The 57,671-nt window shown below is 36.8% G+C and carries 51 protein-coding genes and 2 pseudogenes (1 of these 53 only partly in view); 25 read left to right on the plus strand and 28 right to left on the minus strand.

The window, feature by feature from the left end:
* Positions 1-110: 110 nt before the first annotated feature.
* A complete protein-coding gene (locus tag CEY12_RS15425) occupies positions 111-587 on the plus strand; it encodes a DinB family protein (protein ID WP_089028535.1) in 477 nt (158 codons plus the stop codon).
* An 11-nt stretch (positions 588-598) separates the two neighbouring features.
* On the opposite strand, the gene CEY12_RS15430 is transcribed toward CEY12_RS15425, so the two are convergent.
* Positions 599-1,243, minus strand: coding sequence for a GldM family protein (locus tag CEY12_RS15430; RefSeq protein WP_157676836.1), 645 nt, complete (start codon positions 1,241-1,243; stop codon positions 599-601).
* A gap of 101 nt (positions 1,244-1,344) precedes the next feature.
* Here CEY12_RS15430 and CEY12_RS15435 point away from each other — a divergent pair, with 101 nt between their 5' ends.
* Positions 1,345-3,189: a M1 family metallopeptidase gene (locus CEY12_RS15435; protein WP_089028537.1), complete on the plus strand. Its 1,845-nt coding sequence runs from the start codon at positions 1,345-1,347 to the stop codon at positions 3,187-3,189.
* Positions 3,190-3,223: 34 nt separating this feature from the next.
* Here the strand turns inward: CEY12_RS15435 and CEY12_RS22325 are convergent, their stop codons facing one another.
* A complete protein-coding gene (locus tag CEY12_RS22325; RefSeq protein ID WP_157676837.1) occupies positions 3,224-3,406 on the minus strand; it encodes a bacteriocin-like protein in 183 nt (60 codons plus the stop codon).
* Between the two features lie 241 nt (positions 3,407-3,647).
* Positions 3,648-3,836, minus strand: coding sequence for a bacteriocin-like protein (locus tag CEY12_RS22880; protein WP_410493854.1), 189 nt, complete (start codon positions 3,834-3,836; stop codon positions 3,648-3,650).
* Positions 3,837-4,070: 234 nt separating this feature from the next.
* Between CEY12_RS22880 and CEY12_RS15445 the strand changes: the two genes are divergently transcribed.
* Genes CEY12_RS15445 through CEY12_RS15455 form a run of 3 tightly spaced genes read left to right on the plus strand, consistent with a single transcriptional unit; the run spans position 4,071 to position 6,376 of the window.
* Positions 4,071-4,829, plus strand: coding sequence for a type III pantothenate kinase (locus CEY12_RS15445; protein ID WP_089028539.1), 759 nt, complete (start codon positions 4,071-4,073; stop codon positions 4,827-4,829).
* A gap of 2 nt (positions 4,830-4,831) precedes the next feature.
* Positions 4,832-5,362, plus strand: a complete 531-nt coding sequence (locus CEY12_RS15450) for a GNAT family N-acetyltransferase (RefSeq protein ID WP_089028540.1) — start codon at positions 4,832-4,834, stop codon at positions 5,360-5,362.
* Between the two features lie 57 nt (positions 5,363-5,419).
* Positions 5,420-6,376: a hypothetical protein gene (locus CEY12_RS15455; protein ID WP_089028541.1), complete on the plus strand. Its 957-nt coding sequence runs from the start codon at positions 5,420-5,422 to the stop codon at positions 6,374-6,376.
* 2 nt (positions 6,377-6,378) lie between these two features.
* Here CEY12_RS15455 and CEY12_RS15460 read toward each other — a convergent pair whose 3' ends face one another.
* From CEY12_RS15460 to CEY12_RS15500, 9 genes are all read right to left on the minus strand, one after another.
* Positions 6,379-6,810: a nucleoside deaminase gene (locus CEY12_RS15460; RefSeq protein WP_089028542.1), complete on the minus strand. Its 432-nt coding sequence runs from the start codon at positions 6,808-6,810 to the stop codon at positions 6,379-6,381.
* A gap of 228 nt (positions 6,811-7,038) precedes the next feature.
* Positions 7,039-7,239 (minus strand): hypothetical protein, encoded by a 201-nt coding sequence (locus CEY12_RS22650; protein ID WP_228409708.1) that lies wholly within the window; start codon positions 7,237-7,239, stop codon positions 7,039-7,041.
* 258 nt (positions 7,240-7,497) lie between these two features.
* Complete coding sequence (locus CEY12_RS15470) at positions 7,498-8,418, minus strand: helix-turn-helix transcriptional regulator (RefSeq protein WP_089028543.1); 921 nt, start codon at positions 8,416-8,418, stop codon at positions 7,498-7,500.
* 198 nt (positions 8,419-8,616) lie between these two features.
* A complete protein-coding gene (locus tag CEY12_RS15475) occupies positions 8,617-8,790 on the minus strand; it encodes a hypothetical protein (RefSeq protein ID WP_157676838.1) in 174 nt (57 codons plus the stop codon).
* A gap of 186 nt (positions 8,791-8,976) precedes the next feature.
* Complete coding sequence (locus CEY12_RS15480; RefSeq protein ID WP_089028545.1) at positions 8,977-9,534, minus strand: hypothetical protein; 558 nt, start codon at positions 9,532-9,534, stop codon at positions 8,977-8,979.
* 1 nt (position 9,535) lies between these two features.
* Entirely contained in the window at positions 9,536-10,219 is a 684-nt protein-coding gene (locus CEY12_RS15485; protein ID WP_089028546.1) for a hypothetical protein, read from the minus strand.
* Positions 10,220-10,289: 70 nt separating this feature from the next.
* Positions 10,290-10,862: a DUF2589 domain-containing protein gene (locus CEY12_RS15490; RefSeq protein ID WP_089028547.1), complete on the minus strand. Its 573-nt coding sequence runs from the start codon at positions 10,860-10,862 to the stop codon at positions 10,290-10,292.
* Positions 10,863-11,218: 356 nt separating this feature from the next.
* Positions 11,219-12,256 (minus strand): patatin-like phospholipase family protein, encoded by a 1,038-nt coding sequence (locus CEY12_RS15495; protein ID WP_089028548.1) that lies wholly within the window; start codon positions 12,254-12,256, stop codon positions 11,219-11,221.
* Positions 12,257-12,446: 190 nt separating this feature from the next.
* Positions 12,447-12,947, minus strand: a complete 501-nt coding sequence (locus CEY12_RS15500; RefSeq protein WP_089028549.1) for a M15 family metallopeptidase — start codon at positions 12,945-12,947, stop codon at positions 12,447-12,449.
* Between the two features lie 237 nt (positions 12,948-13,184).
* On the opposite strand from CEY12_RS15500, the gene CEY12_RS15505 reads away from it, so the two are divergent.
* Positions 13,185-13,787: a Crp/Fnr family transcriptional regulator gene (locus CEY12_RS15505; protein ID WP_089028550.1), complete on the plus strand. Its 603-nt coding sequence runs from the start codon at positions 13,185-13,187 to the stop codon at positions 13,785-13,787.
* A 25-nt stretch (positions 13,788-13,812) separates the two neighbouring features.
* On the opposite strand, the pseudogene CEY12_RS22655 reads toward CEY12_RS15505, so the two are convergent.
* The 4 genes and pseudogenes from CEY12_RS22655 to CEY12_RS15520 form a co-directional block, all read right to left on the minus strand.
* Positions 13,813-13,926 (minus strand): annotated as a pseudogene (locus CEY12_RS22655) (YdeI/OmpD-associated family protein); the annotation flags it as partial.
* Between the two features lie 200 nt (positions 13,927-14,126).
* Positions 14,127-14,453, minus strand: a pseudogene (locus CEY12_RS22660) (DUF1801 domain-containing protein); the annotation flags it as partial.
* On the minus strand, positions 14,428-15,555 hold the full coding sequence (locus CEY12_RS15515; RefSeq protein ID WP_089028551.1) for a serine hydrolase domain-containing protein: 1,128 nt from the start codon (positions 15,553-15,555) through the stop codon (positions 14,428-14,430). The pseudogene CEY12_RS22660 and the gene CEY12_RS15515, both read right to left, overlap by 26 nt.
* 100 nt (positions 15,556-15,655) lie before the next feature.
* Positions 15,656-17,197: a glycine--tRNA ligase gene (locus CEY12_RS15520; protein ID WP_089028552.1), complete on the minus strand. Its 1,542-nt coding sequence runs from the start codon at positions 17,195-17,197 to the stop codon at positions 15,656-15,658.
* Between the two features lie 186 nt (positions 17,198-17,383).
* Here CEY12_RS15520 and CEY12_RS15525 point away from each other — a divergent pair, with 186 nt between their 5' ends.
* Both CEY12_RS15525 and CEY12_RS15530 read left to right on the plus strand, forming a co-directional pair.
* Positions 17,384-18,079, plus strand: coding sequence for a pseudouridine synthase (locus tag CEY12_RS15525; RefSeq protein WP_089028553.1), 696 nt, complete (start codon positions 17,384-17,386; stop codon positions 18,077-18,079).
* A gap of 83 nt (positions 18,080-18,162) precedes the next feature.
* On the plus strand, positions 18,163-19,185 hold the full coding sequence (locus CEY12_RS15530; protein ID WP_089028554.1) for a quinone-dependent dihydroorotate dehydrogenase: 1,023 nt from the start codon (positions 18,163-18,165) through the stop codon (positions 19,183-19,185).
* Between the two features lie 337 nt (positions 19,186-19,522).
* Here CEY12_RS15530 and CEY12_RS15535 read toward each other — a convergent pair whose 3' ends face one another.
* Positions 19,523-20,254 (minus strand): hypothetical protein, encoded by a 732-nt coding sequence (locus CEY12_RS15535; protein ID WP_157676839.1) that lies wholly within the window; start codon positions 20,252-20,254, stop codon positions 19,523-19,525.
* Positions 20,255-20,286: 32 nt separating this feature from the next.
* Positions 20,287-21,531 carry a DUF445 domain-containing protein gene (locus tag CEY12_RS15540; protein WP_089028556.1) on the minus strand — a complete coding sequence of 415 codons (1,245 nt, stop codon included), beginning with the start codon at positions 21,529-21,531 and terminating at the stop codon, positions 20,287-20,289.
* 105 nt (positions 21,532-21,636) lie between these two features.
* On the opposite strand from CEY12_RS15540, the gene msrB reads away from it, so the two are divergent.
* The 4 genes from msrB (at position 21,637) to CEY12_RS15560 (ending at position 24,010) form a co-directional block, all read left to right on the plus strand.
* Complete coding sequence (gene msrB, locus CEY12_RS15545; protein ID WP_089028557.1) at positions 21,637-22,080, plus strand: peptide-methionine (R)-S-oxide reductase MsrB; 444 nt, start codon at positions 21,637-21,639, stop codon at positions 22,078-22,080.
* Between the two features lie 7 nt (positions 22,081-22,087).
* Positions 22,088-22,468 (plus strand): hypothetical protein, encoded by a 381-nt coding sequence (locus tag CEY12_RS15550; RefSeq protein WP_089028558.1) that lies wholly within the window; start codon positions 22,088-22,090, stop codon positions 22,466-22,468.
* Between the two features lie 348 nt (positions 22,469-22,816).
* Positions 22,817-23,575 (plus strand): murein L,D-transpeptidase catalytic domain family protein, encoded by a 759-nt coding sequence (locus tag CEY12_RS15555; protein ID WP_089028559.1) that lies wholly within the window; start codon positions 22,817-22,819, stop codon positions 23,573-23,575.
* Positions 23,576-23,629: 54 nt separating this feature from the next.
* Entirely contained in the window at positions 23,630-24,010 is a 381-nt protein-coding gene (locus CEY12_RS15560) for a hypothetical protein (RefSeq protein ID WP_089028560.1), read from the plus strand.
* A gap of 145 nt (positions 24,011-24,155) precedes the next feature.
* Here the strand turns inward: CEY12_RS15560 and fabF are convergent, their stop codons facing one another.
* The 6 genes from fabF to CEY12_RS15590 form a co-directional block, all read right to left on the minus strand.
* Positions 24,156-25,397 carry a beta-ketoacyl-ACP synthase II gene (gene fabF, locus CEY12_RS15565; RefSeq protein WP_089028561.1) on the minus strand — a complete coding sequence of 414 codons (1,242 nt, stop codon included), beginning with the start codon at positions 25,395-25,397 and terminating at the stop codon, positions 24,156-24,158.
* Positions 25,398-25,399: 2 nt separating this feature from the next.
* The gene (locus CEY12_RS15570) at positions 25,400-25,825 is read right to left on the minus strand and encodes a PaaI family thioesterase (protein ID WP_089028562.1); all 426 of its coding nucleotides are present in this window, start codon (positions 25,823-25,825) and stop codon (positions 25,400-25,402) included.
* A 10-nt stretch (positions 25,826-25,835) separates the two neighbouring features.
* The gene (locus CEY12_RS15575; RefSeq protein ID WP_089028563.1) at positions 25,836-27,104 is read right to left on the minus strand and encodes an acetyl-CoA C-acetyltransferase; all 1,269 of its coding nucleotides are present in this window, start codon (positions 27,102-27,104) and stop codon (positions 25,836-25,838) included.
* A 10-nt stretch (positions 27,105-27,114) separates the two neighbouring features.
* On the minus strand, positions 27,115-27,720 hold the full coding sequence (locus tag CEY12_RS15580; RefSeq protein WP_089028564.1) for a TetR/AcrR family transcriptional regulator: 606 nt from the start codon (positions 27,718-27,720) through the stop codon (positions 27,115-27,117).
* 98 nt (positions 27,721-27,818) lie between these two features.
* The gene (locus CEY12_RS15585) at positions 27,819-28,799 is read right to left on the minus strand and encodes an alpha/beta hydrolase (protein WP_089028565.1); all 981 of its coding nucleotides are present in this window, start codon (positions 28,797-28,799) and stop codon (positions 27,819-27,821) included.
* Between the two features lie 48 nt (positions 28,800-28,847).
* Entirely contained in the window at positions 28,848-29,264 is a 417-nt protein-coding gene (locus tag CEY12_RS15590) for an OsmC family protein (protein ID WP_089028566.1), read from the minus strand.
* Positions 29,265-29,601: 337 nt separating this feature from the next.
* Here CEY12_RS15590 and CEY12_RS15595 point away from each other — a divergent pair, with 337 nt between their 5' ends.
* The 13 genes from CEY12_RS15595 (at position 29,602) to CEY12_RS15655 (ending at position 52,637) form a co-directional block, all read left to right on the plus strand.
* Positions 29,602-30,480, plus strand: coding sequence for an AraC family transcriptional regulator (locus CEY12_RS15595; protein ID WP_089028567.1), 879 nt, complete (start codon positions 29,602-29,604; stop codon positions 30,478-30,480).
* 426 nt (positions 30,481-30,906) lie between these two features.
* Entirely contained in the window at positions 30,907-33,867 is a 2,961-nt protein-coding gene (locus CEY12_RS15600) for a SusC/RagA family TonB-linked outer membrane protein (protein ID WP_089028568.1), read from the plus strand.
* A gap of 14 nt (positions 33,868-33,881) precedes the next feature.
* Positions 33,882-35,516, plus strand: coding sequence for a SusD/RagB family nutrient-binding outer membrane lipoprotein (locus tag CEY12_RS15605; RefSeq protein ID WP_089028569.1), 1,635 nt, complete (start codon positions 33,882-33,884; stop codon positions 35,514-35,516).
* 172 nt (positions 35,517-35,688) lie between these two features.
* Positions 35,689-36,981 (plus strand): MFS transporter, encoded by a 1,293-nt coding sequence (locus CEY12_RS15610; protein ID WP_089028570.1) that lies wholly within the window; start codon positions 35,689-35,691, stop codon positions 36,979-36,981.
* Positions 36,982-37,023: 42 nt separating this feature from the next.
* Positions 37,024-37,995, plus strand: coding sequence for a glycoside hydrolase family 130 protein (locus tag CEY12_RS15615; protein ID WP_089028571.1), 972 nt, complete (start codon positions 37,024-37,026; stop codon positions 37,993-37,995).
* A gap of 88 nt (positions 37,996-38,083) precedes the next feature.
* Positions 38,084-40,315: a GH92 family glycosyl hydrolase gene (locus CEY12_RS15620; RefSeq protein ID WP_089028572.1), complete on the plus strand. Its 2,232-nt coding sequence runs from the start codon at positions 38,084-38,086 to the stop codon at positions 40,313-40,315.
* A 32-nt stretch (positions 40,316-40,347) separates the two neighbouring features.
* The gene (locus tag CEY12_RS15625) at positions 40,348-41,775 is read left to right on the plus strand and encodes a glycoside hydrolase family 125 protein (RefSeq protein ID WP_089028573.1); all 1,428 of its coding nucleotides are present in this window, start codon (positions 40,348-40,350) and stop codon (positions 41,773-41,775) included.
* 46 nt (positions 41,776-41,821) lie between these two features.
* On the plus strand, positions 41,822-44,146 hold the full coding sequence (locus CEY12_RS15630; RefSeq protein ID WP_089028574.1) for a glucosamine-6-phosphate isomerase: 2,325 nt from the start codon (positions 41,822-41,824) through the stop codon (positions 44,144-44,146).
* A 56-nt stretch (positions 44,147-44,202) separates the two neighbouring features.
* Entirely contained in the window at positions 44,203-46,587 is a 2,385-nt protein-coding gene (locus CEY12_RS15635) for an endo-beta-N-acetylglucosaminidase H (protein ID WP_089028575.1), read from the plus strand.
* Positions 46,588-46,776: 189 nt separating this feature from the next.
* Positions 46,777-47,643 (plus strand): ROK family protein, encoded by an 867-nt coding sequence (locus CEY12_RS15640; RefSeq protein ID WP_089028576.1) that lies wholly within the window; start codon positions 46,777-46,779, stop codon positions 47,641-47,643.
* 12 nt (positions 47,644-47,655) lie between these two features.
* Complete coding sequence (locus CEY12_RS15645; protein WP_089028577.1) at positions 47,656-49,926, plus strand: GH92 family glycosyl hydrolase; 2,271 nt, start codon at positions 47,656-47,658, stop codon at positions 49,924-49,926.
* Positions 49,927-49,951: 25 nt separating this feature from the next.
* Positions 49,952-50,449 (plus strand): phosphoheptose isomerase, encoded by a 498-nt coding sequence (locus CEY12_RS15650; protein ID WP_089028578.1) that lies wholly within the window; start codon positions 49,952-49,954, stop codon positions 50,447-50,449.
* 76 nt (positions 50,450-50,525) lie between these two features.
* The gene (locus CEY12_RS15655; protein ID WP_089028579.1) at positions 50,526-52,637 is read left to right on the plus strand and encodes a glycoside hydrolase family 97 protein; all 2,112 of its coding nucleotides are present in this window, start codon (positions 50,526-50,528) and stop codon (positions 52,635-52,637) included.
* Positions 52,638-52,696: 59 nt separating this feature from the next.
* Here CEY12_RS15655 and CEY12_RS15660 read toward each other — a convergent pair whose 3' ends face one another.
* The 4 genes in view from CEY12_RS15660 to CEY12_RS15675 are tightly spaced (at most 29 nt apart) and all read right to left on the minus strand, a layout consistent with a single transcriptional unit that may run on beyond the window.
* Complete coding sequence (locus tag CEY12_RS15660; protein WP_089028580.1) at positions 52,697-54,043, minus strand: sugar porter family MFS transporter; 1,347 nt, start codon at positions 54,041-54,043, stop codon at positions 52,697-52,699.
* Positions 54,040-55,803, minus strand: a complete 1,764-nt coding sequence (locus CEY12_RS15665; protein ID WP_089029897.1) for a class I mannose-6-phosphate isomerase — start codon at positions 55,801-55,803, stop codon at positions 54,040-54,042. Before CEY12_RS15665 ends, CEY12_RS15660 begins: the two co-directional genes overlap by 4 nt.
* Positions 55,804-55,832: 29 nt before the next feature.
* A complete protein-coding gene (locus CEY12_RS15670) occupies positions 55,833-56,753 on the minus strand; it encodes an ROK family protein (protein ID WP_089028581.1) in 921 nt (306 codons plus the stop codon).
* An 8-nt stretch (positions 56,754-56,761) separates the two neighbouring features.
* A protein-coding gene (locus tag CEY12_RS15675) for a glycoside hydrolase family 38 C-terminal domain-containing protein (protein WP_228409709.1) crosses the window boundary here: on the minus strand, positions 56,762-57,671 show its 3' portion. Its footprint extends 2,420 nt past the window's final position; 910 of the gene's 3,330 nt are visible here — the last part of the coding sequence; its start codon lies beyond the right edge, outside the window; its stop codon occupies positions 56,762-56,764.

The following is a 57,671-nucleotide window of genomic DNA, read 5'->3' on the forward strand; positions in this document are numbered from 1 at the left end:
TGTTTGAAATTGTGTAAAGACCTGTGTCATTTGTGGTTTAAAAGAATCCGCAAAATCAGCAAGAGCGAAAATCTCAAATTAATTATCTTTAGAAAAATAAAATTAAAAGCATGAGTACAACCTTACAATTATCAAAAAGATTCAGGGAAGTTCTGCTTGATGGGACCTGGATTGCTAATACCAATTTTAAAGATCAGCTTTCTAAAGTAAGCTGGGAGCAGGCCATTCGAAAAGTAGATTCTCTCAATACGATTGCAATGCTTACTTTTCATATTCATTATTATATTGCCGGGATTGTGAATGTATTTGAAGGGGGTGATCTTGAAATAAAAGACAAATACAGCTTTGATCTTCCTCCGATTGAATCACAAAAGGACTGGGAGGATTTGCTAAACAGGCTGTGGGTGGATTCGGAAAAGTTTGCCACATTACTTGAACAGATGGCAGATGCTAAAATGGATGAGGTATTTGTAGATGAAAAATATGGAACATATCGCCGGAATATTGATGGGATGATTGAACATAGTTATTATCATTTGGGACAAGTTGCCTTAATTAAAAAATTGATTTTGTTTAAATACGAATAACACGAATATTGCTATTCAATATAAACTACTAATTCCGCTGCTTTTTTTAAATCAACATTTTGTAATTCTGGGTTAAAATTTAACTCGTCAATAATCATCATATCACCAGATTTCATATTGTAAATCTTTTCCTTAACAGATTTATTAAACTCATCCCCATAATTAACTGTAGGTTTCTCATTATTAATTTGATAGCGAAATTTCCCCACCTTCCCTAATTTCATAACAAACTGAGGAATAAAATATTCTATTTTAGAAGTAGCAAGTTCCTCCTGAGATAAAGTGATTTTTCCGGTTTTGTTTTTGATGCTTGCGAAAGGTTTCTCAATATTTAGTATTCGGAATTCTCTTTTTTCAACCGTTTGCTTACCATTAATAAAACTAGTTATTGTGATTTCCAATGATGTGCCAGTAGCTGGAGTAATGTAGTATTTATTCTCTTCCTCTTTATAAACTCCTGGTCCATTTACTTTAATACTGTCCGATTTGGGAGTATAAATGGTTAAATAATTTCTAATACCCCTATATAAAATATTGAGCTTTTCATTTTCGATTATGGATTTGTTGCCAGAATCATTTGAAGATGAAATGTGCTTTTTTGGTGTGCAATAAATGCAAACGCAGAAAATGGCAGTATAAAAAATAAATTTTTTCAATAGAATAATAGATTATTTTCACTCAAAGATATAAATTCCTGCAATGAATCCCATTTGAGCTTTTTCAAAATTTACCTACCTTTAAAAAAAATAAATTTTAAATGAAAAAGTCGATTGCAATCATTTTTGCGTTTATCATTTCACAATTTCATGCGCAGCAGAATCCTTATTATCAACAGGCTGCGAAGTACAAGATGGATATTGATGTTAATGCAGAAAAATTTACTTACCAGGGAAACCAAACATTACAGTACACCAATAACTCGCCAGATGAGCTGAATGTGGTGTATTTTCATTTGTATTGGAATGCTTTTAAACCCAACTCAATGATGGATCAAAGGGTAGCAAGCCAGGGTAAAAATGGTGATTCAAGATTGCAAAAGGACGGAATTTCAAGATTGGCTTCAATTCCTAAAGATCAGGAAGGAGCACAAAATATACACTGGATCAGGCAGAATGGAAAAGATCTGAAGTTTGAGATTCAGGAAACGATTATGAAGGTTTATTTAAATGAGCCGATTAAACCGAATTCAACAACATCCTTTACCATGGAATGGGATGCGGTAATTCCACAGCAAATACGAAGAAGTGGAAGAAATAACAAGGAAGGAGTGGATATGACCATGACTCAATGGTATCCGAAAATTTCTGAATATGATTACGACGGATGGGCAACTTTCGATTATATAGGAAGAGAATTTCACGCGCCGTTCTCAGACTTTGATGTTACCCTTAAAATAGATAAAGATTATGTAGTGGGTGCCGGAGGGATTCTGGAAAATCCGAACGAAGTTAAAGGTTATGTAGCTAATGCTGGTATTAAGGCTGATAAAAATAAAAAGGCTATCTGGAAATGGACGGCTAAAAATATTCTTGATTTTGCATGGAGTGCAGACAGAGATTATGTGGTGAAAGGATTCGATGTTCCTGATGGACCAAAAGTATATCTTGTTTATCAAAAAAATGATAAAACGAAAGTTTGGGAAGAGGCTCAGCCTTATGTAACCAAGTATTTCCAGATTATGAATTCTCATTTTGGAAAATATGCTTATCCTACCTACGCTTTTATCCAAGGTGGCGATGGCGGAATGGAGTATGGAATGTGTACGATGATTTTGGGAGAGTCAAAAGACATGGAAGACCTGATGGGGCTGATGGCTCATGAAGGATCACATTCATGGTATCAGCAAATGCTGGCTACCAATGAATCTGTACGCCCCTGGATGGATGAAGGATTTACCAGTTATGCAGAAGGTTACGTAATGAACCAGTTATTCCCACCTAAGGATAAACTTCCTAATCCTTTTGTTGATAGACTTGATGCGTATAGGAGTTTTGTGAAAAAAGGAATAGAAGAACCTGCGGTATGGTTAGGAGATCATCACGATAATGGGACATCTTACACCTATGCTTCTTATATAAAAGGGGAATTGTTTCTGGTAGAATTAGGATATATCGTTGGAGAGGAAAATCTATCGGAAATTCTGAAGCAGTATTTTAATACCTGGAATTTAAAACATCCAACAGATAGAGATTTTCTGCATATCGCACAAAAGGTTTCCGGAATGGATCTGAAATGGTTTCATCACTATTGGATCAATACGACAAAAACAATCGATTACGGAATCAAGGATGTGAAATATGACGCCAAGTCTACTACGATTACTTTAATCAATAACGGACAGGTTCCGATGCCTATTGATTTCAGTGTGTTGACTAAAGATAAAAAGATCATCACTTATCAGATTCCTACCAATCTTACCCATACATGGAAACAAAAAGACGTATATGGAGATTTCAAAACAATGAATTATTGGCCCTGGACACAAAAAGAATATACTTTGACGATTCCATACACTCAATCACAATTGCAGGTTTTGGGAATTGACTTTAGCCAGAGGTTAGCTGATGTGAATATAGAAAATAACTTTGTTGAAGTTAAATAAAAAAAAGGGAGTATTGAAAAATACTCCCTTTTTTTTATAAACCTCCGTGAGGAGCGCACGCAACAGGAATGAGGCAGTTGGGAGTGTTACAAGGATTAGCCGGGCATCTGGTGCCTGGGCATATTGCTGGAACACTGCTTCCAGGTACAGGACAGTTTACATTTCCTCCTAGTACTGATCTTAATCCGGCTCTTGACATTTTCTTGAAATTTTTCATAATATTGTTTAGATTAGTTTGATATCTCAAATCTAGTCTAAAAGGGATCTTGTATAACAGGACCAATTGATAAGCGTTTTGATAATCTTCATAAGTGTCGCTTAATTACTGTTATCCGTGATTATAGATATAAAAATTAAACCGAATAATCTGCCTTATCCATTTTTAATGATTAGAACAGAAAGCAAAATAAGGGGGAAGAATTGAAAATTCTTCCCCCTTATTTTTTTTAAATGCCTGCTTATCCTATCTCAGGAGTCCCACAATCTTCTGAAGATCTTATACAGAATGGTCTTGCCTTACAAGGGTCTGGTGGGCATACTGTTCCGGGACATAGGGCTGGAGTTCCACTTGGCATGGGGCAGGATACATATGTTCCGCCGTTGATAGATCTTAAGCCGTTTCTTGAAAGTTTTTTCAAATTTTTCATAGTATATATTTGTAAATTAGGTTAGTGGTCTTAAATATAATAAATTTTAAAGGAGAGATAAATGATGAATAGATAGCTGTATTGTATTTTTTAATAAGTGTAGCCATGGCACTGTTAAATGAGAAGCACCCCGGAATCTACTTTCAAAAAATTAATATCATGTTTCATTCAGCTTTTTGATCATAAAGCTTTATTTTTACAATTATTTTCAACCCATTTAGTTTAAAAAAATAAATGAATTCTATCGTTATAAATGTAGGAAACAGTAATATCCGATTTGGTCTTTTTGATGATGATAATTGTGATATTTCATGGGTAATCAATACCAAACCTTACAGGACGGCTGATGAACTTTATGTTCAGATGCTGATGTTGTACCAAACGTATAAAATTGATCCAAAAGATATTGGTAAAGTAATTATTGGTTCCGTAGTTCCGCAGCTTACCAAAGTAGTAAGCTCTGCCATAAAAAAGATACATGCTGTAGCTCCTGTTATTGTTGATAGAAGTACCCCATCAGGAGTTCAGGCGAAGTCTAAACAGATGGGAACGGATATTTATGCTAATCTTGTAGCAGCACATGTAATGTATCCCGATCGGAAAAAAATTATTATAGATTTTGGAACAGCGCTTACTGCCAGCTGTGTAACAGAGACAGGTGAAACTCTGGGGGTAATTATTGCACCGGGGATTGTAACTTCACTAAATTCTCTGATCAGCCAAACCGCTCAGCTCCCTGAAATCGAATTGAAAAAACCAAAATCAGTTTTGGGTCTTGATACAGTAACATGCATGCAGAGTGGGATGGTATATGGGTTTTTAGGAATGGTGGAAGGATTTATAGACCGTATTAATGAGGAGGTGAATGATGACTGTTTTGTGATTGCAACAGGAGGTGTTTCTCATGTGTATAAACCTCTAACCACCAAAATACATATTACAGACAGGCTCCATACTTTGAAAGGACTGTATTTTTTAGGCAAAGATAAATAATCATGAAAAAATTTCCGGTTATACAAACAGAAAGACTTATTCTTTCCCAACTGGAAGAGAATGATATTCCTGATGTGGTTGAGTATCTTCAGGATCAAGTTTTTTCTGAGCTCACGACTAATATTCCTTATCCTTACACCGAAAAAGATGCTGAATTTTGGCTGAGAATTTCACAGGAAGCTTTTGAGAATCAATCAGGATATACTTTTGCTATCCGTGATAAAGAACATCAGATTATTGGGGCTATCGGGATTCATGACAGAGGTGACGATAAAGCTGAATTAGGGTATTGGCTTGCTGTGCCCTTCTGGAATAAAGGCTATGTAACAGAAGCTGCTTCTGCTGTTGTGGAATTTGGATTTAAAGAATTAGGATATAACAAAATATTTGCGACTCACTTTTTTCATAACCCATCCTCAGGCAGGATCATGCAAAAAATCGGAATGGAGCAGGAGGCTGTATTAAAGCAGCATCTCAAGAAAGATGGGAAATACTTTGATATTCCGATGTACTCTATTTTTAAAAAAAAGTAACTTTTTTTTCTTTATATTAGGAATGACTTTCTTTTTTGAATCTCATAAACTAATTTCATGAAAAAAATAACGAACTGTCTTTTCTTACTATTTACTTTAGTTTTCAATGCACAAACAAAAGTTGCCGGGACTTATCATGTCAATTCAGGGAACCCTGATGATGGCGGATACAACTGGATGCTTTTGGAGAATCATAATTTTGCCATGGTTACTTTCGGACAGATCATTGCCGGGACGTGGAGTATAGATAAGGATAATCTGATTTCTTTTGTGCCCTCAACCCCAAAATATCCTTTTGATGTATATGGAAGATATGATGCTGGCCAGAAAGGAACCAAAATTATGTTTGATAACTTTGACAGGAGTTCCAAAACGTATATGGGAAGTACAGGGCGGGGGGTACAGCCTGTATTAAATGAGGATGCCAACTGTTTTTCCTATCCGATGGTTAAGGAGTTTAATAATGATTTTAATGATATTGTCTTGTCAGTCAGGTTGTTTGATCAGCTAAAAGATACTTTTTATGTTGCAGAAAATAAAAAATACAATAATTTTATTATTATGTATTATGCCTCTACGGCAAGGCAACGGCCATTTACCGCACGCTTGAAAGGAGACCGCCTATATTTCAGAAATGATGACACTCCATCCTCTCCCAGAAAAGATCTACAGCCGGAAGAATTAAAAGAAATGAGCAAATTTGTTGCTAATGGATTATCCGGTTTTTCCAAAGAATCTATTATAAGCAACAAGGCGTATAATATTGAGGCCTACGGACCTGGTGAAAGGTCGATAGAGGAAGACTTTGATGAAGAATCCTATCTTACATACAATTATAATTTTGATAGTTCAAAGGAGATTTATACCGCAAAATATCCGCGAGGGGCTTCGGAAGATGATGCATACCATGATCTGGATACAATGTATAAGTACAATCGGATTGAACTTAAACCTAATCAAAATTCATATAAAAAAGTAGAAAAGAGCATCTTTACCATTACCTGTAAGGAATAGTATTACCTTTTTGATCTAAAGAATTCCTTAACAATCGATGAGCATTCATTTTCCATGACTCCTGTTACTATTTCGGTTTTTGGATGAAGGCTGAGGTGTTTATTGATAAATCCTCTTTGCTCATCCCTTGCTCCAATGACTACTTTTGAGATTTGTGACCATGAAAGAGCTCCGGAGCACATTACACATGGTTCCAACGTAACATATAATGTACAATTGATCAGGTATTTGCCACCAAGAAAGTTGGCGGCAGAAGTAATAGCCTGCATTTCTGCGTGGGCGGTCACATCATTTAGGGTTTCTGTGAGATTATGAGCTCTTGCTATAACACGGTTGTTGGAAACCACCACGCAGCCTATGGGAACCTCATCTTTTTCAAGGGCTAATTCGGCTTCCTGGAAAGCCATCTTCATGAAATATTCGTCAGTAAACATTATATTATTCAATAGTCATAGTTAGTGGAAGCTTAAACCGATACCTTACAGGGTCTCCATTGATGATTGCAGGAGAAAATTTTTCTGAAAGAGAGTATAATGCGATTTGAGCCTGTCGGTTAAAGGTAAAATTATCTCCCTGTGCTTCTACATGGCTGATGCTTCCATCTTTTTCTACGATAAATGCAACAAGAGCTTTTACGGTTTTAAGTTCTGAATATACACCGTCTATATAAAAAGATGAGCGACCTCCTGTCGCAAAGCATTAATACCACCTGGATAATCAGCTGATTTATCTGTAATAGGAAATATTTCTGCAGCCTTTTCCGGGAAGTTTTTCTTATTTTCTAATTGTAATCTGCTGAGGTCTTCTGTATTCTTTACTTTTAACAAGGCTCCGATCAATGCTACATTTTCAATACTATCCATTTTTTTCATGAAAAAAGAAAATCCTCTTTAATGGAAGCTTTTTTGAAATTGCCTGTTTCTGCATCGAATTTTTTCTTAAACTCAGTGTTCAGCATATTCCTATGCTGGTTATAGTAAGATTTCACCATCTTAAATTCTTCCTTCTGCTGAGAAAAGAAAAAGGAGGAAATAAAGCAGCTTAAAAAAAGAAATAACAATTTCAATTTGGGGATATTTATGTAAAAATAGTCAAAAAAACTTAATTTAAATGAAACATATTCAATCCTCCAGATAGCTGTTTAAAGATTCCTTTAAATGATTGCGGATGTCATCAACTAAAGACTTAGGTTCTAATACCTTTACCTCTTTTCCATAAGAAAGGATTTCTTGCATAAAGTCATAGGTAGGGTGGAGGAAAAACTCAAAATATATATCTTCAGGAGTTTCTTTTGTTTCTTTTTGAGATTGGTGAAGCGGGAAGCTCTTTATGTATTCTCCCTGATGTCTCGTACATTTTATAGAGATTTTCTGAGGCTTTTGTTCTGCCAGATTCATGACTCCGAAAGCATTCTTAAAGTGCTCCCTGAAGTTATAATTGTATTTTTCCCGAAACTTGGTTTTGCTTACATCCAGATAATTGATCCGGTCCAATCCAAAAGATTTTAATACTTTATCATTGGTATCTATAGCAATTAGGTACCAGCGGTCTTTAGATTCTTTTAACGCCAAAGGATGTACTTTTCGCGAAGTCATCAATTTGTTTTTATAATTGTAGTGTTCAAATGAAACCACTCTTTTATTCCGAATGGCAAAAAATAAGTCGTAGAAATGATCTACTCCTGTAGGTTTTCGGGATTCGAAGAAAATGTAACCTGAAAAATCGGGATGTAAGTTTAAAGCATTACTTACCTGGAAAGATTCCAGAAGTTTTTGATTGTATTCATCCACTTCCATTGTCGGGCGGCTTTCGATATAATAACGGTTGTCGCCTTTCTTTTTATTATGAATAGAAAGGTTAAAAAGATCAGAAATCTCGCGAATATCTCTCTGCAGTGTACGAATAGAATAACTTTTAATATCCGCATCCTGAAATTCAAAAGAATTTAATAGATAGTCCTCCAGCTGGGAATAGGTAGCCGGAGCGCTTTCTAATTTTTTGATGATCAGAGCATATCGGGTAAGGTAAAAGTCTTTTTTCATGGGGTTATATTTCTGTAACAAATATAGAATCTTACTGCGACAAAACGTGTCGTGTTTTATTTTTGTGGATAAGTTTTATAATTGATTTAATTAATAAGTCCCAGCTATCCAATAATTGTGAATGGGTGTTCAAATACATTATGGAGTTAAAATTGATTAATTATCGGATAGCTATAGAACTTGATTACTAACATGTGTTTATAAATAGATATCCCCTTCGAGGATTTCATTATCAAAATCTTCTTTGAAGAAGAGTTCAATGTCGTCGAGATAGTTTTCATAGTCTATCTCTACATTTTCGATATCACTCCACTCAATAGTGTAGAGATCTGTATCGAAAATTATATCTGGATTGTGATTTGGTGTTTCCATGTTTGGTGTTTTATGGGTTGAACATATTTCTGGCTGTCCAGCATTAATTAATGGTGAATTCAATAGTTTTTAAAAGTTTTTAAAGATTGTCTTTTGTGTCTTGTTTTATATCTCAAAAGTAGGAACGAGGTGCGACAAAACTTGACGTATAAAAAAAATAACTCAAAAAAATGAGTTATTTTAGTTTTAGGAAAAATCGTTGATATCTATCTCATCCCCGATCAATAGGATGATATCCATTTCCGAAAGCATTGATTTAAGCTTCACACCACCAATATTCAGATCCGGGTTTGAAAGGATATGCCACCATACTTTTTGAATAAAATCTTCAAAATTCATTTCTGAAGTATAATGTTGGGTTTTGGTTTGTGCCGTTAATGCTAATAATTGCTTTGTAATATCCCGGCATTCATTCATTTTTCCTTCATGAGGCAGCAAAACGTTGAGTACACAATTTTGTGCATTATAAAGAAGGTTTGCTGCAATTTTCACTTGATTTTTCTTGCCATTAAATCCCCTTTCTTCACTGATCTTTCCTGCTAGTATATTAGCTCTAAAACCGGCTATTTCAGAAACCTCACTGATGTTATTATTGGAAAAGATTTCCTCTGCTGATTTTAACCATGAAAGTGTCTTTTCAACAAAAAAAGGATCTTTTTTTTCTAATGAAGAAACGATGCCCGGAAATTCCATCAGTTTTTCTTTTAGCTGGCTAACTAAAATAAATTGTGATTTTTTGACCATATTATTCAGGGATTAAAGTTTCTATAATATTTCCATTGATATCTTCATATCTTGACCATTCCATGCCTGCTTCGCTAACGCTCATTTTAGCATAAATCAAACACTTTACATCCAGCTCCATGAGTTTGCTGGCTTCTACTATAATTTCATAATCTTCAGTTTTTTCAATCACCTTTCTTGCTTCACCAATCACTCTTTTTGAAATGCTTTGCTGAAAAAATTCCGGGTTAGTCTGTTTCCATCTAAAATTGGGCAATGACTGACAGAATTCCCTCATGTATTGTGGAATAATTTCAAAATATTGTATTTGCGAATCTGTAATGGTAGTTGTATTCTCATCGCGGACTTTTTTAATAGCATCATTGTAGTAAACCTCCAGATCAATTATAAATGCCTTAAGACTTTGATCGCTTTTTATATCCGAAGGATCATAATCTGTCTTTGCTACTTTGATCATCTCATCGTACATAAAATCCCTAAAGATCATGGGCGTGGAGTTTCCTGCAGTAGCGAAGGGAATCGTTAAATCTACCGTTCCAACCTTCATTCGGGGAATAGAAAAATGTTTTAATAGATCATCCTGTGCATATTCTTTTGCAATCTGTACGGTTTGCATGTCAGCCATTTTTCTGGCAGAAGCGATTTCAGAGACGATACCTCCTAAGTATTCATTCAATTTTGGCATGATAAGTTTTTTTAATTATAAAAGTGTTAAAAATGGATGGCTGCCGAAGCAACCATCCGAATAATTAGGTTTAAGAGACTGGAGCAGCTTTAGCTACGATAGCATCTTCCAGCATATCCATAATTCTTGAAAGACCAGCAGGTAATTCATCATTTACAGCTTTCACATGTACCCCTAAAGTATATGTTTTTTCTGTTGTAGATGTACTTGAATTGGTTTTCTTATAAGAAGCCGAAGCATTAAACTTCACTTTCCAAACTTTTCCACTTATAGAAGCACTTCCAGCAAATTCACTTGTAATAGCCTGAGTTTCTACTGAATTTAATTTCGCATTAAAGTCAATAGTCATCTCGTCAATTCTCAAGGCTGGAATAGTAAGCATTGAAAGAAAAGGAACCTGTAATGTAACAGTAGATTCTGTAACCGTATCATTTTCGCCAGGAACTGATTTTTTATATTTAAAATCTACATATCTAAGCTCTCCTGGAGCTGTAGCATGATTGGCTGGGTTAAAGCCTACTTCCTTGATGAAATTTACTTGTGAAATCGAAGCGTCATGTTGAGCTTTAATAGCTGCCTGCATAGGCCCACCGATGTATACGCTGAAATCTAAACTGTTTAATTCTTGTACTAAATTTGCCATAATTTTTGAAATTTAAAGGTTATTAATAATTGGTTAATAATATATAGTTGTGCTAGCAGACTATTATTCAATAATTCAATAAGGGTACTATCTATCCTGTTCAGGTTTTTTAAACCTGAATATTTTAGAATGATTAAAATGATGTGGATATTTTAAGAGTGGGGCAAGGGTAGTTAGTTCTTGTTTCCCTGGTTGTTTTTGTTACTTCAAAGATAGTTTAACATGGCGCCAAAACTCGTCGTATTATAATTCTTCTGTAATTTTTATTGTCGTTAAATACTTTAAAAATAACTTTAATCATGAACAATACCTTATAAGCTTAAAAGCTTATTTCGGGCTAATATAAGCTTAAAAGCTTATATTTTGTTTCGGATGAGTTTTTGCACAATTTGGTTAAGTGTTTCTCTGTTATCGTCAATATAACTTAATCCAGCCTGTATCAGATTTTCAATATTGGATCTTCTTACATTATCCATAGCTGGAGATGCATTTTTAAGGGACGGATTAATACGGTAATAATTCTTTTGGTTTCTCAATCCTAACGTCTGAAACATTTGGCAAAGCTGATAATCAACAGTTTCTGCGTTGGCAGACATCAGGATGTCAATTATTGGGGTTACCCACCCAATTTTTCCGGCTTTTTCTAATTTTTTAAAAGAATAACTTCTTGACTCAATTCCAGTTCCTATGGATACCATGATCATATCATTTACCATTGGATGATTGGCTTTCTGGTGATTTTTCAATACTTCGGCGAAAGGTATTTTTCTTGCTTCAGCATAAGCACACAGTGCCGGATTATTCGCAAACATTCCACCATCAATAAGACTGAATAGCTGTCCATACATCGATTTGATCTGAACCGGACTGAAATAAGTAGGTGCTGCTGAGGTGGCCCGACAAACGTCTTTTACATAAAAATTATCGGTACTTAAGCTGGCTTCCCAGGAGTTGAAAAGTTTAGCTCTTCTGTTTTCTATATCGTAACTGGTAATAAGGCAGGGTTTTATAAGTTCTTTTAATTCAAGATGTCCAAAAAAGTCATTCAGGTTTTTTTCAAGAGCTTCCTGGGAGATTTTTTCATTAAGCAGTCCAAAAGGATTTACCAATTTCTCCCAAAATGACACCTGAAATATATCGCCACCTTTTTCAGCATATAATTCTAATCCTTTCTGGATAGAGTATTTTGCTTTTCGGTGTTCATCCGGGCATAGGATTATAGATGCAATAAGTCCTCCCGTGCTGCTTCCTGCTACCAAATCAAAATAATCTCCAAGCTTCGCTGTGGGCTTATCATAATATTGTAGCTGCTCTTCTATATAGCGTAAAATAATACAAGTTATAATACCTCGTATTCCGCCGCCGTCTAAAGAAAGAATGGTTGTCTTTTTCATGTGATAATATTAATTGTTAATAGGACACTTACAATCTTTAATAGCAAAACCCAATTGTCATTCTTTGGGATAAAACAATTTTTTTTATCATTCAAATTTCATTGTTTTTGTTGTTTTCTTGTAAAGCAAAGGTAGGGCGAGGTAGCGACAGAACTTGTCGTATTATAAATTGTTTTCAAAAAAAGGAGAATTAAATTACAATGTATCCGGCCTTATCTCTAGCCATTTTAAACAGCGTTCTCCAGCTCGTTTTAACCAGTCCTTTCTGGGTAAGCAAGCTCTTTTTTTCGAAGTGGGGAAGGTCTTTAAAGGTTTTCCAGTTTCCGCCCCAATCCCAGCCATATTTAGCGAAAATCTTTACACATTCATACCAATCAGCGACACCATCGTTATCCCAATCTTTTGCGGTATCCCAGCTTGCTACTTTGCCATCTATCATTAAACAGATATCAACGGCTAATCCATAATTGTGGATACTTTGACCAGCTTTTGCATTGGTTACTTTTTTTCCTGTAGTAAGCCTTCCAATGGCATATAACTTCTCTTGCTCTTCAAATGATCGTAAGCCTTGAGTGATTCTAACTTTGGCTCTTCCGGTAAGCGCTTCATCACAATCTTTAATAATTTGTTTTACTTCTTCTCTCACCAAAGGGTGAAGCTGTTCTATTCTTTGTAAAGTTACTTTATCCATAATCTCGAATGTTTAGTATTTTAGAAAACAAAAGTAGATGAGGGATACGCCAAAACTCGACGTGTTTCACTTAAAAATCCTGATTCTTTTAATTATGCTACTGCATTAATTAATGAGCTTTCATACGTATTGTATACTATTTCTCTTGTAAAACAGGAATTAGCGTAAAGATTACTTAATCAAATTAATATTTTTGGAAATACCAGTTAAACAAATTAATTCTTTTCAAGAAAAAGTATGCTTAATATTTTCAATGCCATCCACCGGGATATCAATTTAATGATCGATGAAAGCAAGATGAATACTGTAAAACCTTCTCTTGAAAGTATGATGGCCGTTTTTGCTAAAATAACAAAAGACGAACTTCCCAGAAATAGTATTCTTGTAAAGCCTGAAAGCGTAAGTGAGTATATTTATTTTATTGAAAAAGGGGCGGCAAGAGTTTTTTACTATAAAGACGAGAAAGATATAACAGATGGTTTTAAAGGGGAAAAAACACTTGTGGCTTCTGTATTTAGTTTTATACGTCAAAAGCCTGACAAAAGGGGAATTGAGCTTTTGGAGGATAGTGTTTTATGGAAAATGAACTATAAAGATCTGGAAGAGCTGACGGGTAAGTTTCCTGATCTCCAATATTTGTACAGAATGATCATGAGCAGCTTATTAATTACGACCCAAAACAGGCTTGACCGGATGCTTTTTCAAACTGCAGAGGAACGGTATTCTGATTTTGTAAAATCCCATCCAAGAGCGAATGAACTTTTAACACTGGGAATGATTGCATCGTTTTTGGGAATTACCCAAGAAACATTGAGCAGAATACGATCAAAAAATAGGTAGAACAGAATAGAAAGAAAATAGATTGTTATTTTCTTTCATATTTCCAATTTCTTGCTTTCCCTTCCGCAATCCATTCCAATGCCTGGTCCATTCTTTTATTTCTGGTAGCTTCAGTTTTCGCTTCAGCGATCCAAAGGCTATATTCTTTTCTAAAAGAGGGAGAAGATTTCTGGAAAACGTCAAGTGCTTTTTTATTGCTATAAAAGCCTTTTGAAAATCCTCAGGAACGGGTGTTTCTGTTTTGGAGACGGGAGCTTTTTTGATCTTGACGCCCATGTCAGTAAGATCCATGGCTTCTTTAATTGCTTTTTTCAGTTGTGCTTTTGATGGAAGATCTTCGATTTTTGTTATTTTGCCCAAACTGAACATTGAATTTTTCTCGATGTCTTCCGTAATCTGCTGCATGGTTTTCATTTCTTTTTCCAGCCAGAAACCAAAAGTGCAATGCTGTTTGAAGGAAGCCATCGCACATAGATTTTTTCCTTTGTACAGGAAGTGAGGAAAACTCCACTTCATGGTTTCTTCTGCATCGGGACAAAACTCATGAACGGTTTCACGAATGTAATGTAAAACAGGTTTTGCGAAATCCTGAGATTTTTCGATATATTCATCAATTTTACTGCTGTGTTTTTCCATGATCCTATTTGAATAAATTAACGGTTTCATTTACAAGGAATTTTACCTGATCAGGTCTTCCTCTGTCATTTTTAGGGGAGTTTTCATAGCTTCCTGTTCTTACAATAACCATATTATGATCAGGAACCATAATGATATACTGACCTTGAAGTCCGAGAAAATAATAATGTTTAACAGGATTGTCATGATTAATCCATAGCCCCATTCCATAAATCTTTGCTGACTTTTCTGTGGGGGTTCTCATTTGCTCGATAAAATCAGAATTAAGAACCTGGACTCCGTCCACTTTACCATCATCCAAGAACAGTTGCCCCAGTTTAGCAAAATCTCTGGAGTTGGAGTGTATGCAACAGTATGTTTTTTCCATTCCGCTTTCATCAACGCTCCATTCTGCATTTTGTTCCATGCCGAGGGGAATCCAGAATTTTTCAGATAAGTAACTTGCTAATGTCTGCCCAATCATTTCTCTTACGGCAAAACCGAGTAATTGTGTTGAGCCACTTTGATACTCAAATCTGGTTCCCGGTTCTGTTTTAAATCTTTTCGAAAAAGTTGCTTTAATTAAGCTTCTTCCATAATAAGCTTTAGCGTTAGGGCGGAAGGGGTTTTTATAATCCTCGTCCCAGTCTAAGCCGGCTTCCATTTGTGCCAGATTTTTTAAAGTAAGGAGATGTCCAAGTTCTCTTTCTTTAAATGCCTCAAAAATATCAGAAAATTTTCCATCTATTGATTTTATTTTACCCTCTTCCAAAGCTTTTCCCAAAAGCATTACAGTGACAGCTTTAGCCATGGAAAAAGAGTTGGTTTTAGATAGCTGATCATATCCGTTCCAATATTGTTCATGCATCAGCTTCCCATTTTTAATCACCAAAAAAGAGGCTGTATTTGAATGGGTGAGATCATCAACGATATTTTTAGGTAGTTCTATTTTATTGTATAAAGCATCTTCTTCCCAAAGCTTTGGAGATTCTGTAGAAATGATGTGACTGGGAAAGAGTTTGCCATCATCAATATTAGCGCTTGATTTGCCCTTCAAATAAGTTTTAGCAATCCCGCTGAATAAATAATCATATCCCAAAAAGTAGGAGAGTGCTACTGTGGCAGCTGCTCCGCCAATAAAATATTTTAGCATTTGTTTATATGTGTCTTAAACAAATTTAAAATAATTTGTTCCAAAATAATGAATTAAGATTTAGAAAATAAAAAAGCCTTGAAAAATCAAGGCTCTTATTCTATATTTTTGAAAGTAAATTTCTAAAGTTGGTTTTCTCATCAATAATCCTTCTCAATTCAGATACCGGAACTCTTTCCTGCTGCATGGTGTCCCTGTCTCTGATCGTTACCGTATGATCAGTAAGAGAATCGTGATCTATGGTAATACAGTAAGGTGTACCGATTGCATCCTGTCTTCTGTATCGTTTTCCGATGGCATCTTTCTCTTCGTAAAATAAATTGAAATCATACTTCAGGTCATTGAAGATATTTTCTGCATATTCCGCTAAACCATCTCTTTTCATTAAAGGAAGGATAGCAGCTTTAATTGGTGCCAAAGCTGGAGGTAAAGATAAAACTGTTCTTTCTGAACCGTCCTCCAATACTTCATCTCTTAAACAATGAGAGAAGATTGAAAGGAATAACCTGTCTAAACCTACAGAAGTTTCTACAACATAAGGAACGTAGTTTTCATTTCTTTCAGGATCGAAGAACTGAAGCTTTCTTCCTGAATGTTCTTCATGGGCTTTTAAGTCAAAATCAGTTCTTGAATGAATACCTTCCAATTCCTTGAAACCAAAAGGGAAATTAAATTCAATATCCGCTGCTGCATTTGCATAGTGCGCTAATTTTTCATGATCATGGAATCTGTAATTATCGTCTCCTAAACCTAAAGCTAGGTGCCAGTTAAGACGCTTTTGCTTCCATTGTTCGTAGAATTCCAATTCTGTTCCCGGAGCTACAAAGAATTGCATTTCCATTTGTTCGAACTCACGCATTCTGAAAATAAACTGTCTTGCAACAATCTCATTTCTGAATGCCTTTCCGATCTGTGCGATACCGAAAGGAAGTCTGTGACGGGATGTTTTTTGTACATTTAAGAAATTAACGAAGATTCCCTGAGCTGTTTCCGGTCTCAAATAAAGGTCCATTGCAGAATCTGCAGAAGCTCCCAATTTTGTTCCAAACATCAGGTTAAATTGTCTTACTTCCGTCCAGTTTTTAGAACCCGTATCCGGATCAGCAATTTCCAACTCCTCGATTAATGCTTTTACATCTGCAAGGTCTTCGTTTTCCAGAGATTTAGCAAGTCTTGAAAGAATAGCTTCTCTTTTTGCACGGTATTCAAGGATTTTAGGATTAGTCGCAACAAACTGATCTTTGTCGAAAGAATCTCCGAATCTTTTTGCAGCTTTTTCGATTTCCTTATTCTCTTTATCTTCAATTTTAGCACAATAATCTTCTACCAGAACATCTGCTCTGAAACGTTTTTTTGAATCTTTATTGTCGATCAAAGGGTCGTTGAATGCGTCCACGTGGCCCGAAGCTTTCCAAGTAGTAGGGTGCATCAGAATTGCTGAATCGATACCTACAATATTTTCGTTAAGCTGTACCATAGCTTTCCACCAATATTGCTTGATATTATTTTTTAATTCAGCACCGTTTTGTCCATAATCATAAACAGCTGATAAACCGTCATAGATCTCACTTGAAGGGAAAATAAAACCATATTCTTTCGCGTGAGAAATCACTTTCTTGAAAACATCTTCTTGCTTTGCCATAATTTTTTAATCGTCTAAAGTGCAAAAATAGTGAAAATGTAGGAAGAAGGATGCGAGAAGATGGAAGTTTTTATAATGCAGAAAATCAGGAGCCGGGAACCTGCTTTCCGCTATATCTTTTGCTGAGCAAAAGGATGCCGCTGCAATCAGGGCTAAAAATCAGTCGGAAATCTCTACTTTTGTCCCATGTTAGAAATTCTTTATCGCGACGAACATCTTATTGCTATCAATAAACCAAGCGGGTTATTGGTCCATAAGTCTTTTTATTCCGGAGAAGCAGATACTTATGCTATTCAGGAATTGAGAAAGCAGATTGGGCAATATGTTTATCCCGTACATCGCCTTGACCGAAAAACTTCGGGTGTTTTGCTGTTCACTTTAGATAAAGACATGTTGAAAATCATGAGTGAGCAGTTTGCCTCAAGACAGGTCGAAAAGAAATACATCGCGATTCTTCGCGGTTGGGCAAAAGAAGAGGAAACGATTGATTATGATTTAGTTAATGAAAATGAAGTGAAACAAAATGCAATTACGTATTATCATCGTTTACAGACTTCAGAAATAGAATTGCCTTTTTTAAAACATCAGACGTCAAGATATTGTTTAGTTGAAGCCATTCCTGAAACGGGAAGATTTCATCAGTTGAGAAAGCATTTTAAGCATATCTTGCATCCTATTTTAGGCTGCCGAAAGCATGGATGTAACAAACAGAACAAGTTGTGGCTTCAGACATTTGGCATCAACAAAATGACGCTTCATGCCCATCAATTGGTTTTTAATCATCCTGTTTCGAACGAAATAATTACAATAAATGCAACGATCGATGATGAATTCAAAAGAGTAGGAGCTATTTTGAATTTCGATTTGAGTTCATATTCCTAAGATGTTGGTATCCATTCTCCACTTTCAACTTTCCATTTTCAACTCTCCTCTAAAACCGCTATCTTTGTATTCCAAAAAAAGGCATGTACAAAACCCTGATCCGTCCCATTCTTTTTAAATTCGATCCTGAAGAAGTTCATTATTTTACTTTTTCAATGCTTAAAAATTTTCCCTTCCTGACAAAACTTTTTCTTCCGAAACCGGTTGTAGATAAAAGATTGGAAAGAGAAGTTTTTGGATTGAAATTTAAAAATCCGGTTGGGCTGGCAGCTGGTTTTGATAAAAATGCTGTGCTTTTTAATGAGCTTTCCGATCTTGGTTTCGGTTTTGTAGAAATTGGAACACTGACTCCCAAAGGGCAACCCGGAAATGACAAAAAAAGACTTTTCCGTCTTAAGGAAGATTCTGCCATCATCAACAGGATGGGTTTCAATAATGAAGGGGTAGACGCAGCGGTTGAAAGACTTAAGAAAAATAAAAATGTACTCATTGGTGGAAATATTGGAAAGAACAAAGTTACCCCCAATGAAGAAGCTGTAAATGACTATAAGATCTGTTTCGAGAAGCTTTTCCCTTACGTTGATTATTTTGTGGTGAATGTAAGTTCTCCCAATACTCCCAATCTTCGTGAGCTTCAGGATAAAGAACCTTTAACTCAGCTTTTAGGAACTTTACAAAAGATGAATACTGAAAAAGCCAGCCCGAAACCAATTCTGTTAAAAATAGCTCCGGATCTGTCTGATGATCAGTTGTTGGATATTATTGATATCGTTAAGGATACTAAAACTGCAGGCGTAATTGCTTCGAATACAACACTTTCAAGAGAAGGTTTGGTTTCAGAAAATCAGTCTGAAATGGGCGGACTTTCAGGAAAACCCTTAACTAAAAGATCTACAGAAGTAATTCGTTTTCTTTCTGAGAAAAGTGGAAGAGCTTTTCCGATTATCGGAGTGGGTGGAATTCATTCTGCAAAAGATGCGATTGAAAAACTGGATGCAGGAGCAAGTTTAATACAGCTTTATACCGGGTTTATTTATGAAGGTCCGGAATTGATCAATGAGATCAATAATGAACTTTTAAAAAGAGCTTCGAGACTCCCGAGATAATTATCGGATGATTTACACTCAGGTATAATTTGCCGGTTTTGTCATTGACTACATCGAATCTTCGATTTCCGTAAGATTCTAAACGAGATTTTAGATGCGGAAGTATTCGTGTCGGGATTCCTACGGAATGACAAATATGGTAGCCACCAATAGTTTGTAAACAGGCTGAATCCCTATTTAAAAAGTTACTTCGATTTTACAACTGATGCATTAGTGGTATCCACAACCAATTTATATGCAGGACTTGTCGTAGTTTTCTTTATGCTGAACTTTAAAATTTTCAGATCTTTACTTTTACTAACGCTGGTGTCATAAATATTGTTAATACAGCTTTCCGTTAAAAGTCTTCATGTCTTTTATAATTCCAGTCATGGGTAAAATACAAGACCCTATACCCTTTTTCGCCTTCACTGGCGCCGCACATCCCACAGGCATTAAAGTTTGAAGTATGCTCAAAATACAGCAAAACCCTGTTTCCTGACTTATCCGAACTGTAAGATAAGAGTTCATTTCCCCCATAACGATCAATAAAATCATAAGTGTTGATCTTCTTATTGTTAGGAAGTATCAGATAATTGTTGAATCTGTAAATCATGCTGTTTTTTGTGAATAGTTTTGCCGTTTGTTTTTTATTTCCTAAAACAAAATACCCTGAAATTTCGTGATTGGAACGGTCATCCGTAAAAATTAAAGTTTCTTTAGGGTTCTGCATTTTCGCAATACTATCTGTTTTTTCTATCAATTGTGGTGAGGTGATCTTTTCGCCTAATATTTTAGCGCTCTGTTTTTGTTTATTGCCAAAATTATAGAGATAAAGATTACCATGGTCGTAAATACCGGTTAAAGGAATTTTTTTCTGATACTTGTCGTAATAATACCAGCCATCTACAAAATGCTGATATTGGTTACAATCAACAATTCCTGTATATTTTAATTGCATCGTAAACGGAATTCCTGAAATTTCTCCCTTAAATATCTGGGATGAATCAGTCACCTCTTTTAATTCTACTTTTTGTGCGAACGAGAGGAACCCTATAGAATACAGGAGGAGGAAAAAAAGTTTTTTCATGATTGGTTTTTATGGTTAGTTTTAGTTTTTTGTTATATAAAGAAATGGGCTATCGTGTAAATAATTAATCCGACCAATCCGCCCACTAACGTACCATTTACGCGGATAAACTGAAGGTCTTTTCCTACTTCAAGTTCCATTTTTTCACTAAGTTCTTTACCTTTCCAGTTTCCAACCGTCGAACTGATGAGGTTTCCGAATTGATGCGTGTTTTTGAGAATATATTTATAAGCGGTAACCCGTACCCAATGATCTATTTTGTTTTGAAGTTTTTCGTCGGTTTTTAGATTTTGAGAAAATTCATTTAAATTCTGGGAAATATACTTTTTAAGGGAAGACTGATCTTCATGAAGTTCTTTCGTTAATGTGTTTTTAATTGAAATCCAGATGTCACTGGAATATTCATTTAATTTTTCATTTTTTAGAAGTCCGTCTTTTATATTTTTAAATTCGCCTTCCCACTTAGGATCTTCTTTTAAATCCTGAGAAAATTCGTAAATTTTCGTGGTAATTAATGAGCGGATCTCATGTTGAGGATCCTCTTCTATTTCCTTAAAGAAATCTGAAAGTCCGCTGGCAATTTTTTCTGCAATTTTATTGTCGACGAATGACGGAATAAAAGAATAACTGCCTTTTTTTACCCGTTCTTCGATCATCTCGTCATTTTCAATGATATATTCTTTGATCTGTTTTGAGAGGTTGGTGATAATCCTTTGATGATCATTTTTATCCAATAGATAATTGATCCCGTTTCCAATAATAATATTGAATTTGATATCATTCGTCATTTCCGATACTTTCTTGCTTATAAAACCGCTGACCGCAGAATCGTCCAGTTTATTGAGGATGTCCAGAACAATATCAGAAAGATTTTTAATGACAATATCCTGATTCTTTTCTTTAACTAGCCATTCCCCAACAAAGTTGGAGATTTTAAGCTTCTGGATATAGGGACGAATATTCTGAGATGAAAGAAAATTGGTCACAACGAAACTGCCAAGATTATCTCCAAGTCTTTCTTTGCTGTTTTCGATCAGATTGGTATGAGGAATAGGGAGTCCTAACGGATGACGAAACAAGGCGGTTACTGCAAACCAGTCAGCTAAAGCACCCACCATTGCGGCTTCGGAAAATGCGCGGACATACCCGATCCAATGAGAAGCATTTGTTTTCTGAAGAAATGTGGTAATGACAAAAATCACAGCCATCAACACAAATAATCCTGTTGCAAACGCTTTATATTTTCTTAATTGTTTTCTTTTAGCTTCATCATTCATATAGTCAAATTTAGTAAATTTGATTATGAAATTTTTAATTTCAATGATCTAATCGTTTTTCTGCAATTATGTTCGCAGAATCAACAACCTATCAAAATTACATTTATGGAAAACGAAGCAAAAAACAATCCATACTATTCAAGAACAGATACTACAAAACTGAATGTTTCCAATGAGGAGTGGAAGAAAATTCTGGCTCCGGATCTGTATGCGGTGTCAAGAGAAGCTGCAACAGAAAGGGCCTTCACGGGAAAATATAATGAATTTGATGAAATAGGGGACTATTATTGTTCCGTTTGCGGGAATCATTTGTTTCGTTCCACAACAAAGTTTGCGAGCAGTTGTGGTTGGCCAAGCTTTTTTGAAGCCGATAAAGAAGGGGTTTATTATAAAAGGGATACCGCTTACGGAATGGAAAGGGTGGAGGTTCTTTGTAAACGATGTGACTCTCATTTGGGGCATGTTTTTGATGATGGTCCAAAGCCTACAGGACTTCGTTATTGCATGAATTCAGTAAGCCTGGAATTTGTTCCGGATTCTAAACTTTAGATTTTCTATGGAAGGATTGAAATATCCTGATAACCGGCATTTAGTCTGGGAAGCTTTATCCGAATTATATCTGGATACAGAGCTTCAGGAGTCAGATTTTCAATATATGGCCCGCATCTTAGTTAAAAGTCCTTTTAGTTTTGAAGAAATAAAAAAGATAGATCAATATGAAGTTTTTCCTGTACTTTTTTCTAATCTTTTAATACCTGCGGGGGAATGGGGAGGATTCGATGAAAAAAAATTGGTCAAAAATATTATGAACTGGATGGAAACGAGAAGTCAGTTGGATATTTTTGCCATCAAATGTATTTATATTCTTTATGAATCTATAAATAGAGCATATTGGAAAAAACTGGAGGAAACCTATAATCAGATGGACACCCAGTAGATGTTTTAAATAGAGTAAAAACTCTCTAAAGCTTTAACCTGCTAGAGCTAAGAAATTTCTTAAAGAAAAGCGGCTGTTTACAGAATGAGAGGATAATACTAATTTTAAGTGATTTGAATCTCATGTAGGGAATGTTTTCCGCAATCATCAATGACCTGTAGAATCGAGGGATTTGATGAATTTTCTGGCCTTGAAATTCTTTCAATATTTCTTTAAAAATGTCGTTTAATTCACAGAATCAGGACGTTAAAGTTTCTTAAATAGCGTTAAACTTAGATTGATTTTAACCTCTGCGTAGCTATGTTTTTATAATTTTGCCCCACTAATTTATTTTTACATAGTTATTGAATGAAAGGATTATATAGCCTGTTAGGCTTTGCGTATATGGTTACGACTTCATTTTATATTTCCCCGGAGAAAGGAAATTTAAGAAGTGAAACCATAAGCACAGAAAAAATTGAAAGATTATCCGACACGAAATCTGAGAAGACAGTAAATACAGTATCTTCATCAGAAGCACTATATAAATCAATTGCATTTGAACCTGGACATGAGCTAAATGAAGAGGTGTTCTTTAAAGCCTTAACAGGATTCGAAAATTTAAAAAAAGCAGGATTGCTGAGTCAAGATTCGCATTTATTAACAGTTTGCGATTTTTCTATGTCTTCCAATACAAACAGGCTTTGGGTAATTGATACACAGGAAAAGAAAGTTTTATTTAATTCATTGGTTGCTCACGGGAAAAATACAGGAGAGGAATTTGCAACCAATTTCTCGAATACGGAAAGTTCACTTCAAAGCAGCATGGGATTTTATATTACAGACGCTACTTATAATGGAGACAACGGGTATTCTTTGAGATTATTGGGAATGGATAAAGGATTCAATGATGCGGCTTACAAAAGAGCGATTGTAATGCATGGAGCCAATTATGTAAGTGAAGAATTTGCAGCAATGCATAAAAGAATAGGACGAAGCTGGGGATGTCCGGCGATCCCTAAGGATCTTACAGCTCCCATCATTAATACCATAAAAGGAAGAAACTGTCTGTTCATTTATTATCCTGACCAGAATTATCTTTCTTCTTCAGAATGGTTAAAAGCTTAATATTGACCCCATTATAATTGTAGAGACGATTTATAAATAAAAGTAAAAATTTGTATGGAAAATAGAAGTGAGTCTGTTCCTGCCTTTAGATTATTGAGTAATCCTGATGGAACGAGCAGATTTGAAAAAGGTAGACTACCCACTTTAAAATCAATGAATACAACTACTTTTTGGATAAGTACAATTACAGAAGAATGGGAAAAAAATACACATCCGGCTCCAAGGAGACAGTATGTGGTAACAGTAAAAGGAAATATTTTATTTAAAGTTAGTGATGGTTCAACATTTCTAATTGAACCAGGAATAATTTTAATAGCAGAGGATACTGATGGTGTTGGACATAGTTGGGAAATAATAGAAGGAGATCAGTGGGAGAGACTTTATATTCCAATAGAAGAGGAAGCAGATGATTTTTTTATTCCTGAATATGAATAAAATGAGAAAGCAGTCAATTTTGACTGCTTTTTTTCTTTCCTTAACATTGTCATTCCGTAGGAATCTCAATGGTTTTATGAGCTGAATTCCTGCGGAATGAAAAACTTAGCTATAGAGATTGATATCTCTTAATCATTATTCTGGATCAGCTAAACTTTTTAAAGATCAATGTCGCATTATGCCCACCAAATCCAAACGCATTACTCAATGCATACGTGATATCCTTCTCCTTAGCTTCATTGAAAACGATATTAACATCTTTAGGAATATTCGGATCAATATTGTGTAAATTGATCGTTGGTGGAATAATTCCGTGTTGAATTGCTTTTATAGAAAGGATTGCCTCAGCTGCACCAGCTGCCCCTAATAAGTGTCCGGTCATGGATTTAGTTCCACTGATATCTAATTTTTTGCTTTCTTTAAAAAGACTGTTGATTGCTTTCAATTCAACGATGTCTCCCATAGGAGTTGAAGTAGCATGCGGATTAATATAATCGATGTCTTCTGTATTTACACCTGCTTCTTTAAGAGCGATTTGCATTGCTTTAATGGCACCAACACCATCTGGATGAGGCGCTGTCATATGATAAGCATCTGCCGTCATTGCGGCACCTACCAGTTCAGCATAAATAGTTGCTCCTCTGCTTACAGCGTGTTCATAATCTTCAAGAATCAAAGCACCTGCGCCTTCTCCGATCACAAATCCATCTCTGCTTTCGTCATATGGTCTACTTGCAGTGGTAAAATCATCATTTCTGGTAGACATTGCTTTCATACTGGAGAATCCTCCTACTGAAGCCGGAGTAATACCTGCTTCAGAACCACCGCTGATGATCACTTTAGCTTTACCCAAACGGATATAGTTAAACGCGTCCATCAAAGCTGTATTACCCGTTGCACACGCTGAAACTGTCGTATAGTTAATCCCCCGAAGTCCATATTTCATGGAAATCATTCCGGAAGCCATATTCGCAATAAATTTTGGAACAAAAAACGGATTGAACCGGGGAGTCCCGTCACCACCATAATATTCTGCTACTTCATTTTCAAAAGTTAACATTCCGCCTTGTCCTGTTCCCCATATAACCCCTGTATCAAAAGGATCCATATTTTCAAAGTCTAACCCCGAATCCTGGATCGCTTCAGCAGATGCATATAGTGCGTACTGTGTGAAAAGGTCGCTCCTTTTTATTTCATTATGAGTTAAATGTGTTTTAGGATCAAAATCCTTTACTTCACATGCAAAGTGAACTTTAAATTTCTCTGCATCGAAATGTTTGATCAAAGCTGCTCCGCTTACTCCATTAATACTGTTTTTCCAGAAATCTTCGACATTGTTTCCTAAGGGTGTAACTGCACCCATTCCTGTTATGACAACTCTTTTCATACCTAGTTATTGATTTTAAATAAATTAGAGGTTCCTCTGGCAATTAATCTTGTTTTATCTGCGTTCCATATTTCGCATTGGGCATTTACAAATTGCTTTCCTCTTTTAATGATTTTAGTTTCGGCTACAATATTATCATTTTCTTTCGCAGTTGAAAAATAATCGATGACATTATTTATGGTTGTTATGAAAGATTTTTCATTTAATGAAAACATAGTAGCCCCAATAATGTCGTCCACAATAGCTGCTGTTACTCCACCATGGAGATTGCCAATAGGATTCAGCCATTCGGGCCGGACGGTATACCGGAATTCGAGATTTCCCTCTTCTACAGAAACAACGATCGGATTCAGCCATTTCATAAAGGGTGAAGGGGACTGATCAAATTCTTTTCCAATAAACTGTTTTAACTGTTCTAATCGATCCATATTGTAATTCTTATTTTTCTAAAATCATAGTAACACCCTGTCCTCTGGCGGCACAAATAGAAATAAAGCCCTTTCCGCTTCCTTTTTCATTCAGAAGCTTAGCAAGGGTAGCTATAATTCTGCCACCTGTTGCCGCAAATGGATGAGCTGCAGCAAGGCTTCCACCTTTTACGTTTAATTTATTTCTGTCTATTTTTCCCAATGCTTTTTCGAGCCCGAATTTTTTAGCAAGATCATCATTTTCCCAGATCTTAATGGTGGCTAAAACCTGTGCAGCAAATGCTTCATGGATTTCATAATAGTCAAAATCCTCAATTTTCATTCCTGCTTTTTTCAGCATTCGGTCAGCTGCAAAAACAGGGGCAAGAAGTAGATTTTGTTTGTTTTCAACATACTCTATTCCAGCTATTTCTGAAAAAGTGATATAAGCCAGGATCGGGAGGTTATTTGCCTTAGCCCATTCTTCACTAGCTAATAGAATAGCAGAGGCTCCATCTGTAAATGGAGTAGAGTTTCCTGCGGTCAGCGTTCCGTTTTGTTTATCAAATGCTGGTTTTAGTTGAGCTAATTTTTCCAGACTAGTATCAAGGCGTAAATTATTGTCTTTCTCCAAACCAAATGCAGGTGTGATCATATCATTAAAGAATCCTTCTTCATAAGCCTTTGCCATATTTTTATGACTTTTAAAAGCTAGCTCATCCTGATCTTCACGAGGGATCTGATAATATTTCGCGGTAATTTCAGTATGCTCACCCATAACCAAACCAGTTTTAGGTTCTTGTCCTTTGTATGGAATAGGCATCCAGTCTTTCAAAGATGGACTTAAAAGATATTTTAATTTTCCAAAAGCTGATTTTTCTTTATTGGCTTTCAGAAGGGCTTTTCTCAATCTTGCAGAAGATTCAAAAGGAATATTGCTCATGGCTTCTACGCCACATGCAATCCCACTTTCTATTTGTCCCAGAGCGATTTTATTCCCAATATAGATAGCTGCTTCAATCCCGGTATCGCAGGCTTGTTGCAGGTCACATGCCGGAGTTGCAGGATCTAGAGAGGTATTCATTACCGTTTCTCTGATGAGGTTGCTTTCGGATATGTGCTTAATAACAGCACCACCCGCTACTTCCCCAAGAAGTTTTCCCTTTAGATGGTAACGATCTATTAATCCGTTTAAAGCAGAAACAAGCAAATCCTGATTTCCTGCATCTGTGTAAGCGGTATTCATTCTGGCAAAAGGAATTCTGTTGTATCCTACGATGGCCACTTTTTTTGTTTCCATATGATAAAATTTATGATGGAATAATGTTGAGTTCCTGATCAATGATTAAGAGTATTCTGTCCAAAGCAAGGTTCAGATAGCTTTCGTCACCTGTTGTTTTGGAAAGGAGAATTCCTCCTTCGGTAAGCATAATAAACAAGGAGGCTAATTCATGAGCATTGGCTTCTCTATTTAATTCTCCATTTTGCTGGCCTTCCGTAATTACTGTTGAAATCTTTTTGATCCAGCCTTCAAAAGAGATCGTTACTTGTTTTTGTAGTATTGGAAAAGTATCATCCGCTTCAGTGGCTGCATTCATCAAAGGGCATCCTCCATTCAGGAATACTGCTTTCCAGCTTTTACGGTAAAAATTGACAAAAGCTTTTAGTTTATCCAAAGCAGAAGGGAAGTTCTCTCCTAAAGATCTGGCCATGCTTTTACTCAATAACATGGAATTGTATTTATAAGCTTCAAGAGCCACTTCATCTTTGTTTTCAAAGTTACCGTAAATGCTTCCTTTTGTTAATCCTGTTGCTTCCGTAATGTCCGAAAGGGTTGTTGAGAGGTACCCTTTCTTATTAAATAAGGGGGCGGTGGTCTCAATGATAAACTGTTTGGTCTTTTCTGCTTTTGACATACTCGTGAAATTATATGCAAATATACGAAAATATACCAAATGGTATATTTAAGATAAAAGTTAAGTCCGGGCATGTTATGACCCAGACTTACTATAATTTATTTAAACAGAGCTTCTTTTATAGTAGCAGCTGCATGAGTTATTGACTGTTGGATGGCCGGAATATGAGCCAATGGATTCAGCATTCCGTAATCATGGATAAATCCTTTATAAACAGCAAGTGTTGTAGGAACACCAGCTTCGTCCAGTTTTCTTCCGTACGCCACTCCCTCATCATGAAGAATATCATTTTCAGCCACATGAAGCAATGCAGGAGGTAATCCTTTTAATTCTTCAAGAGAAGCCTGATATGGGGAAGCGTATTTTTCTTTTCTTTTTTCAAGATCTGTGGTATAATTATCCCACATCCATTTCATTAATGGAGCGGTCAGGAATCTTTCCTGTCCATATTTTTCATAAGATTCCCTGGAGAAATCAGAATCAGTAACAGGCCATAATAAGACTTGGTATTGAAGTTGAGGACCATTCTTATCTTTTGCCATCAATGAAACTACTGCAGCCATATTTCCACCTACGCTATTTCCGACAACGGCTAATTTTGAACCATTCACACCGATTTCTTTGCCATTTTCTGCTACCCACTTTGTAGCAGCGTATGCCTGATTAATCGCGGTAGGATACTGGGCTTCTGGTGATGGAGTATAGTCAGGAAATACTGCAACTGCGCAACTTTTTACAACTAAATCCCGTACGAGTCTTTTATGGGTAGGGAAATCCCCTAAAACCCATCCGCCGCCATGGAAAAACATAAAAACGGGAAGATTGTCTTCTGCTCCTTTAGGCTTTACAATGTGGATATTCAGTGAAATTCCATCTTGGGTGATCGTTCTTTCAGACTCTTCAATATCTGAATAATCAAAACTTACTGATTTTTGTGCTCCTACCAGAACCTGTCTTGCATCTTCGGGAGACATTTCTTCAATAGGCTTTCCGCCTCCACTGTTAAGATCTTTAAGGAATGCACGGATATCTTTTAAAATATGAGGATCGCTTTCAGCGGGTTGAATATTGTGTGACATAATAATTGGTTTTTAAGGTTGTTAATTGGTTATAATAGTAAGGTTGTTTTAAGCTAACGTTGCATTCAATGTAATTTCAAAGTTGAAAGCAGCACTTACAGGACATCCTTCTTCAGCTATTTTAGCATATTTTTGAAAATCCTCTTCTGAAAGGCCAGGAACTTTTGCTGTTAATGTCAATTCTGACTTTGTAATTTTTCCAATGCTTGGATCAAGAGTAATAACAGATGTTGTTTTTAGTTCTTCAGGGGTAAAACCAGCCTGAGATAATTCTGCACTCAGTTTCATGGTAAAACACCCCGCGTGAGCAGCAGCTAAAAGTTCCTCAGGGTTTGTTCCGACTCCGTCAGCAAATCTGCTGTTGAAAGAATACTGAGTTTCATTTAATGTTGTGCTTTGAGTTGTTAAACTTCCTTTTCCTTCTTTGATGTTACCGTTCCAAACGGCTGTTGCGTTACGTTTCATAATGTTTTGTTGTTTATTTAATATTTAATTGATTTTTGATATGACAAAGGTATGTTGTATCGTGGTTGATTTCAATAGATAAAAAGAGCTAAATATTGTACTTTTTTCCCTGCGTGTATTTTTCTTGGAAAATATCGAATCCAAAATTTTTGCATCAGGTCTTCAAAAATAAAACTTTGTGATAGCATCAATATACTTTAATTATAAAGGTACAAAAATCAATGATGGTGCTCCTATTAATTCTTCATATCATATATGTAACAATAAAAATGTATATATTTCCGATAATTCTATTATCAATATTTACATTTGAATTATAATTTCTGCTAAAAACAATATGAGTAGCTTAGAAAATATTTTGAGAGAAATAACCCCTTTGTCGCCAGAGGATAGTTTTCTTGTATTTGACCGGATCAAAACATCCTTTGATTTCCCTTATCATTATCACCCGGAAATAGAAATTAATTTTATTTATAAAGGAAAAGGGTACCGCAGGATGGTGGGGGATCATACAGGAGAAATCGGTGATATAGAATTGGTGCTGGTTGGACCTAATCTTCCACACTGCTGGGCGAACTACAGATGTAAGAATAAGAAAACCTATGAGATCGTAGTTCAATTCAATCAGGATTTTTTTAATCAGTCCATGATGCAGAAAAATATCCTGAAACCAATCAATAACCTGATCAAGGATTCTATCAGAGGAATCATGTTCTCAAAAGAAACTGCTGAAAAGCTGAAAGAATCATTTCTTAATTTATCAAAGATGAGTAGTTTTGAATCTTTCATAGAGATCATGAAGATCCTTAATGAATTGGCAACAGCAGAGAACAAAACGCTTTTATCTTCTTACAGCATCGAGCTTGAAACATTTGTGGACAGTGATAAAATGAAAATCATTCATGATTTTGTCCATAAAAATTTTGAAAATAAAATCACCTTAGAAGGAGCAGCCTCATTAGTCAATATGAGTAATGTAACATTCAACAGATTCATAAAGAAAAGAACGGGTAAAACCTTCGTCAATTACCTTAATGAAATAAGAATAAGTTATGCTGCACGATGGCTAATGGAAAAAAATCTTACCATTTCTGAGATTGCTTTTGAAGCAGGCTTTAATAATATCGCGAATTTTAATAAGGTTTTCAAATCTATTAAAAAAACAACCCCTACAGAATTCAGGGAGCAGTTCAAAGGTGTAAAGAAAATAGAATGATATTTTTGTTTTAAATGACTTTTACAATCTAGAGTCCGGATTTTGGTGTCCGGATTTTCTTTTTTGAACCCCAAATCAATAGAAATTGTGAAAAAAATTAAGCATAAGTCACTATTTGGCTATAAAAAACATCACAAATAACTCATGTTTCAAATTGTAAATAGTGCTGTAAAATACTAGATTTCAGGGGTTAAAAAGGCTGTCTGGAAAACGTCAGAAAAAATAATATCGTTTTATGACAAAATAGTATTATATCTGATTGTGCACAAAAATTAGATTTGTCAATATGAATTAAATTTTAACGAAACTTTAATTGTTTGATGTTTATGATACATAAATGTTAAGCAAAATAAAGTGAACTTGCTTTATAATTAAAACAAGGTGTAAAGTACTGATTCTAAAAATTAAACACTATTTAATCTACCTATGAGAAAAACTGCTATACCGGTTTTATTAGCTTTTTCTGTGTTTGGATATGCACAAGTAAAAAAGCCTGCCGATACAACTAAAACAACCGATATTGAAGAGGTTGTTGTGACATCTTTGGGGATCAAAAAACAAGCACGCTCACTTACCTATTCAAGCCAGCAGATTGGCGGAGATGAGCTGACGGCGGTAAAGACTCCCAATCTTTTAAATTCCATCAACGGAAAAGTTTCCAATGTGCAGATCAATAGAACCAATGGTGTAGGGAGTTCCGTAAGGGTGGTTATGAGGGGAAATAAATCTGTATCTAATAGCCAGCCTTTGTACGTGATTGATGGAATTCCGATTATTAATGATGCAGGAAAGGCTCCGGAGATTAGTCAATATTCAAGTATGCCGGATGCTGGAGATGTTTTGAGTTCCATCAATCCTGATGATATTGAAAGCATTAACTTCCTGAAAGGAGCTTCTGCTTCGGCGTTGTATGGTTCTGCAGGAGGGAATGGTGCCATATTAATCACCACAAAAAAAGGAAAAGCGGGTAGAAGTTCTATTAGTTACAGTTCTAGTTTCAGTGTGGAACAAGCATATAGCCTACCTAAGTTGCAGCATAGTTATCTATCTTATGATCCTTCTGTATCGAGCGATGCTCCTGGTGCATCAATTCAGAGTTGGGGAGCAAAAGGCTCTTCTAAGGACTATCTAAAAGATTTTCTGCAAAATGGAACGACATGGGTAAATAGCCTTTCTTTTCAATCAGGAAATGAAAAATCAACTAATTATTTCTCTATTGGAAATACGACCAATAAAGGAGTTGTTCCTATGTCTTATTTTGATCAGTATAATGTTTCTTTCAGAAACTCCAGTAAATTTCTGGATGATAAGTTGACATTGGATGCTAACTTCATAGGTTCCCTACAAAACAGTGTAAACAGACAATCGCCAGGTGTATCTTTTTCTCCTTTAACGAGTTTATACTGGTTACCGAGAGGGGTAGATTTCGACCAATATGGAGCTGATAATTATTCATTCATTGACAAAAACCGTTTACTTCCAGCTCAGAATTGGTGGGAGGTAAAACCAGACGGGTCATTCAAAGGAAATCCTGCTACACAGAATCCGTATTGGATATTGAACAGGGATAGGGTTACTGTAAATAATAAAAATACATACAGTGCTGTTGCTTTATCATACCAGATTAATCCGTGGTTAACAGCAAGAGTACGAGGGAACTATAGTTGGAGTACTTCAGATAGTCAAAGAGGAATTTCTGCCTATTCTGATCCTGCACTGTTAGCAAATGGTGCAAATGGAAGGCTCCTTAGAAATACATACGAAAATTCTTCTACTTACGGAGATGTTTTATTAGTAGGTAATCCTAAATTGAGCGAGGATGTTTCTTTAGATTTTACAGTAGGGGGAAGTATTAATACATCTAGAAACAAAGTAACCCAAATTGATAATTCCTATCTGGCAACACCTAATTTATTTGCGTTAAATAACCTTGTATGGCCAGGAAACAGAGCTCCAGGAGATGGTTATCATTATATTTATTATAATCTGAAAAAACAGGTTCAATCCGTTTTTGCAAGCGCATCTGTTGGATACAAAAATATGTTTTATGTCGATATGACATTCAGAAATGATTGGGATTCTACTCTGGCTTTAACCGGAAGAAAAGGATTTGATTATGAATCCGTTGGGGCAAATGCTATATTATCCTCTGTATTTAAACTTCCGGAGACGATTAATTTCTGGAAAATAAGAGCTTCTTATGCTACTGTTGGATTAGGATTGCCACCCAACATATCAAACGCAATGTTAGAATACAATAAAGGATATTCTTTTGGAGTAGATGCTGGAACAATTGTTTATCCTAAGAGTTCATTTGTTACTGATCCTCGTTATAAGGACTTATTTCCAAAACCGGAACTTAACAAGACATTTGAAGCAGGTACTGAATTGAGATTGCTTAGAAACAGGCTTAATTTTGATTTTACCTATTATGATTCTAATGCAACCAACCAGTTATTAGAAACATTGATCTCTTCCAATTTAGGGGGTATTCCTACAGGATCATATTATATCAATGCAGGAAAGATACAGAATACAGGTTTTGAGTCTTCATTGTCTTATAAAGTTTTCAATACCGGGAAATTTGACTGGACTACTACATTGAATGGATCCGTAAACAAAAATAAGATCGTTGAATTATTTCCTTCAAGTCTGAACATACCTCAGGATCAATTGTTTTCATTAACCGGTGGTGGAAACTTCACTAAAATGAAATTAGGAGGATCTTTTGGTGATATTTATGGGATTAAATACCAAAGAGACGAACAGGGGCGCATTTTAGTGGATAAAGATGGTATTCCATTAGCAACGACAGGGAGTCTTGGTTATTTAGGGAACCCAAATCCTAAATTTATATTAGGTTTTAATAATAGTTTTAATATAGGAAAATTAGGAATTTCCTTCCTTGTTGATGGGAAATTTGGGGGACAGGTCTTATCGCTTACTGAAAAGGCAAATGATGTGTATGGTGTGAGTCAGAACTCTGCGAATGCCCGTGATGCGGGTGGAGTATCTATTCCAAATTCAGTATATGCACCTGGAACACCTAATGCAGGGCAGGTATATAATGGAAAAACTGATCCTAAAGCATACTATAAAGCGGTGGGAGGAATTGAAAATAATACAGGGATTGATGAAGCCTATATGTATAGTGCTACCACAGTACGTTTACGCCAGGCTTCAGTATCATATACCTTTGATGTAAATTCGAAATATATGAAGAGTGCAACGCTAAGTCTTGTAGGAACTAATTTGTTTTTCTTCTACAAAAAGGCTCCTTTCGATCCTGAGCAGGTATCTGGAAATACGCCAGGTGGTGTAGGAGTAGATTCTTTTGGATTGCCAATCACCCGATCTATCGGATTATCATTAAAAGCTAACTTCTAATTTTACAAAACAAAATGAAAATCATTAATATAAAAACATGGGTACTGGGCGCGATAGTTTTGGCTTCTGCTTCTGGATGTACCAGTGAACTTGATCAATATAATCAGGAAAAGTTAGGAGGACCTGAAAATTTTTATGCTGATTTTAAACTGGTAGTAGACCCTTTGGTATCTATGCAAAGAGGACTTCAGTCGGATTACCAGCTATACCCTAATTTGAGCGCGGATATGTTCAGCGGTATGTTCAGTACAGCATCCCAATTTAATGGGGGGAAAAATAATATGACCTATTATATGATGGATGGATGGAACAATAGGATTATTGCAAGACAACAGGATATTTTTAATTATTCTATCAACATGGATAATGCAGCTAAAAATATCTATAAAGGAATAGATTTTAAAGGAACTTTAGCGGTTAAAAAAATATTAAGAGTTATTACTGCAGCAAGGGTTTCAGATAATCATGGTCCTGTTGTGTACAGTAAATATGACACACCAAATGCCAATGGTACGACGGATTTTGACTCTCAACAAAATGCATATAATCAATTTATTATAGATCTTACCTCTGCAGTAAATGATTTGCAAGCGATACAAAATTCTCCTGCTACACAAAATGTAGAAGATAAATCAGCATTAAAAAAAGCGGATTTAGTGTATCAGGGAAACATGGGTAAGTGGGCAAAACTAGCCAACTCACTTAAGTTGAGATTAGCAATGCGTATGAGTTATGCAGATCCTGCTAAGTCTAAGCAGTATGCAGAAGAGGCTCTTGCTTCATCGGCAGGATTAATTACTGAGAATGAGGATAATGCCTTGATCAGTGTTGGTCAATCAGAATTGAGCTTTATTATCTATTCTTGGGGAGATTGTCTTATAGGAGCACCTTTAATGGCTTATATGAATGGATATAATGATCCTAGGCTTCCTGCCTATGCAATTCCTGCAACAGATACGAATCCTCAGATCAATGGAAAATATATAGGAATCCGTCAGGGAATTGATCTGTTAAACGGGAAATCAACATATGGCGGTTTTTCACAGCCACAGGCAAAATCAGCTAATGGGGATTACTTTTCCGCTACTGACGGTAAAATGAAACTGTTTACAGCAGCAGAAACCTGGTTCCTGAAAGCAGAAGCAGCATTAAGAGGATATGCCGGAGCAGGTGGAATACAGGCGGATTATGAAGCCGGAGTTCAACAGTCCTTTGGTGAGTGGGGGAAAAGTGCAAGCGTTGCGGCATATTTGGCTAACACAACAGCTACAGAAGCACCTTATGTTGACCCAAAAAATGCAGATAATAATATAGGTGTTGGACACCCAGAGTTAAGTACCATTACCATTGCATGGAATAATGCTGATTCTAACGAAAGAAAACTGGAAAGAATCATTACTCAAAAATGGCTGTCACTTTATCCAAATGGACCTGAAGCTTGGGCTGAACAAAGAAGAACAGGTTACCCTATTCTTTTCAAAGTAAGACAAAATGATAGTGGTGGGCTGATCAGCACAGATGCTATGATCCGAAGAATTCCGTTCACCGTGGATACTAAAAATTCACTTTTTAACTATCCACAAGCTTTACAGTATTTAGGTGGAGCAGATACAGGAGGAACGAAACTTTGGTGGGATAAGAAACCATAATTTATAAATAAATAATTTAAAAATACAGAGGCCGTCTCAAATGAAAAGCATGAATTCATGCTTTTCATTCCGGTGTAAAAATCTACAGTATTTTTTATTTCTCACAATGTTTCGTTTATATCGGAATGGAACTTTTGAGATGTCCTCTTTCTTTAGCATCTATTACTTTAACATGGGAAAAAATATTTCCGGAACCCGATCAATACAACCGATCTTTTGGATCTCAACATTATATTTTGCAATGGGTGTACCCTTTGTGACGATTAATGCAGTTTCCGGGATTATGTATAAAGATATGGGAGTTTCGGATTCAAAGATTACTTTTTGGACGGCTCTGATTTTATTTTCCTGGACCTTAAAACCTTTGTGGAGTCCATTTCTTGAGATCTATAAAACAAAAAAATTCTTTGTCGTTTTTACCCAGTTTGCTATAGGGATTCTGTTTGCTCTGATTGCATTAAGTCTTCCTATGCCCGATTTTTTTAAATACAGTATTGCTCTTTTTGCGGTTGTTGCATTTTGTGGAGCAACACATGATATAGCTGCGGATGGGACCTACATTAATTTTTTAACCAACAAAGAACAGGCAAAGTATATCGGATGGCAGGGCGCATTTTATAACCTGGCCAAGATTATAAGCAGTGGAGTACTCGTTTATTTCGCTGGAGTTTTAGAAAAAACAAAAGGAGTTACGCATGCGTGGATGATCATTATGGGAGTATATGCTTTCTTATTTTTCATTTTGGCTGTTTATCATTATTCTATTTTACCAAAAGAAGACAAACTGGAAAAGCAGAAAAATGAAAAAACTGCCGGAAATGTTCGAAAGGAACTTCTGGATGTGATCACGTCCTTCTTTACAAAACGAAAGATCCTCTGGTCTGTACTGTTCATTATTTTATACCGGTTTGCAGAAGGATTTGCGATCAAGATTGCCCCTCTGTTTTTCAAGGCGCCGAGAGCGTCAGGAGGACTGGGATTATCCACATCGGACATTGGTCTTATTTATGGGACCTATGGCTCAGCAGCGTTTATTTTAGGCTCGGTATTAGCGGGTTATTTTATTTCTGCCCGAGGGTTGAAAAGATCTTTAATCTGGTTATGCTGCGCATTTAATATTCCATTTGTAGTGTATGCTTTATTGGCGCATTATCAGCCGGATACTCTTCTGCCGGTAAGCATTGCCGTTGTAGTAGAATATTTTGGATATGGATTTGGTTTCGTGGGGCTTATGCTGTATATGATGCAGCAGATTGCACCGGGTAAACATAAAACGGCTCACTACGCATTTGCAACAGGTATTATGAATCTTGGTGTAATGATCCCCGGAATGTTTAGTGGGACGATCAGTGACTGGATAGGATACAAATTGTTTTTTATCTGGGTTTTGGTTGCCACCATACCTGCATTTTTAGTCACTTTGATTGCTCCATTTCCGCATCCGGAACAACAAAAAGAACAATAACTCACTTATTATAATAATTTAAATAAAAGTAAAAAATACTTTATGACACCTCAATCAGCAATGATCCCTTGGCAGGATCGTCCGGTAGATAGTCACGACATTATGTGGCGTTTTTCCGAAAATCCAATTATCAACAGATATGCGATACCTACATCAAACAGTATATTCAATAGTGCCGTAGTCCCTTTTGAGGACGGATTTGCAGGCGTTTTCAGATGCGATAACAAGGCAGTACAAATGAATATTTTTGCAGGTTTCAGTAAGGATGGGGTTAATTGGGATATCAACCACGATCCTATTGAAATGAAGGCAGGAAATACAGAAATGATCGAATCTGATTATAAATATGACCCTCGTGTCACTTTTATAGAAGATCGTTATTGGATCACTTGGTGTAACGGGTATAACGGACCTACGATTGGAATTGGTTATACTTTTGACTTTAAGGAATTTTTCCAGTGTGAAAATGCATTTCTGCCTTTTAACAGAAACGGAGTGCTTTTCCCGGATAAAATAGATGGTAAATATGCGATGCTAAGCCGTCCAAGTGATAACGGACATACACCTTTTGGTGATATTTATATCAGTTATAGTCCTGATATGAAATACTGGGGTGAACACCGTTGTGTAATGAAAGTTGCACCTTTTGAAGAAAGCGCATGGCAATGTACAAAGATCGGAGGAGGGCCGGTTCCTATAAGAACGGAAGAAGGATGGCTGCTTTTCTATCATGGAGTCATCAATACATGTAATGGTTTCAGATATTCAATGGGAGCTGCATTGCTTGACCTTGAAGATCCTTCCAAAGTACTATACAGAACAAAACCATATTTACTGGCGCCGGCAGAATTGTATGAACTTACAGGAGATGTTCCGAATGTGATTTTCCCTTGTGCAGCATTATCAGAAGGTGACAAGGTAACGGTATATTATGGTGCTGCTGATACAGTAGTTTCCATCGCCTTTGGATATATTTCAGAAATCATTGATTTTATGAAAAAAAATTCGCTTTAAAATTGTAATGAAAGCGTCATTTTCTCGCTTTTAAAATAAAATTTTCATTTTTTTGTGTTGTCTTAAAAATGTTCAAGATCTCTCTATTATGAAAAAGGAACTGTTTATTTATTTTTTTGTTGCTCTATTTTTTCAAACCAGTAATGCACAACGCAAAGACGATGTTCTTTCCTGGGTAGATCCGTTTATCGGAACCGGTGGACATGGGCATACATTTCCAGGAGCGACAACTCCTTTCGGAATGATACAGTTGAGCCCGGATCAGAATACCAAAAGTGGTGACTGGGACTGGTGTTCCGGTTATCATTACAGCAGCAAAACGATTATGGGATTCAGTCATAATCACTTGAGTGGAACGGGTTGGGCAGATCTTGGAGATATTTTAGTAATGCCAACTACAGGAAAAGTACAAATGCTTCCAGGGTCAGAAGAAAATCCTGAAACGGGATATCGTTCCAAATTCAGTCATGAAAGAGAAACGGCATCACCAGGATATTACTCTGTAATGTTGGACAGTTATGGTATAAAAGCTGAATTGACAGCTTCTCCGAGGGTAGGTTTTCATAAATATACTTTTCCAAAAAGTGATGAAGCGAACATCATCATCGATCCAACCAACAAGATATTCGGAAATATTTATCATACACTGGTAAGAATCCAGGGTAACAACAAAATCTCAGGATATTGTTACAGCAATGGTTGGGGAGGTAAGAGATTTGCGTATTTTGTAATGGAGTTTTCAAAACCGTTTAAATCGTATGGAACTTATTCAGAAGGTAAAATACAGGAAAATGAAAAATTTGCTTTGGCGAAAGATGCAAAAGCATTTGTAAGATTTTCTACACAGGAAAATGAAAGCATTGAGGTAAAAGTATCTTTGTCTCCGGTGAGTACGGAAGGAGCTCAGGAAAATTTTGATGCAGAAGCTAAGAATGTTGATTTTGCTAAAGCTAAAGAAACAGCCCAAAATACATGGAGAGATCTTATCAATAGATTTCAGATAACAGGAGGTACTGATGACCAGAGAAAAATTTTCTATACAGGGGTTTATCACACTTTCATCGCACCGAATCTTTATATGGATACCAATGGGGATTATGTGGCGGCTCAGGAAAACATGAACACCAAATGGTTTACCAATTACAGTACATATTCTTATTGGGACGGCTTTAGAGCTACACACCCGTTGCTTACCATCATGGATCAGAAACACACCAAGGAATTTGCAAATTCTCTGATCAGCAGATTTACAGATCGTAAAGATCATATGCCAATCTGGGAGCTTTGTGGATATGATAATTTCTGTATGCTTGGATATCATAGTGTATCTGTGATCTGGGATGCGATTTCTAAAGGAGTACCCGGAATTGATCAGGAAAAAGCATTTGCTGCTATGAAAGATGCTTCCTTAACAGACAAAATGAGCAGCAGTGACGGTGGCGGTGGTCTTAATGATTATATTAAATTAGGGTATACGCCATCAGAAAACGGAGCTTCTGTTTCAGCAACCCTGGAATATGCTTATGATGACTGGTGTATCCAACAATTGGCAGAAAAGCTGGGCAAAAAAGAGGAAGCAGAGGTATACAAAAAACGCTCTATGAACTTCCTTAATACTTTTAATAAAGAAAACAATCATTTCTGGCCCAAACAGAAAAACGGACAGTTCCTTGCTGATTTCAAGTTGAATGATTGGAAAAAGCTCCAGCCACACTGGGTTTCCGGAAATATCTGGGCATACGATTTCTTCGTGCCCCATCAGATTGATGAAATGATGAATCTGTATGGAGGGAAAAAAGGATTTGAGGAAAAATTAGATAAGACTTTTACTGAAGCTCTTAAAATGGAAGGGGAACAGCATGTCGATATTTCAGGATTTATCGGATCTCTTGGGTTTGGAGATGAACCGGGACATCACGTTCCTTATCTTTACAATTATGCGGGAGCTCCTTATAAAACCCAGAAAATGATCAAGTTCATCCGTGATAATATGTACGCAGCAAAACCTGATGGGATTGTAAATAACGAAGACTGTGGACAAATGTCGGCATGGTATATTTTCTCTTCACTAGGGTTTTATCCTGTGACTCCTGGAAAACCTGTGTATGCGATTGGAGCACCGCAATTTCCAAAAGCTTCTTTAAAGCTTGAAAATGGAAAAACATTTACCGTAATCGCAGATAAAATCTCGGATAAAAATATTTACGTTCAGAAAATGTTTTTAAATGGTAAAGAATTTAAAAGCTGGGAGATCAGCCACAGCGATATTATGAATGGCGGTGAACTGAAGTTTGTGATGGGAAGTAAGCCTGTAAAATAGAATTAATAAACAATAACGAAATAAACGTATCAATGGAAAGGAGAAAATTTATTAAAACAAGTGCACTGGCAGGAGCCGGATTATTATTTGCGCAAAATACTTTTGCAAAGGGACTAAGCGTAGAAGAATTCCCTATTGTCCGTGTACCAAAAGATAAAAGACATTTTACCAGTGAAGCGGTAGAAACTGCTATCTCAGCGTTCAAAAAGAAAGTGAAGAATAAAGAATTAAGCTGGCTTTTTGAAAACTGCTTTCCCAATACATTAGATACAACCGTTTTCTACACCGAAACCAATGGAGTACCGGACACGTATGTTATCACAGGGGACATCGATGCGATGTGGCTTCGTGACAGCTCTGCTCAGGTTTTCCCTTATTTACAGTTTTCAAAGAAGGATGAAAAGCTGCATAAGCTTATCTCAGGAGTGATCAATAAGCAGACCCAGTTTATTTTAAAAGATCCTTATGCGAATGCATTCTATAATGATGATCAGAAAATAAGCAAGTGGAAAGAATATGACCATACGGATATGAAGCCGGGTATCCACGAAAGAAAGTGGGAAATCGATTCATTATGTTATCCTATCCGTCTTGCCTATCATTTCTGGAAGACAACCGGAGATACCAAACCATTTGATAATAACTGGCTGCAGGGAATCAAGCTGACTCTGCAAACTTTTATAGAGCAACAGAGAAAGACTGGTTTAGGACCGTATCAGTTTGAAAGAACAACAGCTTGGGCTACTGATGGAATCCCAATGGGAGGATATGGTTATCCTACGAAACCGGTTGGTTTGATTAATTCGATGTTCCGTCCGAGTGATGATGCCACTATTTATGCATTTCTTATTCCTTCCAATTTATTTGCAGTCGTAAGCTTACGTCAGGCCGCAGAAATGGTATCAGAAATCAAAAATGAAAAAGCTCTGGCTCAGCAATTAACGAGTCTTGCAGATGAGGTAGACGCTGCAATCAGGAAATACGGAATCTACGATCACCCTGAATATGGAAAAATATATGCTTTTGAGACCAATGGTTTTGGAAGCTACAACCTGATGGATGATGCCAATTGTCCGAGTTTGTTAGGACTGCCTTATCTGGGTGCTGTAAAAGCAGATGACCCGGTATACATCAATACCAGAAAATATATCTGGTCAAAAGATAATCCATTCTTTTTTAAAGGTAAACTGGCAGAAGGAATTGGAGGCCCTCACATCGGTTTAGATATGATCTGGCCAATGAGTATCATTATGAAAGCACTTACCACCAAAGATAAAGGTGAGATCAAATGGTGTATTGAAACATTACAAAAGACACATGGTGGAACAGGTTTTATGCATGAATCTTTCCATAAAGATAATGACAAGAAATTCACCAGAGAATGGTTTGCATGGTCCAACACGTTATTCGGAGAACTACTGTGGAAAACCTTTAATGAAAATCCTGAGCTACTCGGATAGCCTCAAAATTTTATAGCCGCATTCAACACAAATAAAAGTTTTAAAGATGGAAAATAATAAAGTTTTTACCCCTGTAGAGCACACCTTTTTGAATGACGTTCCAAGAAACAATAAGGTGAATGTTCCCTATATCGTTGTTGATAATTTTCCTAAACTGGGAATGCTTTCGGCATTCCGGTTTTTGGAATGGGTGTCCAAAAACCCCAATGGAGTCATCAGTCTTCCTACGGGAAAGACTCCTGAGTATTTTATCTATTGGACAAAATATATCCTCGATAACTGGGAAGAAGAAAATGTGGTCAGACTCAGAGAGAAACATCAGCTGTTATGTGCTGAAAAGCCATCATTGGCTGATCTGCATTTTGTACAGATCGATGAGTTTTATCCCATAAAATCTTCACAGGGTAATAGCTTTTATCATTATGTAAACAAATATTATATTGAAGGATTTGGGCTAAAGAAGGAAAATGCTTTGCTTATCAATTGTGATGAAATCCTTTTAGCTGAAGGGAAGAGCTTTGAAGAAGTTTTCCCGGACAGTAAAGTGAATCTGGAGTTGAGATACCGTGAAGCTCAAAATCCAATGGAAAAGCTTCAAAAGGAATCTATTTTTCTAATCGACAATTGGTGTTCTGCATATGAACAGCAAATCCGTCAACTTGGGGGAATTGGGTTTTTCCTTGGAGGAATCGGCCCTGATGGACATATTGCTTTTAATATTAAAGGTTCTGATCCTTATTCCACAACAAGATTAACTTCTACCAATTTTGAAACCCAGGCAGTTGCCGCGGGAGACCTTGGAGGAATTGAAATTTCAAAAGAACGATTGGTCATCACTATAGGATTAGAAACCATCATTTATAACAAGGATGCGGTTGCTATTATTTTTGCAGCAGGAGAAGCCAAAGCTCCTATGATAAAAGATGCATTGGAACTTCCTCCTTCCAATTTATATCCGGCCTCAGTTCTCTCTCAGCTTGCTAATGGACGGTTTTATTTGACATTAGGTGCGGCCAGCATGTTGAATGATCTTGTAGATAATTACTATCAGTCAGGCAACTGGTCTCAGGAAAAAACAGACCGGGCAGTAATGTCCCTGACCCAGAAACTGAACAAGTACGCAGAACATCTTACGCTAGATGATCTGAGACAGGATGAATACACAAAATTAATTCCTGACCTGAATGATGATACAGTACAACAGGTCATTACTTCCATCGAAGGAAAAATAAAAACAGGGACAAAACCACTAAGCAATGAGGTTTTTTATCATACAGGACCCCATCACGATGATATCTCCCTAGGGCTGTTACCTTATATTCATTATCAGTCGCGTAATGAAACCAATTCATCTCATTATTCGGTTCTTACATCTGGATTTACTGCAGTTACGAATAAATTTTTAATAAAGATCCTTCGCGATACCCTTTCCTTTATAGGAAAAGAGGAAATAGAAATGCTTAATTACCCGGACTTTTTCGAAACCGGATATAGAAATAAAAAGGATAAAGACGTTTATCATTACCTGATCAATATAGCTTCTGAAAATGAAGAAGAAAGATCAAGAGCTGTTTCCCATCGAATGGTGAGAAACGTTGTTGAACTGTGGAATCTGAAGAGCAAATCGGATTTATCTGAAAAGATTACGGAAATCATTAATACAGTTAATTCCAGTTATGATGGGCAAAATCCAGAACCAAAAATTCAGACCCTGAAAGGGATGATCCGGGAATATGAAGAAGAACTGGTATGGGCTCATTTTGGAGTCCGGACAAAAAATGTAAGTCATTTGCGACTTGGATTTTATACGGGTGCCATTTTCACAGAAAAGCCCAGAAGAGAAAGAGATGTTCTTCCCATCCTACAACAGTTAAAAGAGATCAATCCGACAGTGATAAGTTTAGCTTTCGATCCTGAAGGCAGTGGCCCGGATACCCATTACAAGGTTTTACAGGCTATCGCAGAAGCGGTAAGAGAATGGGGGAAAGAAAAAGACCTTTCTCAACTTAAAATCTGGGGCTACAGAAATGTCTGGTATCAGTTTAATGCAGCTGATATCACCCATATTTTTCCGGTATCACTGAATGCGATGAGTACGATGGATGAAAGTTTTACCAACAGTTATCTGAGCCAGGTTGATGCCTCTTTTCCAAGTTACCGTTACAATGGAAAGTTTAGCCACTTGTCGATACAGACCTGGGTAGAACAACTTAAGGCAGTACAGCTGGTACTAGGCAAACCCTATTTTTATGATAATGAAAGCCCAAGGCTTCGCGCCACACACGGACTGCTTTTCTTTAAAGAAATGAACGTAGAAGAATTTCTTCAATCTGCCAGAGAACTGGAAAAGTCAACAGAGGGAGCATTCTGATGAAGGCTTATAGTGAAGAAAGCTTAAAAACAGATCAAAACTAAAATAACTATACTATGAAAGGAAAATCTATTCTTATTGCATTGGTCTTATTTCTAAGCCAGGCAAAATCGTTACTGCATGCGCAGCTTAATCCTCTGGGGATATGTTACGTAGAGGTAAATAACAGTAACATACTGAATGCAGGGTCATATACTTTGCAAAACAGCAATAAGCAACTTTTTGATGTTGCCATTATTTTTGCTGCCAACATCAATTATGATGTTTCCAAAAGCAGGGCTTATATTTCCAATAACAATAACGTTACAAAAGTATTGAATGACGTTAATACCTATGTGAAACCTTTACAGCAAAAAGGGATTAAAGTGTTGTTGGATATTTTAGGAAACCATCAGGGAGCAGGAATTTGTAATTTCCCGAATCGTGAAGCTGCCCGGGATTTTGCATTACAGATTGCCAATACAGTCTACACCTATGGTTTAGATGGTGTTGACCTTGATGATGAATATTCTGACTATGGGAATAACGGAACAGGACAAGCGAATAGCAGCTCTTTTGTTATGCTGTTACAGGAACTTAAGCTTGCAATGCCGGACAAATTAATTACCTGGTATTATATTGGCCCTGCAACAACAAGACAGGCTTATAACGGAGATAATGCAGGAAATTACATCAATTATGGATGGAATGCTTATTATGGAACTTACAGTGCACCTTCCATACCTCCTTTAGCTAATTCAAAGATTTCTGCGGCGGCAACATGGATTCAGAATACCTCTGCTTCAACGCTTTCTACTTTGGCAACCAATTCAAAAAATGATGGATACGGAGTGTTTATGTGGTATGATCTTAAAGGAACTAATGCCGCAAGCTACCTGAGTACAGGCTCTAATATTCTTTATAATGAAAACACACAACTTAGTGGTCAGTTATATTCGTGGACACAGGGGACAACATGTGATCCTCCATTAGGACTTGAGGTGACCAATGTAGCTGGGACTTCCGCTAAATTAAACTGGACTTCCGCCGGTTCTCAGACTTATAACATCGATTATAAAGCAGCTACTGCAACAACATGGACGAATGTTGCGACTGCGTATTCAGGAAACAATATTACAGTTAATAACCTTGCTCTGAATACAGATTACGACTGGAGAATACAGTCTAACTGTTCTTCAACTTTAAAAAGTACTTATCTTTTTGCTCCAAGATTCAATTCAGGAAGTGGTTGTGAAATTCCTGCAGGTCTTAAATCGGAAAACTTCCTGGGAACGACAACGAAGCTATCATGGAATCCAGGAAGCGCAACTTCCTATACGCTGCAATATAAAACAGCTGCTGCTACAACATGGACAACCGTTCAGAACATTACAACGAATACATACAACCTGCAAAACTTATCGGAAAACACCAATTATGTTTGGAAAGTACAGGGAGTATGCAGCACATCAAGCGTAAGTGCATATTCTGCCGAAGCTTCATTCAATAGTGGTTTTGCTGCGGTTCAAAGCCCGGGACCAAGATCTCTTTCATTCAATGGAAGTACACAATATCTTAATGCAGGACAGTTTAATCTTAGCGGAAATGCCTTGACATTTGAAGGTTGGGTAAAAGTAAATGCATTCAAATCTGCTTTCCCTTATATTTCTTCGGTAATGGGAATTGAAGTAGGAGACAATAACTCTGCAATCCTAAGGTTTGGAGATGGTAATCTTGCGAATAATAAACTACAATTTATTTTAAGTTTTGGGTCTTCGCAAATCAAGCTGAACAGTAATACGGGACTGAATACCAACACATGGTATCATATAGCGGCTACTTATGACGGGACTTCAATGAAGATCTATATCAACGGAACTCTTGATGCAAGTAATACGGCTACAGGTAACTTTAATGCAAATGGCATCCTTTACCTGGCGAGAAATTATGACAATTCCCGAACATTAAATGGGTTCCTTGATGAGTTCAGAGTGTGGAAAAAAGCATTGACGGCTCAGGAAATTATGAATGATAAATGCAATATTGCAGCTAATACTACAGGACTTGAAGCGAACTGGAAAATGGATGAAGGAAGTGGTAGTGGAGCTTTGGATGCTACGACTAATACTCACTTTGCCACCCTGATCAATATGTCAAATTCCAACTGGACAACAGATGTACCTTGTAGTTCTTTAGCGGTAAGAGATGTGGCTTTAGAAAAAGGAAATAACATTTATCCAAACCCTGTTAAAAAAGGAAATGATATTCATTTTGTGATTAACGACCGTTCTGCCACAGAAGTAGCGTTGTATGACATTTCAGGAAAGCTGGTTAAAAAGCAAAGTATTGATAAAGATAAAATAACAATTAATACACAAAATTTATCTACCGGAACCTATATCTACAAACTGGAATCAAAAAGCAGCCAGGTGATATCTTCAGGGAAAATAATAGTGGAGTAAATCATTAAGAAATTAATAAAATTATACAGTTAGAATTTAAATTTGGGATCTAAGACGGGCAGGCAAGTAGCGGTAACGGCTAAAAATGAATGAGGTTATAATGCGGTGATAGCTGTTTTTGTTTTCTTGTCTGTCTGTTTTTAGATTAAAGAATTAACTGTTAACTCAAAATAAAAACGGAATAGAATTATGCAAAATGCAGTAGGTATAGATATCGGAGGGTCACACATCACAATGGCTCAGGTAGATCCTGAAAAACGTGAAATAATACATTCTACTTACATAAGGGAGCATGTCGATTCGTTTGGAACCCGTGAAACTATTTTTTCGGACTGGGTTTCTGCAATAGAAAAGGCCATCTTTGGTTTAGTTAAAGAAGATCTCCTGATAGGAATTGCTATGCCTGGTCCCTTTGACTACAAAAATGGAATCTCCCTGATGCAACAGGGTAAATTTATTGACATCTACCAGATTAATATTAAAGAAGAATTAGCAGAAAGGCTTTCCATTGCAAGTGAACAGATTCATTTCGTGAATGATGCTGCTGCGTTTCTGGAAGGAGAAGTTTTCGGAGGTTGTGCAAAGGATTTTAATCGGGTTTTTGGAGTAACTCTCGGAACTGGTCTCGGAACCACATTTTATAATGGTGAAGCTTCAACAGATGAAGACCTATGGGATTCTCCATTTAAAGACTCTATTTGTGAGGACTATCTTGCAACACGATGGTTTGTCAATCGGTATAATGAAATAACCGGAGAAGAAATTTCCGGGACTAAAGAATTACTGGATAAACCAACAGAGATTCAGGCTCAGATATTTCAGGAATATGCGGATTCTTTTGCAGAATTTATTGTAAAGTATGTGAATAACTATAACCCCGAAGTCTTAGTGATAGGCGGCAATATTGCGAAAACGTTTCCTTATTTTGAACAAAGATTTAATGAAAATTTAGCAAAAAATAATATTAACTTGCCTGTTAAAATTTCGGCTATTTTTGAAGATGCCGCCATCTTAGGCGCTGCGAGCTATGCTTTGAAAAGAACCTTGATCAACTAATAAAATGATACGATGAAGTCTTTATTTTCAACTTTTTTTCTTTTATTGAACGCGATGGCTTTCAGCCAGAATCCATCTCCTGCGGATTATGTGAATCCATTGATGGGAACCCAATCTAAACCAGAGCTTTCCAATGGAAATACCTATCCTGCAATCGGACTTCCCTGGGGGATGAATATCTGGACGCCACAAACCGGTAAGATGGGTGACGGATGGGCTTATACTTATGATGCAGATAAGATCAAGGGTTTTAAACAGACACATCAGCCTTCTCCATGGATGAATGATTACGGAGCTTTTGCAATTATGCCGGGAGTGGGAAAACTAAAGTTTAAGGAAGAAGACCGTGCAAGTTGGTTCAGCCATAAAGCAGAAATTGCTAAGCCCTATTTTTACAGTGTTTATCTGGCAGACATTAATGTTACTACAGAATTTACACCCACGGAAAGAGCTGCTTTTTTCAAATTTGATTTCCCTAAAACCGACAGTGCTTATGTTGTAATTGATGCATTAAATAAAGGTTCTTATATTAAAATTCTTCCAAAGCAAAGAAAAATTATTGGGTATACTACTAAACATGCGAGAGGGAAATATGAAAACTTTAAAAATTACTTTGTTGTTCAGTTCGATAAAGATTTTGATGTAACAACGGCCTGGAAGGATGATAAATTGGTCAATGATCAACTTGAAATTACCAGCGATCATGCCGGAGCTGTCGTTGGATTTAAACTTAAAAATAAAGAATCGGTCTATGCAAAAGTTGCCTCGTCATTCATCAGTTTCGAACAGGCAGAATTGAATCTTAAAAGAGAAATAGCAGACCGTAGTTTTGATCAGGTAAAAGATAATGCGAAAGACGTTTGGAATAAAACGCTGGGAAGAATAGAAGTAAAAGGAGGAACGGATCAGCAAATGAGAACGTTTTATTCCTCTTTGTACCGCACCTTGTTTTTCCCTCAAAAATTGTATGAGATCGATGCTCAGAATAAAGTGAAGCACTGGAGTCCGTACAACAGTAAGATTCTTGATGGGAAAATGTTTGCAGGAACCGGTTTTTGGGATACATTCCGTGCGCTATATCCATTTCTGAATTTAGTATATCCAAGTATTAATGCAGAGATGCAGGAAGGCCTTGCCAATGCTTACAAAGAAGGTGGATTTTTACCGGAATGGAGCAGTCCGGGATATTCCGATATTATGATTGGAAATAATTCAGCTTCTGTAGTTGCAGATGCTTATATCAAGGGACTACGCGGTTATGATATTGAAACGTTATGGCAGGCTGTAAAACATGGTGCTAATAACGAAGGGCCTATTGAAGCTGTTGGTCGTAAAGGGGTTGAGTATTACAATACTTTAGGTTATGTTCCATATGATGTGAAAATCAATGAAAATGCGGCGAGAACTTTAGAGTATGCCTACGATGATTTTTCGATCTATCAATTAGGAAAAGCTTTAGGGAAACCTGCTTCGGAAATTGATATTTATAAAAAACGGGCTTATAATTATAAGAATATGTTTGATCCTGAAACAGGATTGATGCGTGGTAAAAATAAAGACGGAAAATTTCAGTCACCGTTTAATCCTTTTAAATGGGGAGACGCCTTTACAGAAGGAAACAGCTGGCATTATACCTGGTCGGTTTTCCAGGATATTGATGGTTTGGCAAAATTGATGGGGGGTAAAAAGAAATTTGAAGCAAAGCTGGATGAGGTATTCTCACTTCCGCCGGTTTTTGATGACAGTTATTATGGTAGTGTGATCCATGAGATCCGTGAAATGCAGATTATGAATATGGGGCAGTACGCCCACGGAAATCAGCCTATTCAGCATATGATCTATTTGTATAACTATGCCGGAGCACCCTATAAAACACAATATTGGGCGAGACAGGTAATGGATAAATTATATCATGCAACACCTGATGGTTATTGTGGAGATGAAGATAACGGGCAGACTTCCGCGTGGTATGTTTTCTCTGCATTAGGATTTTATCCGGTTACACCTGCGACTGATCAGTATGTATTAGGAGCTCCTTTATTTAAAGAAGCAACTGTACATCTTGAAAATGGTAAAAAAATTGAAATAAAAGCACCGGACAATAACGACCAGAAAATATATGTAAAATCATTGAATATGAATCTTAAGCCTTATTCCAAAAACTGGGTGAGCCATAAAGAGTTGATAAAAGGAGCTATTTTGGATTTTAAAATGGATAGCCAACCTAACAAGGAAAGGGGATCAGAGGAAAAAGATTTTCCTTATTCAATGTCTAAAGAATAATTTATAAACTAACATTAACATAGCAATGAGTGCAGAAAAGAAAGAAATATTTGAGAAAGTAGAAAAGATGTTGACAGCTCAGGGGTTTAATCTTGCAGCTAAAGATGAAACAAGACCTTGGGGTGGTTTTTTTGTGATTGACGAAAATCAGGCGCAGGATTTTGCCAATCAATATTTTGATGGAATTGACGTGGAAAGCTTGAAAATAGGAGGGAAGTTAAGCCCAAAGATTCTGATTGTTGCACCTCAGGCCAGATTGAGCTGGCAGTATCACCACAGAAGAGCAGAAATCTGGCAGGTGGTAGAAGGGATCGTAGGAATCAAGAAAAGTGATACAGATGAAGAAGGAGAATTGAAAGAATACAACCCGAAAGATCAGATCAAACTTCAGCAGGGAGAGAGACACAGGTTGATAGGATTAGATGGCTGGGGAGTTGTTGCTGAGATCTGGCAGCATACTGATGCATCCAATCCATCAGATGAGGATGATATTGTAAGAGTACAGGATGATTTCGGAAGATAATTCCGGTATATATAATTGATCTCTGTCCGCCATTTTCCCAGAGAATGGCGGACAGTGTTTTTTAGACTAATTTATTATGAAAAAAAATATTCTATGCTTTTGTATAAGTATCCTGTCTGTAATCATTACGAACGGGCAGGAGCTTACTTCTCCCAATAACCAGCTAAAACTAAACTTTAAGGTCGAAGCAGAAGGAACTCCATATTATTCTTTGAATTATAAGGATAAAGCGATTGTAAAGGAGAGCCAGTTAGGATTTGTTTTAAAGCCATCTTATTCCTATTTCTCAGAATTTAAAGTAGAGGGGGTTGATTATTCTACCTCCAATAAAATCTGGAAACCGGTTTGGGGGCCTAATAAAGAAATAGTTGATCATTACAATGAAATGCTTGTCCATTTAATCCAGAATAAAACAGGTTGGAAGCTGGATATCAGATTCAGGCTCTTTGACGATGGATTAGGCTTCAGATACGAATTCCCTGTTCAAAAGGATTTAAGACATTTTACGATCAGCAGTGAGAAAACCAGTTTTAATTTAGGAAAGGATTATAAAACATTTTGGATTCCCGCAGATTATGATACCAATGAGTTTCCTGTGACAACGTCAAAATTGTCTGAAATTTCGAAATTGATTGATGAGGTTCGAAAAGAACCATTGGCAGCAAAAGCACCAAGTGCCACTCTTGCAGTCCAGACACCACTCATGCTGAAATCACAAGATGGAATTTATATCAATATTCATGAAGCGGCTCTGACAAATTTTGCGGCAATGACCCTTAATCTTGATGAGAAAAACTTTATCCTGTCTTCCAATCTGACGCCGGATAAAAATGGCGATCGAGGATTTATCCAAACAGGTTCGGTAAGTCCATGGCGTACCATGATCATCAGTAATGATGCAAGGGATATTTTATCCTCTAACCTTATTGTTAATCTTAATGAGCCAAGTAAAATTGAAGATACCTCATGGATAAAACCGACAAAATATATTGGAGTGTGGTGGGAATATTTTACGGGTGGAGGCTCTACGTGGGCATACTCAGATGATCAGGATGTCAGAATTGGCCAGACAGACTATAAAACGCTCAAACCAAATGGAAGACATGGGGCTAATACCCAACATGTTAAAGAATATATTGATTTTGCTTCAGAAAATGGATTTGATGCTGTTTTAGTGGAAGGATGGAATGAAGGCTGGGAAGATAATCAGGCCTACAGAAAAGAACATATTTATAGTTTTACAAAAGCATATCCGGATTTTGATGTAAAAGAGTTGCAGGCATATGCTAAGGCTAAGAACGTAAAGATTATTATGCATCACGAGACAACATCTTCCGTAGTGGATTATGAAAAACAGTTAAAAGATGCATTCCAGTTTATGCATGATAATGGGTATGCTGCGGTAAAGACAGGATATGTAGGGCCAATGATTCCCCGAAGTGAATATCATGACAGCCAATGGATGGTGAATCATTATAATTATGTTGCAGAAATGGCCGCGAAATACCATATTATGGTTGATTCTCATGAAGCCGTACGTCCAACGGGTTTATACAGAACTTATCCCAATTGGATTGCCCAGGAATCAGCCCGGGGAACGGAATTTGAATCTTTCAATGGTAACCGTCCGGATCATACAACCATATTACCATTCACCCGATTAATCGGAGGTCCAATGGATTATACACCAGGGATATTTGAAGGAGATTTATCGGTTTATGGTAATAACAAAGCTCAATTAAGTTCGACACTTACAAAACAGCTGGCTTTGTATATTACAATGTATAGTCCACTACAAATGGCAGCGGACCTCATTGATAATTATAAAAAATATCCTGATGCATTTCAGTTTATAAAAGACGTTGCAGTGGATTGGGATGCTTCTTATATTCTTGAAGCCGAACCTGGAGATTACATCACGATAGCCAGGAAAGCAAAAAATAAAGAGGAGTGGTTTGTTGGAAGTATCACGGATGAAAACCCGAGAGAGACTACAGTTGATTTGTCATTTCTTCCAAAGAATCAAAAATTTGAAGCAATAGTTTATAAAGATGGAAAAGACGCCAGCTGGAATCATCATCCTAAAAGTTATGAGATCTCCAGACAATATGTAAAATCAAATACTAAATTGAAAATAAAAGTGGCTCCGGGCGGAGGATTTGCAATAAGTATAAAGCCCTTAAAATAAAAAGTGGATGATTGGTATTTTAAAAAATTAGAATTTCAATCATCCATTTTATTTTTTCCTTATAAAGATTCTTCTATTTCTTCAAGAGTTTTTCCTTTGGTTTCAGGTACTTTTTTCCAGATAAATAAGAAGGCTATGACGGCAATGACCATATATAACCAAAAAGTGTAAGCGTTGCCGATACTTCCAATAAGGACAGGAAAAGTCTGCGAAACTAAAAAAACAGCCAGCCACAGAAAGAAAGTGGCAACAGACATGGCGGTACCACGAGCCTTTGTGGGAAAAATTTCTGCAATGACCACAAAAGCGAGGGGGCCAAGCGACATTGCAAAACATGCAATATATCCCAAAATGGCTATAAGGATCAGATAACCCTGTTGTTGTTTGAAAAAGGCAAAACCTATAATAAACAGGCAAACAGCCATACCAGAAATACCAAGAAGCAAGAGTTTCTTACGTCCCCAGATATCTACATATTTTATAGCTACAAAAGTAAAAGCAACATTGATAATCCCGACAAGGACGGTTTGCATGAATGCAGAATCTGATCCCACTCCTGTTGATTTGAAAATTTCCGGGGCATAATACATAATAGCATTGATGCCGGTAATTTGGGAGAATGTAGCCAGTAATATCCCAATACCCAATGCTCTTTTTAACTTGGGTTCTTTAAGAGCGGTTAGCGAAAATGGTTTTTCATTCTTTAAAGATTCCTGAATAGAATTCAATTCCTGTTGAGCAATTATGGATCCGTTGATGGTATTGAGAATTGCCAAAGCTTCCGTTTCTCTTTTTTGTCCCACCAACCAACGTGGACTCTCGGGAACAGTCAGGAGCAACAGAATGAAGATGACAGAAGGAGTAACTCCTGAACCAAACATCCATCGCCATCCCGTAGAAATATTCCAGCTTTCATCATGTATCCCTGCAATGTAAGCATTCACAAAATAAATAACCAGAATGCCACTTACGATCCCAAGCTGGAATATGGAGATTAGACGCCCTCGTATAGCTGCAGGTGCCATTTCTGAAATATACATAGGAGATAACATCGAAGCAACACCAATACCCATACCTCCTATAATACGAAATACTACAAATATCCATAAATTGGGAGCGAATGAAGTTCCGACAGATGAAATCGTAAACAGTAACCCCGATAACATCAATACCTTTTTACGACCGATCCGATCGCTCAGTTTCCCGGAATACATTACACCAAGGATACAACCGAGCAAAGCGCAAGAAGCAACCCAACCTGTCATAAGATCTGACAAATGATAATAGGTTCGCATAAATCCAATCGCTCCTGAAATGACAGCTGTATCGTAACCAAATAGTAGCCCTCCTACGGATGCCACAAGAGTTGCCTTATAAATGATAGATGAATTTACAGATTGTTTCATAAAGTCTGTTTTAAAACCTTTTGTGAAATCATAGAAGTCCGGATACTCGCTTTAATGGTTACACATTCTTTTCCTTCACTCTCACCATGAGGACTAATAGTATAGGTTCCAATGTGTGCGGGAACAATAAAAGTTTCAGCATAATGAATGATGTAAGGCTCAAAACTATGATCAGGGCTTTCTACAATAATTTCCCTGCCATCCACCAGATTGAGCACATTGACTACTCCCCGAGTGTGATGAACTACTTTTTTAGTGAACCAGTGTCTTCTTGTTTCGATAAATGATAATTCGTCAAGACCCGTTCGTTCTTCCCTCCAGCCATCTCCTTCTGCAACAGGCTCGGTGAGGTTTAATATATTTTCTTTTGTCCATGAAGTAGTTCGATCCCACTGAATAACATTTTTACCATGGTCCAGAGAGATAGGGCGTGGTTTCCCATCCAGTCCCATGCGACCCCAATCCCAGAGCTTAAATGTAAAAATATAAGGAGTTGCACTGATCTCCAATACCACTGAATTAGCTCCTGAACAATGCACAGTTCCGGCAGGTATAGATACATGGTCATGTTTGCGGACCTGCCATTTTTGTACATGCTTTTCTGCATCAAAAGGGATATGATCATACTGTGCTGCCTCCAGTTCTTTCATCATTAATTCAGGGTTAACATTTTCTTTTAATCCCAAATATACAAAAGCACCTTCTTTAGCATCGAGCATATAATAGCTTTCATCCTGTGTATAAGGCATTCCAAACTTTTCTTTGATATACTCTTTCAATGGATGTACCTGTAAACTCAGATTACCTCCCTCCATCGTATCTAGAAAGTCAAACCGGATCGGAAACTCATCCCCAAACCCTTCATATACTTCTTTCCCCAGCAAAGCTTCAGGTTGGAAGAAAACCAGATTGGAAGAAGGTATTTCAACAATATCATGGCCGAATCCCAACAGTAAACTATTTTCTTCGGGAACGCAGTCAAATCCCCATGCATAATTGGGAAGACTTCTGTCCAGATCACAAACTTCTTTTAACCATTGGCCTCCCCATGGTCCCGGATCAAAGAACGGAACGACTCTGAATGGAGTATTTACGGTTTGTCGCAAGGCATCAAACAAAGCCCCAGTACTTATCATTTTAGGCTTATAAGGTATGGTTGTGTCCAATATAAACTGACACTTATCCAGTATTTGTTTTTTGTAAAGATCAGCGACACGCCAGTCTACAAAGTAAGCATGCTTGTATTGGTAAGAGAAAGAGTCAGTATAATTGGTTCTTCCCAGATTACAAGCCGTATTTTTTCTGAAGCGCATTTGTATTTCCCACCGTGGCATATCCGCATAAATAGCAAGATCAGCATGCTCTGTAATTAAGGCTGCACCAGGTCCTATAATGATGATACTACCATCAGTCCCACTCATGAGGCTTCGCAAATCTGCAATTTTAGCAAAATCAAAATAATCTTCCAGTTGAAGAGACGTCAAATAGCCGAATACAGGATCATCAGTTACATAAGGCTGTACCATCGTTGCTATTTCAGCTTCCGTTTTCATGGCTTGATGTGTATTGATCAGTAATTTGGGCTGTAATAAACCTTGTAACGAACTGATCAGTTCTTCTAGAAATACACCGGGATAACACTCAATTGCAATGAGTTTTGGATTGTTTTCTTTTATATTTTCAGTAATATTTTCCCAACCTGCGAAACAATGATGGTCTTTTATTTCAATGACTGGAAATTTATTAAAATTTGATTTCATTTGTGTGATTTTATCTGTCATATTATTTCTTAGTTGTTGATGAGGTAGGCGATTCCCAATAAAGCTGCCGTACCTGGAAATTTTCCCTCAGTTACTTTAACTTTCCCCCAAGGGGTCCATGAATGAGTTTCAATATGCTTTTGTAAATAGGGAATGATAAAATAGCTGCTGGCCATAATTCCACCGGTAAGTACCAGTATTTCCGGATCGTAGGCGTGGATTAGGTTAACGGCACATGCAGACCATGCCTGCAAGCTTTGATCCCGGATCTCTAATGCTATAGGATGTCCTTCTTCTGCCAGCTTGAAGATCATCTCATAATCAATTACTGAGGAAGTTGATAAACTTTCTGATTGTGCAATGTTCATCAGATTCCAGGTAGAAGCTTCTGTTTCTACACAACCTATATTGCCGCAGTTACATGTGCTTCCTTTATAGTTGATCACAGAATGTCCTCCCAAAATACCAGCTGTAAAATGCTTTCCTCTCAATAGTTTTCCTTCTATCACGGCAGCACTTCCTACTCCTGTTCCCAAAGTCATTAGAACCACATTGTCATTGTTTTCTGCATTGCCGTATTTCCATTCTCCCAATAGGGCACTCCGGGCATCATTTTCTATGTAGAATGGAAGATTAAATGCACTCAGGCACCAATCTTCTAAATTGATATCAGGAGCATCTCCAAATTTCTTGTCAATGGAAAGGACTCTTTTCCTTTGGCTATCTATAATACCTGGAGAAGCAATACCCAATCCTCCAATGTCAGAAAAAGAAAGCTCCTGCTGTTTCACTAGTTTTTCTACGGCTTCCTGAATAGAAGGAAGTCTGGATCTGAGCCCATTTCCTGAATTGGCATCAATAGATGTTGAGCTTATTAAAGTATGATCATGCACGATACCAATTTTAATTCTCGTACCTCCCATATCTATGGCAATAACTGGCTTTGACATTGTTTTAATTACGGAATGATTTTGATTTCTATGACCTCCATACCAGATAAACTAATTTTTTCGTTAGTTGTAATCTTCTTACCTGTTTTTACATCAATGAGCTGTGATGGTTTTAGTTTTTCCCAGGCAAATGTAGTTGACTGTTCCTGTTCATCGGGATTGTACAATCTTATGATGAAGCTACGGTCTTCTTGTGGGGTTACACTCGTTACAACTATTTTATCATTACTTACTCTGAAAAGACTTCCACCAGAGAAATTTTTATCATTGACTGGTATTGCAATAAGAGGATGTGTAAAGGCAGCTGCATATTTCTCATTTTCCACTGAATTAAAAGATCCATGTGGACGTAAGGCGTAACGGTAATGCACAGGGCCTTCCTGATCTGATTTGTAGTTGGTGTGCCAATAATTATTCATTGCGTAGCTGAACCAATTGGTGGTTCCTGGAGTCCCATTATCTTTCCATTTTTTATGACTGTTGTCTATAACCATTCTTTCATCTATCATCTCAGAGGCTTCAATTAGTGGAGCTTCCAATACCATCCATTGCATTCCTTTTTGTCCGAAAGAAGCATCTACCCAGCGGCGGCTATACCAGTAATCCATATTGGAGCCCGGAAGTTGGTCGGTAAGATATTTCATAATACCATAGCCGGCATCTACCGTAATATTTTTAAACCCTGCATTAAAAGGAAACCCAAAGTGAACCGACTCCTTAGTACGAACAGGTTTTTTATCTACAATATTTTCCAATCCTACTTCATCGCTATCAGCAAATAAAGTAAGAATCCTTTCCAGCTTTTTAGCACCGGGAGCCTCTGATATCAAAGATATTTTGACCATATTAGGTCCATTTTCCAATACTTTTACTTGTACCTCAGTATTGGATTGAGCCTCTTTTGGATCAGAACCCGGA

It is taken from the genome of Chryseobacterium sp. T16E-39 (assembly GCF_002216065.1).
Lineage (GTDB): Bacteria > Bacteroidota > Bacteroidia > Flavobacteriales > Weeksellaceae > Chryseobacterium.

Coding starts and splice junctions, on each gene's coding strand:
- CEY12_RS15425 (WP_089028535.1), top strand. CDS start 111: ATGAGTACAACCTTACAATTATCAAAAAGATTCAGGGAAGTTCTGCTT.
- CEY12_RS15435 (WP_089028537.1), top strand. CDS start 1,345: ATGAAAAAGTCGATTGCAATCATTTTTGCGTTTATCATTTCACAATTT.
- CEY12_RS22325 (WP_157676837.1), bottom strand. CDS start 3,406: ATGAAAAATTTCAAGAAAATGTCAAGAGCCGGATTAAGATCAGTACTA.
- CEY12_RS22880 (WP_410493854.1), bottom strand. CDS start 3,836: ATGAAAAATTTGAAAAAACTTTCAAGAAACGGCTTAAGATCTATCAAC.
- CEY12_RS15445 (WP_089028539.1), top strand. CDS start 4,071: ATGAATTCTATCGTTATAAATGTAGGAAACAGTAATATCCGATTTGGT.
- CEY12_RS15450 (WP_089028540.1), top strand. CDS start 4,832: ATGAAAAAATTTCCGGTTATACAAACAGAAAGACTTATTCTTTCCCAA.
- CEY12_RS15455 (WP_089028541.1), top strand. CDS start 5,420: ATGAAAAAAATAACGAACTGTCTTTTCTTACTATTTACTTTAGTTTTC.
- CEY12_RS15460 (WP_089028542.1), bottom strand. CDS start 6,810: ATGTTTACTGACGAATATTTCATGAAGATGGCTTTCCAGGAAGCCGAA.
- CEY12_RS22650 (WP_228409708.1), bottom strand. CDS start 7,239: ATGGATAGTATTGAAAATGTAGCATTGATCGGAGCCTTGTTAAAAGTA.
- CEY12_RS15470 (WP_089028543.1), bottom strand. CDS start 8,418: ATGAAAAAAGACTTTTACCTTACCCGATATGCTCTGATCATCAAAAAA.
- CEY12_RS15475 (WP_157676838.1), bottom strand. CDS start 8,790: ATGGAAACACCAAATCACAATCCAGATATAATTTTCGATACAGATCTC.
- CEY12_RS15480 (WP_089028545.1), bottom strand. CDS start 9,534: ATGGTCAAAAAATCACAATTTATTTTAGTTAGCCAGCTAAAAGAAAAA.
- CEY12_RS15485 (WP_089028546.1), bottom strand. CDS start 10,219: ATGCCAAAATTGAATGAATACTTAGGAGGTATCGTCTCTGAAATCGCT.
- CEY12_RS15490 (WP_089028547.1), bottom strand. CDS start 10,862: ATGGCAAATTTAGTACAAGAATTAAACAGTTTAGATTTCAGCGTATAC.
- CEY12_RS15495 (WP_089028548.1), bottom strand. CDS start 12,256: ATGAAAAAGACAACCATTCTTTCTTTAGACGGCGGCGGAATACGAGGT.
- CEY12_RS15500 (WP_089028549.1), bottom strand. CDS start 12,947: ATGGATAAAGTAACTTTACAAAGAATAGAACAGCTTCACCCTTTGGTG.
- CEY12_RS15505 (WP_089028550.1), top strand. CDS start 13,185: ATGCTTAATATTTTCAATGCCATCCACCGGGATATCAATTTAATGATC.
- CEY12_RS15515 (WP_089028551.1), bottom strand. CDS start 15,555: ATGCTAAAATATTTTATTGGCGGAGCAGCTGCCACAGTAGCACTCTCC.
- CEY12_RS15520 (WP_089028552.1), bottom strand. CDS start 17,197: ATGGCAAAGCAAGAAGATGTTTTCAAGAAAGTGATTTCTCACGCGAAA.
- CEY12_RS15525 (WP_089028553.1), top strand. CDS start 17,384: ATGTTAGAAATTCTTTATCGCGACGAACATCTTATTGCTATCAATAAA.
- CEY12_RS15530 (WP_089028554.1), top strand. CDS start 18,163: ATGTACAAAACCCTGATCCGTCCCATTCTTTTTAAATTCGATCCTGAA.
- CEY12_RS15535 (WP_157676839.1), bottom strand. CDS start 20,254: ATGAAAAAACTTTTTTTCCTCCTCCTGTATTCTATAGGGTTCCTCTCG.
- CEY12_RS15540 (WP_089028556.1), bottom strand. CDS start 21,531: ATGAATGATGAAGCTAAAAGAAAACAATTAAGAAAATATAAAGCGTTT.
- msrB (WP_089028557.1), top strand. CDS start 21,637: ATGGAAAACGAAGCAAAAAACAATCCATACTATTCAAGAACAGATACT.
- CEY12_RS15550 (WP_089028558.1), top strand. CDS start 22,088: ATGGAAGGATTGAAATATCCTGATAACCGGCATTTAGTCTGGGAAGCT.
- CEY12_RS15555 (WP_089028559.1), top strand. CDS start 22,817: ATGAAAGGATTATATAGCCTGTTAGGCTTTGCGTATATGGTTACGACT.
- CEY12_RS15560 (WP_089028560.1), top strand. CDS start 23,630: ATGGAAAATAGAAGTGAGTCTGTTCCTGCCTTTAGATTATTGAGTAAT.
- fabF (WP_089028561.1), bottom strand. CDS start 25,397: ATGAAAAGAGTTGTCATAACAGGAATGGGTGCAGTTACACCCTTAGGA.
- CEY12_RS15570 (WP_089028562.1), bottom strand. CDS start 25,825: ATGGATCGATTAGAACAGTTAAAACAGTTTATTGGAAAAGAATTTGAT.
- CEY12_RS15575 (WP_089028563.1), bottom strand. CDS start 27,104: ATGGAAACAAAAAAAGTGGCCATCGTAGGATACAACAGAATTCCTTTT.
- CEY12_RS15580 (WP_089028564.1), bottom strand. CDS start 27,720: ATGTCAAAAGCAGAAAAGACCAAACAGTTTATCATTGAGACCACCGCC.
- CEY12_RS15585 (WP_089028565.1), bottom strand. CDS start 28,799: ATGTCACACAATATTCAACCCGCTGAAAGCGATCCTCATATTTTAAAA.
- CEY12_RS15590 (WP_089028566.1), bottom strand. CDS start 29,264: ATGAAACGTAACGCAACAGCCGTTTGGAACGGTAACATCAAAGAAGGA.
- CEY12_RS15595 (WP_089028567.1), top strand. CDS start 29,602: ATGAGTAGCTTAGAAAATATTTTGAGAGAAATAACCCCTTTGTCGCCA.
- CEY12_RS15600 (WP_089028568.1), top strand. CDS start 30,907: ATGAGAAAAACTGCTATACCGGTTTTATTAGCTTTTTCTGTGTTTGGA.
- CEY12_RS15605 (WP_089028569.1), top strand. CDS start 33,882: ATGAAAATCATTAATATAAAAACATGGGTACTGGGCGCGATAGTTTTG.
- CEY12_RS15610 (WP_089028570.1), top strand. CDS start 35,689: ATGGGAAAAAATATTTCCGGAACCCGATCAATACAACCGATCTTTTGG.
- CEY12_RS15615 (WP_089028571.1), top strand. CDS start 37,024: ATGACACCTCAATCAGCAATGATCCCTTGGCAGGATCGTCCGGTAGAT.
- CEY12_RS15620 (WP_089028572.1), top strand. CDS start 38,084: ATGAAAAAGGAACTGTTTATTTATTTTTTTGTTGCTCTATTTTTTCAA.
- CEY12_RS15625 (WP_089028573.1), top strand. CDS start 40,348: ATGGAAAGGAGAAAATTTATTAAAACAAGTGCACTGGCAGGAGCCGGA.
- CEY12_RS15630 (WP_089028574.1), top strand. CDS start 41,822: ATGGAAAATAATAAAGTTTTTACCCCTGTAGAGCACACCTTTTTGAAT.
- CEY12_RS15635 (WP_089028575.1), top strand. CDS start 44,203: ATGAAAGGAAAATCTATTCTTATTGCATTGGTCTTATTTCTAAGCCAG.
- CEY12_RS15640 (WP_089028576.1), top strand. CDS start 46,777: ATGCAAAATGCAGTAGGTATAGATATCGGAGGGTCACACATCACAATG.
- CEY12_RS15645 (WP_089028577.1), top strand. CDS start 47,656: ATGAAGTCTTTATTTTCAACTTTTTTTCTTTTATTGAACGCGATGGCT.
- CEY12_RS15650 (WP_089028578.1), top strand. CDS start 49,952: ATGAGTGCAGAAAAGAAAGAAATATTTGAGAAAGTAGAAAAGATGTTG.
- CEY12_RS15655 (WP_089028579.1), top strand. CDS start 50,526: ATGAAAAAAAATATTCTATGCTTTTGTATAAGTATCCTGTCTGTAATC.
- CEY12_RS15660 (WP_089028580.1), bottom strand. CDS start 54,043: ATGAAACAATCTGTAAATTCATCTATCATTTATAAGGCAACTCTTGTG.
- CEY12_RS15665 (WP_089029897.1), bottom strand. CDS start 55,803: ATGAAATCAAATTTTAATAAATTTCCAGTCATTGAAATAAAAGACCAT.
- CEY12_RS15670 (WP_089028581.1), bottom strand. CDS start 56,753: ATGTCAAAGCCAGTTATTGCCATAGATATGGGAGGTACGAGAATTAAA.